At 72.3% G+C, this 55,246-nt stretch carries 51 protein-coding genes and 1 pseudogene (1 of these 52 cut by a window edge); 22 read left to right on the top strand and 30 right to left on the bottom strand.

Annotated elements, in window-relative coordinates; translation table 11 throughout:
• Nucleotides 1-576: 576 nt before the first annotated feature.
• Both ABD419_RS13780 and ABD419_RS13785 read left to right on the top strand, forming a co-directional pair.
• Complete coding sequence (locus ABD419_RS13780; protein ID WP_106366910.1) at nucleotides 577-1,002, top strand: OsmC family peroxiredoxin; 426 nt, start codon at nucleotides 577-579, stop codon at nucleotides 1,000-1,002.
• A 204-nt stretch (nucleotides 1,003-1,206) separates the two neighbouring features.
• Nucleotides 1,207-2,499 carry a KamA family radical SAM protein gene (locus tag ABD419_RS13785; RefSeq protein ID WP_344487322.1) on the top strand — a complete coding sequence of 431 codons (1,293 nt, stop codon included), beginning with the start codon at nucleotides 1,207-1,209 and terminating at the stop codon, nucleotides 2,497-2,499.
• Between the two features lie 83 nt (nucleotides 2,500-2,582).
• On the opposite strand, the gene ABD419_RS13790 is transcribed toward ABD419_RS13785, so the two are convergent.
• Nucleotides 2,583-3,335 carry an NAD(P)H-dependent oxidoreductase gene (locus ABD419_RS13790; RefSeq protein WP_344487324.1) on the bottom strand — a complete coding sequence of 251 codons (753 nt, stop codon included), beginning with the start codon at nucleotides 3,333-3,335 and terminating at the stop codon, nucleotides 2,583-2,585.
• A 131-nt stretch (nucleotides 3,336-3,466) separates the two neighbouring features.
• On the opposite strand from ABD419_RS13790, the gene ABD419_RS13795 reads away from it, so the two are divergent.
• Nucleotides 3,467-4,321, top strand: coding sequence for a helix-turn-helix transcriptional regulator (locus ABD419_RS13795; protein ID WP_344487326.1), 855 nt, complete (start codon nucleotides 3,467-3,469; stop codon nucleotides 4,319-4,321).
• A 16-nt stretch (nucleotides 4,322-4,337) separates the two neighbouring features.
• On the opposite strand, the gene ABD419_RS13800 is transcribed toward ABD419_RS13795, so the two are convergent.
• The 4 genes and pseudogenes from ABD419_RS13800 to ABD419_RS13815 form a co-directional block, all read right to left on the bottom strand.
• Nucleotides 4,338-5,249 carry an NAD(P)-dependent oxidoreductase gene (locus ABD419_RS13800; protein WP_344488015.1) on the bottom strand — a complete coding sequence of 304 codons (912 nt, stop codon included), beginning with the start codon at nucleotides 5,247-5,249 and terminating at the stop codon, nucleotides 4,338-4,340.
• Nucleotides 5,210-5,650 carry an imine reductase family protein gene (locus tag ABD419_RS13805; RefSeq protein WP_344488016.1) on the bottom strand — a complete coding sequence of 147 codons (441 nt, stop codon included), beginning with the start codon at nucleotides 5,648-5,650 and terminating at the stop codon, nucleotides 5,210-5,212. Before ABD419_RS13805 ends, ABD419_RS13800 begins: the two co-directional genes overlap by 40 nt.
• A pseudogene (locus ABD419_RS13810) lies at nucleotides 5,627-6,091 on the bottom strand (NAD(P)-binding domain-containing protein); the annotation flags it as partial. The pseudogene ABD419_RS13810 and the gene ABD419_RS13805, both read right to left, overlap by 24 nt.
• A gap of 10 nt (nucleotides 6,092-6,101) precedes the next feature.
• Nucleotides 6,102-6,965 carry an NAD(P)-dependent oxidoreductase gene (locus ABD419_RS13815; RefSeq protein ID WP_344487327.1) on the bottom strand — a complete coding sequence of 288 codons (864 nt, stop codon included), beginning with the start codon at nucleotides 6,963-6,965 and terminating at the stop codon, nucleotides 6,102-6,104.
• Between the two features lie 143 nt (nucleotides 6,966-7,108).
• On the opposite strand from ABD419_RS13815, the gene ABD419_RS13820 reads away from it, so the two are divergent.
• Nucleotides 7,109-7,459 (top strand): winged helix-turn-helix transcriptional regulator, encoded by a 351-nt coding sequence (locus ABD419_RS13820; protein WP_344487329.1) that lies wholly within the window; start codon nucleotides 7,109-7,111, stop codon nucleotides 7,457-7,459.
• 33 nt (nucleotides 7,460-7,492) lie between these two features.
• On the opposite strand, the gene ABD419_RS13825 is transcribed toward ABD419_RS13820, so the two are convergent.
• The 4 genes from ABD419_RS13825 to metH all read right to left on the bottom strand — a co-directional run bounded on the left by ABD419_RS13825 (nucleotide 7,493) and on the right by metH (nucleotide 12,974).
• On the bottom strand, nucleotides 7,493-8,047 hold the full coding sequence (locus ABD419_RS13825) for a DUF2087 domain-containing protein (RefSeq protein ID WP_344487331.1): 555 nt from the start codon (nucleotides 8,045-8,047) through the stop codon (nucleotides 7,493-7,495).
• Between the two features lie 41 nt (nucleotides 8,048-8,088).
• Nucleotides 8,089-8,760: an HAD family hydrolase gene (locus ABD419_RS13830; protein WP_344487333.1), complete on the bottom strand. Its 672-nt coding sequence runs from the start codon at nucleotides 8,758-8,760 to the stop codon at nucleotides 8,089-8,091.
• Between the two features lie 73 nt (nucleotides 8,761-8,833).
• On the bottom strand, nucleotides 8,834-9,391 hold the full coding sequence (locus tag ABD419_RS13835; protein WP_344487335.1) for a thymidine kinase: 558 nt from the start codon (nucleotides 9,389-9,391) through the stop codon (nucleotides 8,834-8,836).
• 91 nt (nucleotides 9,392-9,482) lie between these two features.
• Nucleotides 9,483-12,974, bottom strand: a complete 3,492-nt coding sequence (gene metH / locus ABD419_RS13840; RefSeq protein ID WP_425556077.1) for a methionine synthase — start codon at nucleotides 12,972-12,974, stop codon at nucleotides 9,483-9,485.
• Between the two features lie 164 nt (nucleotides 12,975-13,138).
• Between metH and ABD419_RS13845 the strand changes: the two genes are divergently transcribed.
• Together ABD419_RS13845 and ABD419_RS13850 are read left to right on the top strand one after the other, a co-directional pair.
• Nucleotides 13,139-13,288, top strand: a complete 150-nt coding sequence (locus ABD419_RS13845; protein ID WP_344487339.1) for a hypothetical protein — start codon at nucleotides 13,139-13,141, stop codon at nucleotides 13,286-13,288.
• Between the two features lie 22 nt (nucleotides 13,289-13,310).
• Nucleotides 13,311-13,949 (top strand): pyridoxamine 5'-phosphate oxidase family protein, encoded by a 639-nt coding sequence (locus ABD419_RS13850; RefSeq protein WP_344487341.1) that lies wholly within the window; start codon nucleotides 13,311-13,313, stop codon nucleotides 13,947-13,949.
• A 3-nt stretch (nucleotides 13,950-13,952) separates the two neighbouring features.
• Here ABD419_RS13850 and ABD419_RS13855 read toward each other — a convergent pair whose 3' ends face one another.
• The 3 genes from ABD419_RS13855 to mshC form a co-directional block, all read right to left on the bottom strand.
• Nucleotides 13,953-14,849 (bottom strand): phenylalanine 4-monooxygenase, encoded by an 897-nt coding sequence (locus ABD419_RS13855; RefSeq protein WP_344487343.1) that lies wholly within the window; start codon nucleotides 14,847-14,849, stop codon nucleotides 13,953-13,955.
• Between the two features lie 64 nt (nucleotides 14,850-14,913).
• Nucleotides 14,914-16,479: an enoyl-CoA hydratase-related protein gene (locus tag ABD419_RS13860; RefSeq protein WP_344487345.1), complete on the bottom strand. Its 1,566-nt coding sequence runs from the start codon at nucleotides 16,477-16,479 to the stop codon at nucleotides 14,914-14,916.
• A gap of 159 nt (nucleotides 16,480-16,638) precedes the next feature.
• On the bottom strand, nucleotides 16,639-17,880 hold the full coding sequence (gene mshC, locus ABD419_RS13865; protein WP_344487347.1) for a cysteine--1-D-myo-inosityl 2-amino-2-deoxy-alpha-D-glucopyranoside ligase: 1,242 nt from the start codon (nucleotides 17,878-17,880) through the stop codon (nucleotides 16,639-16,641).
• A 117-nt stretch (nucleotides 17,881-17,997) separates the two neighbouring features.
• On the opposite strand from mshC, the gene ABD419_RS13870 reads away from it, so the two are divergent.
• Nucleotides 17,998-18,972, top strand: a complete 975-nt coding sequence (locus ABD419_RS13870) for an aldo/keto reductase (protein ID WP_344487349.1) — start codon at nucleotides 17,998-18,000, stop codon at nucleotides 18,970-18,972.
• A 36-nt stretch (nucleotides 18,973-19,008) separates the two neighbouring features.
• Here the strand turns inward: ABD419_RS13870 and ABD419_RS13875 are convergent, their stop codons facing one another.
• Nucleotides 19,009-19,491 carry a VOC family protein gene (locus ABD419_RS13875; protein WP_344487351.1) on the bottom strand — a complete coding sequence of 161 codons (483 nt, stop codon included), beginning with the start codon at nucleotides 19,489-19,491 and terminating at the stop codon, nucleotides 19,009-19,011.
• Nucleotides 19,492-19,563: 72 nt separating this feature from the next.
• Here ABD419_RS13875 and ABD419_RS13880 point away from each other — a divergent pair, with 72 nt between their 5' ends.
• Nucleotides 19,564-20,400, top strand: coding sequence for an AraC family transcriptional regulator (locus tag ABD419_RS13880; protein ID WP_344487353.1), 837 nt, complete (start codon nucleotides 19,564-19,566; stop codon nucleotides 20,398-20,400).
• Between the two features lie 7 nt (nucleotides 20,401-20,407).
• Here the strand turns inward: ABD419_RS13880 and abc-f are convergent, their stop codons facing one another.
• The 10 genes from abc-f to kdd form a co-directional block, all read right to left on the bottom strand.
• Nucleotides 20,408-22,009: a ribosomal protection-like ABC-F family protein gene (gene abc-f / locus ABD419_RS13885; protein ID WP_344488018.1), complete on the bottom strand. Its 1,602-nt coding sequence runs from the start codon at nucleotides 22,007-22,009 to the stop codon at nucleotides 20,408-20,410.
• 268 nt (nucleotides 22,010-22,277) lie between these two features.
• A complete protein-coding gene (locus tag ABD419_RS13890; protein WP_344487355.1) occupies nucleotides 22,278-23,597 on the bottom strand; it encodes a M20/M25/M40 family metallo-hydrolase in 1,320 nt (439 codons plus the stop codon).
• Between the two features lie 94 nt (nucleotides 23,598-23,691).
• On the bottom strand, nucleotides 23,692-24,882 hold the full coding sequence (locus ABD419_RS13895; RefSeq protein ID WP_344487356.1) for a cation:proton antiporter: 1,191 nt from the start codon (nucleotides 24,880-24,882) through the stop codon (nucleotides 23,692-23,694).
• On the bottom strand, nucleotides 24,882-25,367 hold the full coding sequence (locus ABD419_RS13900) for a cation:proton antiporter regulatory subunit (protein WP_091049797.1): 486 nt from the start codon (nucleotides 25,365-25,367) through the stop codon (nucleotides 24,882-24,884). The genes ABD419_RS13895 and ABD419_RS13900 overlap by 1 nt, the downstream gene beginning before the upstream one ends.
• A gap of 152 nt (nucleotides 25,368-25,519) precedes the next feature.
• Nucleotides 25,520-26,527, bottom strand: coding sequence for a serine hydrolase (locus tag ABD419_RS13905; RefSeq protein ID WP_344487358.1), 1,008 nt, complete (start codon nucleotides 26,525-26,527; stop codon nucleotides 25,520-25,522).
• Nucleotides 26,528-26,605: 78 nt separating this feature from the next.
• Nucleotides 26,606-27,934 (bottom strand): glutamate mutase L, encoded by a 1,329-nt coding sequence (locus tag ABD419_RS13910; protein WP_344487360.1) that lies wholly within the window; start codon nucleotides 27,932-27,934, stop codon nucleotides 26,606-26,608.
• Nucleotides 27,931-28,311, bottom strand: coding sequence for a 3-aminobutyryl-CoA ammonia lyase (kal, locus tag ABD419_RS13915; protein WP_344487362.1), 381 nt, complete (start codon nucleotides 28,309-28,311; stop codon nucleotides 27,931-27,933). The genes ABD419_RS13910 and kal overlap by 4 nt, the downstream gene beginning before the upstream one ends.
• Nucleotides 28,308-29,054, bottom strand: a complete 747-nt coding sequence (kamE, locus tag ABD419_RS13920) for a lysine 5,6-aminomutase subunit beta (protein ID WP_344487364.1) — start codon at nucleotides 29,052-29,054, stop codon at nucleotides 28,308-28,310. Before kamE ends, kal begins: the two co-directional genes overlap by 4 nt.
• Complete coding sequence (gene kamD / locus ABD419_RS13925) at nucleotides 29,051-30,610, bottom strand: lysine 5,6-aminomutase subunit alpha (RefSeq protein WP_344487366.1); 1,560 nt, start codon at nucleotides 30,608-30,610, stop codon at nucleotides 29,051-29,053. Before kamD ends, kamE begins: the two co-directional genes overlap by 4 nt.
• Entirely contained in the window at nucleotides 30,607-31,659 is a 1,053-nt protein-coding gene (gene kdd, locus ABD419_RS13930) for an L-erythro-3,5-diaminohexanoate dehydrogenase (protein ID WP_344487368.1), read from the bottom strand. Before kdd ends, kamD begins: the two co-directional genes overlap by 4 nt.
• 199 nt (nucleotides 31,660-31,858) lie before the next feature.
• Between kdd and ABD419_RS13935 the strand changes: the two genes are divergently transcribed.
• Both ABD419_RS13935 and ABD419_RS13940 read left to right on the top strand, forming a co-directional pair.
• A complete protein-coding gene (locus ABD419_RS13935; RefSeq protein ID WP_344488020.1) occupies nucleotides 31,859-33,301 on the top strand; it encodes a KamA family radical SAM protein in 1,443 nt (480 codons plus the stop codon).
• Entirely contained in the window at nucleotides 33,298-34,137 is an 840-nt protein-coding gene (locus tag ABD419_RS13940; protein WP_344487370.1) for a beta-keto acid cleavage family enzyme, read from the top strand. The genes ABD419_RS13935 and ABD419_RS13940 overlap by 4 nt, the downstream gene beginning before the upstream one ends.
• 41 nt (nucleotides 34,138-34,178) lie before the next feature.
• On the opposite strand, the gene ABD419_RS13945 is transcribed toward ABD419_RS13940, so the two are convergent.
• From ABD419_RS13945 to ABD419_RS13955, 3 genes are all read right to left on the bottom strand, one after another.
• On the bottom strand, nucleotides 34,179-34,796 hold the full coding sequence (locus ABD419_RS13945) for a phosphotransferase (RefSeq protein WP_344487372.1): 618 nt from the start codon (nucleotides 34,794-34,796) through the stop codon (nucleotides 34,179-34,181).
• A gap of 40 nt (nucleotides 34,797-34,836) precedes the next feature.
• The gene (locus tag ABD419_RS13950) at nucleotides 34,837-35,403 is read right to left on the bottom strand and encodes a DinB family protein (protein ID WP_344487374.1); all 567 of its coding nucleotides are present in this window, start codon (nucleotides 35,401-35,403) and stop codon (nucleotides 34,837-34,839) included.
• Nucleotides 35,404-35,517: 114 nt separating this feature from the next.
• Nucleotides 35,518-35,817 carry a hypothetical protein gene (locus tag ABD419_RS13955; RefSeq protein ID WP_344487375.1) on the bottom strand — a complete coding sequence of 100 codons (300 nt, stop codon included), beginning with the start codon at nucleotides 35,815-35,817 and terminating at the stop codon, nucleotides 35,518-35,520.
• A gap of 164 nt (nucleotides 35,818-35,981) precedes the next feature.
• On the opposite strand from ABD419_RS13955, the gene ABD419_RS13960 reads away from it, so the two are divergent.
• From ABD419_RS13960 to ABD419_RS13970, 3 genes are read left to right on the top strand one after another with little or no spacing between them, the layout of a single operon-like run.
• The gene (locus ABD419_RS13960) at nucleotides 35,982-37,631 is read left to right on the top strand and encodes an ABC transporter transmembrane domain-containing protein (protein ID WP_344487377.1); all 1,650 of its coding nucleotides are present in this window, start codon (nucleotides 35,982-35,984) and stop codon (nucleotides 37,629-37,631) included.
• Between the two features lie 22 nt (nucleotides 37,632-37,653).
• Nucleotides 37,654-39,408 carry an ABC transporter ATP-binding protein gene (locus ABD419_RS13965; RefSeq protein ID WP_344487379.1) on the top strand — a complete coding sequence of 585 codons (1,755 nt, stop codon included), beginning with the start codon at nucleotides 37,654-37,656 and terminating at the stop codon, nucleotides 39,406-39,408.
• Nucleotides 39,409-39,450: 42 nt separating this feature from the next.
• Nucleotides 39,451-40,068 carry a hypothetical protein gene (locus ABD419_RS13970; protein ID WP_344487381.1) on the top strand — a complete coding sequence of 206 codons (618 nt, stop codon included), beginning with the start codon at nucleotides 39,451-39,453 and terminating at the stop codon, nucleotides 40,066-40,068.
• 136 nt (nucleotides 40,069-40,204) lie between these two features.
• On the opposite strand, the gene ABD419_RS13975 is transcribed toward ABD419_RS13970, so the two are convergent.
• Complete coding sequence (locus ABD419_RS13975; RefSeq protein ID WP_344487383.1) at nucleotides 40,205-41,398, bottom strand: serpin family protein; 1,194 nt, start codon at nucleotides 41,396-41,398, stop codon at nucleotides 40,205-40,207.
• A 171-nt stretch (nucleotides 41,399-41,569) separates the two neighbouring features.
• Here ABD419_RS13975 and ABD419_RS13980 point away from each other — a divergent pair, with 171 nt between their 5' ends.
• Nucleotides 41,570-43,471 (top strand): GTP-binding protein, encoded by a 1,902-nt coding sequence (locus ABD419_RS13980; RefSeq protein ID WP_344487385.1) that lies wholly within the window; start codon nucleotides 41,570-41,572, stop codon nucleotides 43,469-43,471.
• A 77-nt stretch (nucleotides 43,472-43,548) separates the two neighbouring features.
• Here the strand turns inward: ABD419_RS13980 and ABD419_RS13985 are convergent, their stop codons facing one another.
• On the bottom strand, nucleotides 43,549-44,190 hold the full coding sequence (locus ABD419_RS13985) for a GNAT family N-acetyltransferase (RefSeq protein ID WP_344487387.1): 642 nt from the start codon (nucleotides 44,188-44,190) through the stop codon (nucleotides 43,549-43,551).
• Between the two features lie 202 nt (nucleotides 44,191-44,392).
• Here ABD419_RS13985 and ABD419_RS13990 point away from each other — a divergent pair, with 202 nt between their 5' ends.
• The 8 genes from ABD419_RS13990 to ABD419_RS14025 all read left to right on the top strand — a co-directional run bounded on the left by ABD419_RS13990 (nucleotide 44,393) and on the right by ABD419_RS14025 (nucleotide 53,853).
• Complete coding sequence (locus ABD419_RS13990; RefSeq protein ID WP_344488022.1) at nucleotides 44,393-45,571, top strand: NAD(P)/FAD-dependent oxidoreductase; 1,179 nt, start codon at nucleotides 44,393-44,395, stop codon at nucleotides 45,569-45,571.
• Nucleotides 45,568-45,825 (top strand): (2Fe-2S)-binding protein, encoded by a 258-nt coding sequence (locus ABD419_RS13995; RefSeq protein WP_344487389.1) that lies wholly within the window; start codon nucleotides 45,568-45,570, stop codon nucleotides 45,823-45,825. The genes ABD419_RS13990 and ABD419_RS13995 overlap by 4 nt, the downstream gene beginning before the upstream one ends.
• A complete protein-coding gene (locus ABD419_RS14000; RefSeq protein WP_344487391.1) occupies nucleotides 45,822-47,204 on the top strand; it encodes an FAD-dependent oxidoreductase in 1,383 nt (460 codons plus the stop codon). The genes ABD419_RS13995 and ABD419_RS14000 overlap by 4 nt, the downstream gene beginning before the upstream one ends.
• Nucleotides 47,205-47,456: 252 nt before the next feature.
• Nucleotides 47,457-48,488: a LacI family DNA-binding transcriptional regulator gene (locus tag ABD419_RS14005; RefSeq protein WP_344487393.1), complete on the top strand. Its 1,032-nt coding sequence runs from the start codon at nucleotides 47,457-47,459 to the stop codon at nucleotides 48,486-48,488.
• Nucleotides 48,485-49,834 (top strand): ABC transporter substrate-binding protein, encoded by a 1,350-nt coding sequence (locus ABD419_RS14010; RefSeq protein WP_344487395.1) that lies wholly within the window; start codon nucleotides 48,485-48,487, stop codon nucleotides 49,832-49,834. Before ABD419_RS14005 ends, ABD419_RS14010 begins: the two co-directional genes overlap by 4 nt.
• The gene (locus tag ABD419_RS14015; protein WP_425556055.1) at nucleotides 49,831-50,784 is read left to right on the top strand and encodes a carbohydrate ABC transporter permease; all 954 of its coding nucleotides are present in this window, start codon (nucleotides 49,831-49,833) and stop codon (nucleotides 50,782-50,784) included. The genes ABD419_RS14010 and ABD419_RS14015 overlap by 4 nt, the downstream gene beginning before the upstream one ends.
• Nucleotides 50,781-51,671, top strand: a complete 891-nt coding sequence (locus ABD419_RS14020; protein ID WP_344487396.1) for a carbohydrate ABC transporter permease — start codon at nucleotides 50,781-50,783, stop codon at nucleotides 51,669-51,671. Before ABD419_RS14015 ends, ABD419_RS14020 begins: the two co-directional genes overlap by 4 nt.
• 67 nt (nucleotides 51,672-51,738) lie before the next feature.
• Entirely contained in the window at nucleotides 51,739-53,853 is a 2,115-nt protein-coding gene (locus ABD419_RS14025; protein ID WP_344487398.1) for a beta-galactosidase, read from the top strand.
• Between the two features lie 278 nt (nucleotides 53,854-54,131).
• Here the strand turns inward: ABD419_RS14025 and ABD419_RS14030 are convergent, their stop codons facing one another.
• The gene (locus tag ABD419_RS14030) at nucleotides 54,132-55,007 is read right to left on the bottom strand and encodes a sigma-70 family RNA polymerase sigma factor (protein ID WP_344487400.1); all 876 of its coding nucleotides are present in this window, start codon (nucleotides 55,005-55,007) and stop codon (nucleotides 54,132-54,134) included.
• Nucleotides 55,008-55,068: 61 nt separating this feature from the next.
• Nucleotides 55,069-55,246 carry the 3' end of a TetR/AcrR family transcriptional regulator gene (locus ABD419_RS14035; protein WP_344487402.1) on the bottom strand. It continues 392 nt past the right edge of the window, so only the last 178 of its 570 coding nucleotides appear in the window; the start codon falls outside the window, past its right edge — the gene reads right to left on this strand; it ends in the stop codon at nucleotides 55,069-55,071.

Genomic DNA, 55,246 nt, shown 5'->3' on the forward strand with positions numbered 1-55,246 from the left:
AGCAAGTGTCCCAAGGAAAAGACAGTCAAAAACAGTACCAACCAGAACCACTCAGAAACCTAGTCCCAAGCATCCCAGCCAGCCCACACGCTGACCATCCAAACACCCTGTTGAGTTCTCAAACAACACGCCACAACAAACAACTCATCCACATCAGGATTTCGTTCTCCGCCGGAGCAACCCGAACAACATTACTAGTCTCAATTCGCGGTGTCCAACCGGGGCCGCTAGACCCTGGTCACACCCGATTGAGCCTCTATGAAGTCTCAGGTGATTCCCGCGCTGCGATCAGGACCGCGCCGTGACTCTCAGAGCCTGTCGCGTGCCTCCGTGATCTCCGGACCGGCTTGGCCGTTCCGTTCCCCCGCGGGCAAAGACAAATATACACACCCTCGAAGGTGCCGAAACCAGGGGGGTCACCTGTCGTTCAACGTTACGCTTGACCAGCGAAGACGGCAGGTGTTTCTCAGAAAGCGGCGGCAGGTCGGCAGGGACGACCGCCGTCGCGGACCGTCTTCAGGCGTCAAGTTCGACTGTTAGCCTGCGAGCGAAGGAACTCCGATCAGAGGAGAAGGCATGTCAGTCACTCGCAACGCACGCACCCGATGGACCGGCGGTCTCCAGGACGGCGGCGGTGTCACCAGCTTCGTGTCGTCCGGTCTGCCGGACACTCCGGTGACCTGGGCGTCGCGCGCGAACGACCCGGAGGGCAAGACCAGCCCCGAGGAGCTCATCGCCGCGGCCCACGCCTCCTGCTACTCCATGGCGCTCTCGGCGGGCCTGGGCAAGGCCGGCTACACCGCGGAGGAGATCGTCACCGAGGCCGGCGTCGACTTCAAGCCCGGCACCGGGATCACCGGCATCGCCCTGACCGTCCGGGCCGTGGTGCCCGGCATCGAGAAGGGCGAGTTCGACGAGATCGCGGCGGCGACCAAGGACGGTTGCCCGGTGAGCCAGGCGTTGAAGGCGGTCCCCATCTCCCTTGAGGCGACACTGGGTTAGGGTCGTCACAAACGGCTGAAAATTTCATATTCACGCACAGTGTGCGCGAAAGCATCGGGTGCACCATCCGTGGCCGAAAGGCCACGGAGCCGACGCGGGCGAGAGCCCGGGAGGCCGGGTGAGCGTTGGTTTCGCGCACTTGTTTGTAATCAGGGCCCTGCCGGCCGCGTTGCAAACCGACAACCGCAAGAGGAGGGAGTTCTCGTGACTGCTCCTGAAGACACCGGTAGGCGGTTCCACGCCTACACCATCCGTCATCTCGACGATCTGCTCAAACGAGCGCCGCTGTCAGAGGAACAGCGGCTTCGCACCAGGGCCGTCGCCTCGGTCCTGCCGTTCCGGACGAACGCGTACGTGGTCGACGAGCTCATCGACTGGGACCGTCCGTTCGACGACCCGATGTTCAAGCTGGTGTTCCCGCAGGAGGACATGCTTCCCGCCGAGGACGTCGACCACATCGCCGGGCTGCTGCAGGCCGACGCCTCGAAACAGGAGGTGACGGCCGCGGCCAACCAGGTGCGGTTCAAGCTCAACCCGCATCCGGCGGGTCAGCTCCAGCTCAACATCCCGAAGGACGGCGAGGAGCCCATTCCGGGGCTCCAGCACAAGTACCGCGAGACGGTGCTGTTCTTCCCGCAGCAGGGTCAGACCTGCCACGCGTACTGCACCTACTGCTTCAGGTGGGCGCAGTTCGTGGGGATCGCCGACCTGAAGATGGCGAACAACGACGTCGACCAGCTCGCCGGCTACGTGCGGGAGCACCCGGAGGTGAGCAGCGTGCTGCTGACCGGCGGGGACCCGATGATCATGGGCGAGCCGGTGCTGCGGCGGTACATCGAACCGCTGCTGAGCATGGACCACGTCGAATCGATCCGCATCGGGTCGAAGGCGCTCGCGTACTGGCCGCAGCGGTTCGTGTCGGATCCCGACGCGGAGGACACGCTGCGGCTGTTCGAGCAGGTGGTGGACTCGGGGCGGAACCTCGCGTTCATGGCGCACTTCTCGCACTCGAAGGAGCTCGACTCCGACATCGTGCGGGAGGCGGTGCGGCGCATCCGGTCCACGGGTGCGGTGATCCGGACGCAGGCGCCGCTGATCAGGACGATCAACGACGACGCGGACGAGTGGGCGGGGATGTGGCGGACCCAGCACCAGCTGGGGATGATCCCGTACTACATGTTCGTGGAGCGCGACACGGGACCGAGGGACTACTTCTCGGTGCCGCTCGCGCGGGCCTGGGGGATCTTCCGGGACGCGTTCAGCCAGGTCTCCGGCTTGTGCCGGACCGTGAGAGGCCCGTCGATGTCGGCCACGCCGGGCAAGGTGGCGGTGGACGGCGTCGTCCAGATCGGTGACGAGAAGGTGTTCGCGCTGCGGATGCTCCAGGCCAGGGACCCCGACATCGTCGGGATCCCCTTCTACGCGAAGTTCGACGAGAACGCCGTGTGGGTGGACGACCTGAAGCCCGCCTTCGCGGACCGGTTCCCGTTCGAGTAGACCCGTCCTCATCGGCTGGACGGCGTCTGATCGGACGCGGGGTGCGAGCCGGAGCGGTGCAGACCGCTCCGGCTCGTCGCGTGTCAGGCGAGGTGCAGGGCGAACCCGGTGGTGCCCGCCGGCTCGAGGCCGGGCTTGAGGCGCTTGTCGTCGTCGTAGTCCTCGGCCTGCCTGCGGTAGGCGACCGGTGCGGTCTCGGCGAAGGTCTCCAGGCGCGAGCGCAGGTCCTTGACGGCGTCGGCGTAGTCGGACGCGCTGAACCCCGGGTGCGCGCTGGTCACCACGACCGGCGGGAGGACTTCCATGCCGGTGTAGAAGAGCACGCCGTGCTGGAGCGGGAAGAGCAGGCTGTCGATGTCGCCGTTGACGCCGCGGTCGGAGAGGTGGGACTCGGCGGCGCCGGTGGTCACGACGACCATGGCCCGCCTGCCCTTGAGGACGCCGTCGCCGAAGCGCGGCCAGTCGCGGGAGGTGCCGTAGCCGAAGCCGTTGGTGAAGACCCGGTCGATCCAGCCCTTCATGATCGCCGGGACGGTGTACCACCAGAGCGGGAACTGGAGGATCACCAGGTCGGCGGCGAGGAGCCGGGCCTGCTCGGCCTTGACGTCGGCGGCGATCTCGCCCTGCTCCCAGGCCTCCCCCGCGGCCGGCATGAACGCCTCGTTCTCGGTCGGGCCGAAGTCGTCGAAGTCCGCGACGGCCTTCCACTGCATGGCGTAGAGGTCGGCGACGGTGACGGTGTGGCCGAGGCCTTCGAGCGTGCGGACGGCCTCGTCGCGGAGCGCGGCGTTCAGGGAGGCGGTGTGCGGGTGGGCGTACACGATGTGGATCTTCATGCCGACCATGCTGCGGCCGATCCGGGAGGGCTGCCAGACGTCTGTTCGACCTGGGGTCGTTCGACCCTAGGACTGACAGACCTAGGCATCGCGGCGCGGCCCCGGGCATGCTTGCCGCGGAGGTTTGAGTGATGTCATCTGATGCGACCGGAATCCACAAGCTCGAGGACGTCGTCGACTTGGGGAAGTTCCTGCAGGCGCGGCGCGCGCGGGTGAACCCCGACGAGGTCGGGCTGCCGGCGGACGCGCGGCGGCGGGTGCCCGGGCTGCGGCGCGAGGAGCTGGCGCTGCTGGCCGGGGTGAGCGTGGACTACTACACGCGCTTGGAGCAGGGGCGGGCGAAGCGCCCGTCGGATCAGGTGCTCGACGCGGTGGCGCGGGCGCTGCGGCTCGACGAGACCACGCGGGCGCACCTGCACCGGCTCGCGGGGAACTCGCGGCGGAGCCCGAGGCAGGAGCGCGCGGGCGTGCGGCCCTCGCTCCAGACGATGCTCGCGGCGATCGACGCGTTCCCGGCGCTGATCCTGAACCACCGGCAGGACGTGCTCGCCTCGAACCGGCTGGCCCGGCTGCTGTACGGCGGCTTCGGGTGGGACCTTGAGTCGGGGCCGAACTTCGTGCGGCTGCTGTTCGACGACGACTCGCGGGAGTTCTTCCCCGACTGGTACGCGGTGTGCTCGCACGAGACGGTGGCGCAGCTGCGGAAGATGGCGGCGCTGTTCCCCGAGGACGCGGAGATGACCGCGATGATCGGCGAGCTGTCGGTGGCGCACCGGGACTTCGCCGAGATGTGGGCGCAGGCCGAGGTCAGGGACTGCAACATCGGCTGGGTGCGGTTCGAGCACCCGATGGTGGGCCTGCTCCAGCTGTACAAGGACCAGTTCCGGGTCGCGGACGGCTCCGGGCAGATGCTCGTGACACTGACGGCCGCGCCGGGGACCGACGGGTACGAGAAGCTGGCGCTGCTGGGGGCGGGGGCCCGCTAGTCCCCCGCCCCCGCGGCTACCGGATGGCGAGCTGCTCGTTGACGGCGGTCCAGTCGGCGCCGCCGCGGCCGGTGGCGCTGAGCTCGTCGAGGCGGCTCAGGAGCGGTTCGAGGAAGTCGGCGCCCACGCCCTGCTCGCGTGACGCGGTGATGAGCGAGCCGATGGCGGCGCGGGTGAAGTCGGCGCTCTGGCCGCCGCTGTAGTCGCGGCTGTCGATGACCGCCGCGAACTGGTCGAGGTGCGGCAGGATCGCGCCGAGCCAGCCGGAGACCTCACCGGCGGTCGCCACCGCGGGGACGCCGACCGTGCGCATCATCGCGGCGGCCTGGATGAAACCGCTGAACAGCTGGTACATCGAGGTCAGCAGCGCCATGTCCTTGAGCGAGGCGAGCCCGGCGTCCTCGCCCTCGTAGTCGGCGGCGCCGAGGGTCGCGAGGACCTCATGGGCGGCGTCGAACGCCGCGCGCTCCCCCGAGTAGAGGAGGCGCGAGACGGGCGTGCCGATCATGTCGGGGGTCGCCATGATGGCGCCGTCGAGGTAGGTGAGGCCGTGCTCGGCGGCCCAGGCGGCGGTGGAGCGGGCCTCGTTGGGCGTGGTCGTGGTCAGGTTGACGACGACCTTGTCCTTGAGTTCGGCGGCGACCGGTTCGAGGTGCTCGCGGACGCTGCCGTGGTCGAGCAGGACCACCAGGACGACGTCGCTCGAAGCGGCGGCCTCGGCGACGGTGGCGGCGGCGCGGGAGCCGGCTTCGGCGTGCGGCGCGGTCTTGGCCGCGGTGCGGTTCCACACCGCGGTGTCGTGGCCGGTGTCGCGGAGGCGGGCGGCGATGGCGGAGCCCATGGCCCCGAGTCCGAGGACGGCGACGGTCTGGTTCGGCATGTCGTTCCTTAGCTGGGGATCGTGAGTCGGTCGATGATGCGGGGCCAGTCGCTCGCGCCGTGCCCGGAGGCGGCGAGCTCGTCGAGGAGCACGCGGTGCGCTTCGAGGAACCGGGCGCTGACGCCCTGCTCGCGGCTGGCGGTGATGAGCGAGGCGATGCCGGCGCGGTCGAAGTCGACGCTCTGGCCGCCGGTGTCGTACGTGCCGCCGTCGACGATCGCGGCGATCTCCCTGCCGTACGGGAGCATGGCGGCGAGCCACATCTCCACCTCTCCGGCGGTGTCGGCCGCGGTGGTCCCGACCGTGCGCATCATGGCGATGGCCTGGACGTAGCCAAGAAGCATGAGGTCCATGGCCGAGAGCAGCGCCATGTCCTTGAGCGAGGCGACCCCGGGGTCGGCCCCGGCGAACTCGGCGGCGCCGAGGGCCTCGAGCGCGGGTCGGGCGATCGCGTAGGCGCTCTCGTCGCCGGCGTAGAGGAGGCGCGCGTCCGGGGTGCCGATCATGTCCGGGACGGCCATGATCGCGCCGTCGAGGTAGGCGATGCCGTACTCGGCGGCCCAGGCGGCGGTCGCGCGTGACTGGTTGGGCGTGGTGGTCGTCAGGTTGACGACGACCTTGCCTTTGAGTTCGGCGGCGACCGGTTCGAGGTGCTCGCGGACGGTGGCGTGGTCGAGGAGGACGACGAAGACGACGTCTCCGGCCGCGGCCGCCGCGGCGACCGTGGGCGCGGCCTGCGCTCCGGCCGCGGTGTGCGGTTCGGCCTTGGCGGCGGTGCGGTTCCAGACGGTCAGGGCGTAGCCGGCGCCGCGGAGGCGGTGCGCGATCGCCGAGCCCATGGCGCCGAGGCCGAGGACGGTGAGACTGCCTTTCGGCATGGTGGAGGCCCTTTCTCGGTGGTCAGATCTCGCCGCGGAAGAGGCGGTAGACGGGGACGGCCGTGCCGGTCCGTTCGCTGGCGTCGAGCGCGCGCCGGTAGTAGTCCTGGATGGTCCGGGTGATGGCGGCGTCGACGCCCGCGTCCTCGCTGGCATCGATGACGTGCTGCGCGCCGGCGTGCATCATCTTGAGGCTCGCCAGGTCCCCCCATCCGCCTTCCTTGGCGGCCTGGGCGAAGTAGAGGGAGAAGTCGCGCTGGCTGCCGGCGTCGTCCTTGCTGAGTTCGAGGAACGTGTCGATGTCGCCGCCGGAGCGCTCGATCATCGCGAAGGCCTGCTGGAGCGAGATGAGGTAGGCGTGGAACATGGCGAGCCCGGCCTGGTAGTAGAGCTGGGCGAGGCCGTAGTCGCCGCCGAGGTAGACGTTGGCGCAGAGCTGCTCGAGGATCGGGCGCAGCGAGTCGTGGAGGTCGGCGGGGCCGCTGACGTACAGGTGCGAGGCCGGGTGCGCGATGTCGTCGCTCTGGGTCATGTAGGCGCCGGTCAGGAACTTCGCGCCGCGGGCGAGGACCCAGTCCGCGCCCTTGGCGGTGTTGGCCGGGGAGTCGGACGAGAGGTTGACGATCGTCTTGCCGGCGATGTCGGCCTGCTCCAGGACGCCGTACATGGCGTCGTAGTGGATGAGCGAGAGCAGGACCGTGTCGCTGGCGGCGACCGCCTCGGCCACGGTGGCGGCGGGCGTGGCGCCGAGCTCGGCGAGCGCCTCGGACTTGCCGGCGCTGCGGTTCCAGACGGTGACGTCGAAGCCGGCGGCGAGGAGGAGGCGCGCGGTGGCGCGGCCCATTGGGCCGAGACCGAGGACGGTGACGGACTTCTGTGCAGACATGTTGTGCCCCTTCGGAAGTGATGTTTCCCGGTTGGTGTTGACGGGGTCTATCGTCGGTCGGCCCGGGTAGGCTCGGCAAGACCGCACTTCCTGGTGGGGTTGCTTACGTCGAGGTTCGAAATACGGTCGGGAGGCGCACCGCGATGGTGATGGGTGACGGAGATCAAACCTGCGGCATGTCGATCGCGATCGACGTGGTGGGCGGCAAGTGGAAGATGCACCTGATGTGGGTGCTCGCCGAGGGGCCCGTCCGGTTCGGGCAGATCCGGCGCAAGCTCGACGGGGTGAGCGAGAAGGTGCTCGCGGAGAACCTGCGGCAGCTGGAGGCGAGCGGGGTCGTGCGCCGCGAGCTGTACGCCGAGGTGCCGCCGCGAGTCGAGTACTCGCTGACGCCGCTCGGGGAGTCGCTGAATCTGGCGCTCGCGCCCCTGGAGGCGTGGGGCGACGAGCACCGCGAGACGCTGGCGCCGCGGCCGAAGGTCGCCGCCTGCTAGACGGCGGCTGAGGCCGCGGGCCTCCTGGGCGCGCTACTTCGCCGGGGTCTCCCGGCCCTCCTGCAGCGGCGGGGCCTCGCGGCGGCGGTACTCGCGGCCGCCGAGGGTGCGTTCGAGGAGGAGTTCGTCGATGAGCTCGCGGCGGAGCGTCAGCGGGTCGTCGTGGACCTCGGCCAGCGCCTCGGTGATCTCGGCCTGCGAGTAGACGCGGTCGAAGGCGAAGAGCCGTTCGGCGAGGTCGCGGAGGACGGCGACGCGGGTGGCGCGGCGGGTGGGGATGACGGTGAGGCGTCCGGCCGAGTAGAGGTGGGCGACGTCGACGGCGGTGCCCTCGGGTGCGTCGGGGACGGCCGCGCGGGCCGCTGCAGCGGCCTCGCGGAAGGCCGCGGGGGCGGCGCGGAAGCCGTGTCCGGCGGTGGTCACGAGTCCGGCGCGGACGAGGCGCGGGAGGGCCTGGTCGGCGCGGGGGTGGACGGCGTGCAGCTCGGCGAGTCCGGTGCCGTCGTCGCCGGCGAGGACGATCGCGGCGAAGACGCGGAGGCGCGCGGGGTCGGCGAGGGCCTTGACGATCTCGTGACTGGGTTCCATGGGCCCACGATCGTCGTGAACCGTTGGGGCGTCAACGTGTTTTAGGCACTCGCGATCGTGCGGAGGCGGTCGAGGGTGATGCCGTCGAGGGTCTCGAGGCGGTGGGCCGGGACCTCGTCGGGGATGGCGACCTCGCTGGGCACGGCGAAGGCGACGGCGCCGGCGGCGAGGGCGGACTCGGTGCCGGAGCGGGAGTCCTCCAGGACGATGCTGCGGTCGATGTCGACGCCGAGCTTGGCGGCGGCCGTGAGGTAGGGCTCGGGGTCGGGCTTGCGGGCCTGGACCTCGTCGCCGCAGATGATGACGTCGAAGTTGGCGGGGTCGAGGGTCTGGAGCAGGACTTCGGTGAGTTCGCGCGCGGTCGAGGTGACGAGGGCGGTGGGGACGCCGGCGGCGCGGACCTCCAGGAGGAGCTCCTTCGCGCCGGGCTTCCAGGCGGCGCCGGCGGCGAAGAGGGTCTTCATGCGGTTGCGGAGCCACTGGACGTGCTCGGGGAAGGACTCGACGGGGAGGCCGAGGTCTTCGAGCAGGAAGATCACCGAGGCGTCCTCGTTCGAGCCGACCATGCGGTCGCGGACTTCGGCGCGGAGGGCGCCGCCGAGGAGGACGGCGAGTTCTTCGAGGGCGACGTCCCAGAGCGGCTCGGAGTCGAGGAGGGTCCCGTCCATGTCGAAGAGGACGGCCTGCGGGAACGGCTGCGCGGTGGAAGTCACGTCTAGAACGGTATCGGGGCGCGGGGCGCGATCGGAGGTTTCGCCCGTTCCGGGCGAGGAGGCTCACACCGGGTCAGGCGAGTCCGGCGCGGTGGTGGCGGCGGCAGAGGACGGTGTAGGAGTCCATGTCGCCGACTTCGACGAGGTCGCCGGAGAAGACCATGACGCCGTCGCGGACGCGGGCGTTGTGGGTGCCGCGCTCGCCGCACCAGCAGTTGACGCGGACGGGGAGTTCCTCGATGCGGTCGGCGAGTTCGATGAGGCGCTGGGAGGCGGGGAAGAGGCGGCCGAGGAAGTCGGTCTTGAGGCCGAAGGCGTAGACGTCGAGTCCGAGGCCGTCGACGGCGTCGGCGAGGTGGTTGATCTGCTTGGGGGCCTCGAGGAACTGGACCTCGTCGACGATGACGTACGGGGGGCGGGTCGCGGCGAGGTCGTCGTAGATGTCGAAGCCGGGTTTGACCTCGCGGGCCTGGTGGGCGAGGCCGAGGCGGCTGGAGACGACGCCTTCGCCGCCGCGGTCCATGGAGGTGTAGACGACGCCCTGCCCGCCGAGGGAGTGGTGGTACTGGAGGGCGAGGGTGGACTTCCCGGCGTCCATGACGCCGAGGTAGGCGACGAGTTCGTGCGACATGGCCCCTATGGTGCCGGGCGGGTGGCGCGGGGGTGAACGCGGCCGCGGGTTCGGTGCCCGGCGCCGCACGGGCGCCGGGCACCTCCCGGGGTCACTTGGCGTTGAAGTAGCTCGCCTCGGGGTGGTGGAGGACGATCGCGTCGGTGGACTGCTCCGGGTGGAGCTGGTCCCCTTCGGACAGTTCGACGCCGATGCGCTCGGCGCCGAGGAGGTCGACGAGGGTGGCGCGGTCGGCCAGCTCGGGGCAGGCGGGGTAGCCGAAGGAGTAGCGGCAGCCGCGGAAGTCGACGTCGAGGATGCCGCTGAGGTCGCCGGGGTCGGCGTCGCCGACGGTGCCGCCGTCGGGGAGGACCCATTCGCGGCGGATGCGGCGGTGCCAGTACTCGGCGAGGGACTCGGTGAGCTGCACGGTGAGGCCGTGGACTTCGAGGTAGTCGCGGTAGGCGTTGGCCTGGAACAGCTCGTTGGTGTACTCGGAGACCTTGCTGCCCAAGGTGACCAGCTGCATGCCGAGGACGTCGAGGGATTCGCCGTCCTTGGCGCGGAAGAAGTCCGCGAGGCAGAGCCGCTTGCCGTGACGCTGGCGCGGGAAGGTGAAGCGGGCGCGCTCGGCGTGGCCGTTCTCGTCGAGGACGACGAGGGTGTTCCCCTCGGAGTAGACCGGGAGGTAGCCGTAGACGACCTTCGCGTCGAGGACGTTGTCGGTCATGAGCCGGTCGAGCCAGTAGCGCAGGCGCGGGCGGCCCTCGGTCTCGACGAGCTCCTCGTAGGAGGCGCCGTCGTCGCCGCGGCCGGGCTTGAGGCCCCACTGGCCGAGGAAGGTGGCGCGCTCGTCGAGCATCGAGGCGTACTCGGCGAGGGCGACGCCCTTGACGACCCGGGAGCCGAAGAAGGGCGGCACGGGGATGTCGACGTCGGTGGCGACGCCGGAGCGCACCGAGGTGTCGTCGAGGTCGGGGAGGGTCTCGGCGACGAGGGTGGCCTGCTTGGCGCGGCGCTCGCGGCGCAGGGCGATCTTGGCGTCCTGCTCGGGGTCGGAGATCGGCACGCCGGTGCGGCGGGCGGTCATGACCTTGTCCATGAGGGCGAGGCCCTCGAAGGCGTCGCGGGCGTAGTGGACCTGGCCGCCTTCGAACATCTCGCGGAGGTCGTCCTCGACGTAGGCGCGGGTGAGCGCGGCGCCGCCGAGGAGGACCGGCCAGCGCCGGTGGAGGCTGCGGGCCATCATCTCGGCGAGGTTGTCCTTCATGATGACGGTGGACTTGACGAGGAGGCCGCTCATGCCGATGACGTCGGCGCCGTGCTCCTCGGCGGCGTCGAGGATGGCGTTGATGGGCTGCTTGATGCCGAGGTTGACGACGGTGTAGCCGTTGTTGGACAGGATGATGTCGACGAGGTTCTTGCCGATGTCGTGGACGTCGCCGCGGACGGTGGCGAGGACGATGGTGCCCTTGTCGGCGGCGTCGGCCTTGTCCATGTGGGGTTCGAGGTGGGCGACGGCGAACTTCATGGTCTCGGCGGACTGGAGGACGAACGGCAGCTGCATCTGGCCGGAGCCGAAGCGGTCGCCGACGGTCTTCATGCCGTCGAGGAGGTGGTCGTTGATGATGTCGAGGGGGCGCCTGCCGGCGGCGAGGGCCTCGTCGAGGTCGGTGTCCATGCCGTTCTTGTCGCCGTCGATGATGCGCTGGGCGAGGCGTTCGCCGAGCGGGAGGGCGGCGAGGGCTTCGGCGCGGGCCTCCTTGGTGCCGGCGAGGCTGACGCCGTCGAAGATCTCGATGAGCCGCTGGAGCGGGTCGTAGTCCTCGGTGCGGCGGTCGTAGACCATGTCGAGGGCGACCTGCTTCTGCTCCTCGGGGATCGAGGCCATGGGCAGGATCTTGGAGGCGTGGACGATGGCGCTGGTGAGGCCGGCCTGGACGCATTCGTGGAGGAACACGGAGTTGAGGACCTGGCGGGCGGCGGGGTTGAGGCCGAAGGAGATGTTGGAGACGCCGAGGGTGAAGTTGACGCCGGGCCAGCGGCGGGCGATCTCGCGGATGGCCTCGATGGTCTCGACGCCGTCCTTGCGGGTCTCCTCCTGGCCGGTGGAGATGGGGAAGGTGAGGGCGTCGACGAAGATGTCCTCGACCTTCATGCCCCAGGTGCCGGTGAGGTCGTCGATGAGGCGCCCGGCGACGCGGACCTTCCAGTCGCGGTCGCGGGCCTGGCCTTCTTCGTCGATGCAGAGGGCGACGACGCCGGCGCCGTGCTCGGCGACGAGGGGCATCATGCGCTGGTAGCGGGAGGCGGGGCCGTCGCCGTCCTCGAAGTTGACGGAGTTGACGACGCATTTGCCGCCGAGGGCGTCGAGTCCGGCTTCGACCACGTTCGGCTCGGTGGAGTCGAGCATGATCGGGAGCGTGGAGGCGGTGGCGAAGCGGGAAGCGAGGACGCGCATGTCCTCGGCGCCGTCGCGGCCGACGTAGTCGACGCAGAGGTCGAGGAGGTGGGAGCCGCCGCTGGCCTGCTCGCGGGCGATCTCGACGCAGCGGTCGTAGTCGGCGGCGAGCATGGCGTCGCGGAAGGCCTTGGAGCCGTTGGCGTTGGTGCGTTCGCCGACGTTGAGGATCGAGGCGTCCTGCACGAAGGGGACGTGGTGGTAGGACGAGGAGACGCCGAGGTCGAGGACGGGGGTGCGGGGCTTGGGCGCGACCATGTCGGCGGGGGCGCCGGTGCCGCCGGCGCTGAGGCGGGCGCGGACGGCGCGGATGTGGTCGGGGGTGGTGCCGCAGCAGCCGCCGACGAGGTTGACGCCGTGGTTGGTGACGAAGTCCTCGTGGGCGTCGGCGAGCTCCTCGGGGGTGAGGGGGTAGACGGCGCCGTTCGGGCCGAGGGTCGGCAGGCCGGCGTTGGGCATGACCGAGATGGGGACGGGCGAGTGGCGGGCGAGGTAGCGGATGCTCTCGCCCATCTCGTCGGGGCCGGTGGCGCAGTTGAGGCCGATGAGGTCGATGCCGAGGGCGGCGAGGCTGGTGAGGGCCGCGCCGATCTCGCCGCCGACGAGCATGGTGCCGGTGGTCTCGACGGTGACCTGGGCGATGATCGGGACCGCGGTGCCGAGGGCGGCGTTGGCGCGTTTGGCGCCGATGACGGCGGCCTTGGCCTGGAGGAGGTCCTGGGCGGTCTCGACGAGGAGCGCGTCGGCGCCGCCTTCGATGAGGCCGAGGGAGCACGCCTCGTAGTGGTCACGCAGGAGCGCGAACGGGGCGTGGCCGAGGGTGGGCAGGCGGGTGCCGCCGCCCATTGAGCCGAGGACGAAGCGGGGCCACTCGGGGGTGGCGTGCTCGTCGGCCTTGCGGCGGGCGAGCTCGGCGGAGGCGCGGGCGATCTCGCGGGCGCGGTCTTCGAGGCCGTACTCGACGAGGCCGCCGTAGTTGGCGTTGAAGCTGTTGGTCTCGACGCAGTCGGCGCCGGCCGCGAGGTAGGCCTCGTGGATGCCGAGGACGATGTCGGGGCGGGTCAGGCACAGGATGTCGGAGAGGCCTTCGTGGCCGTCGTAGTCCTCCATCGTCGGGTCGAAGGTCTGGAGCATCGTGCCCATGCCCCCGTCGGCGATCACGACGCGGCGGCTCAGGACATCGAGGAACAGGCTCTTCTCAGACACGCGGTCAAGGGTACTTGCGCGTGCCGCCCAGTGGGAAGTCCGTTTCACAGGTTGGGCCCCGTGTTCAGCGAAGATCACAGTTTTTCAATACCCTGAGCGGTATGGGACTCCTCATCGTCTTCGTGTGCATGCTGCTGGGCTCGTACTTCGTGTACTGGGCCGTCCGCCAGGGGGTGCGGGACGCCCTGGAGGACGACGAGAAACGGCGGCGCAAGCAGGCTCGGCCCGGGCGTAGCATCGAGACCGAGTAGCCCCCGTCTCGAAGGGACGCACATGGACGCCGTCGATGCTCGCCTGTGGACCGAAGTCACCGATCCCGAGAAGCTCCGCGAGATCGTAGGGGAGGTCAAACCCCAAGCGGCGCAGAAGGAGCGGCCCAGGCTCCACGAGCGCGACCGCGAGTGGCTCGCGGCCTCCCCGTACGTGGTGGTGGCGACCTCGGACGCGGAGGGCAACTGCGACGCCTCCCCCAAGGGCGACCCGGCCGGGAGGCTCGTGCACGTGCTCGACGACCAGACGGTCGCCATCCCCGAGCGCAAGGGCAACCACCGGGTGGACGGCTACCACAACGTGCTCGCCAACCCGCACGTCGGACTGCTGTCGCTGATCCCGGGCCGGCGCGAGACGCTGCGGATCAACGGGCGCGCCCGAGTGGTCTCGGACGCGCCCTTCTTCGAGTACATGATCGTCAAGGGCCACAAGCCGGTGCTGGCGCTCGTGGTTGAGGTGGAGACGATCTTCTTCCACTGCGGCAAGGCCTCGATGCGATCGGGCATCTGGCGGCCCGAGACGTGGGACCCCGAGGTGCTACCGAGCCACGCGCAGATGGTCAAGGAGACGCAGACGGTCGACAAGACCCTCGACGAGCTGGTCGAGTACTACGGCGAGGCCTACGCGAAGCAGCTGTACTAGGCCTTACCGGGCCTTCCCGCCGTCCGCCTTCAGCCGCTCGATGACGTCGTCGTCGCAGGTCTCCCAGAACTCGCCGACGACGTCCTCCAGGCGGTCCATCGACCCCGCGTCGAACAGCTTGTCCTGGTAGTGGGTGATGTCGTAGTCGATGGTCCCCATGGTGACCAGGTCGAGCGGCAGGATCGTCATGTCCCGGAACTCGTCGATCTCCCCGTACGAGGAGAGGATGCCCGCGCCGTAGGCCTTGAGGCCGTCCGGTTCGCTGATGACCCCGAACTCGAGGGTGAACCAGAAGACGCGGGAGACGAACTCGAGCGCCTCCTCGGAGTGCACGCGGCGGGCGGCGTCCCCGGCGGCGCGGTACAGCGCGGCGAAGCGGGGCGCGGCGAGGGCGTTGGCGTGGCCGATGACCTCGTGGACGACGTCCGGCTCGGGCGTGTAGAGCGGCACCGAGTGGTGGCGGATGTACTGGGTGGCGTGGAACTTGCCGTCCCCGAGGACGCCGTAGAACTCGCGCAGGGGCACGAGTCCGGCGGCGGGCATGTAGCTGAACCCGGTCAGCGGCTCCAGGAGCTCGGAGACCTCGTGGAGCTGCGGGATGTGGTCGGCGGGGAGCTTGAGGCGCTCGGCGCCGTCGAGGTAGTCGTGTGCGGCCAGCGCCTGGTGCTTGACGGCCAGTTCCGCACTGACCAGCCGCCATATCTCGTGTTCGGCATCGGTGTAGGCGACCGTCGGCATGGGTAGGCCGGGCCTCCAGTCCAATGCGAGTGCCGCGATGGCGTTGCGCCGTTCGCGGTATTCGGCGTCCGCGAATCCCGGGTGGGTCTCACCCAGTTCCACGACGACCGTGCCGTCGGCGTCGGTGTTGACCGGCGCGAAGTACTGCCCTTCTTCGAACATGCCTCCAGTCCACCAGGTGGGACGCGGCCTGTCAACGCACTGCCGATTTCAGTTGAAGCGCAGTTCAGGCGAAGCGCAGTCTCGCCGGGGTCGCCGCAGGCGCGGACTTGCCCAGGAAGGCGCGGCGCATGGCGTGGAAGCCGTGCCGGTCGTCGAACATGTCGCGGGCCATCTCGGCCAGTTCGACGGCCCGGTAGTACGACATCGGCTTCGACGCGGCGCGGCGGCGCGACTTGGCGGCGAACATGCGCCCGCGCGTGACCGGGTCGTTGTAGCCGAGGGCGACCGCGCGGAGCCAGCGCTGGAACTCGTCCCAGTCGCGGGGGCCGACGGCGCCGATGAGGCCGATGCGGGCGGCCTCGGACGCGGCGAGGGGGAGCTTGTCCCCCAGCAGGCGCGCGGCGGCCTGCTCGCCGATGCGGTCGGCGACGGTCCAGGTGTGGAGCTCGGAGCCGAAGATGCCCATGTCGTAGTAGGGGTTGAGGACGACGCCGTCGCGGGCGACGGTGACGTCGGCGCAGAGTCCGGCCATGACGCCGCCGGCGCCGGCGTTCGCGGTGAACGCGGCGACGGTGAGCTGGTCGGCGCCGGCGATCGCCTCGCAGAGGTCGTCGATGGCGTTGATGTTGTCCCAGGCCTCGGCGGCGGGGTCGGGGGCGGCGTCGATGACGCCGAGGTGGATGCCGTTGGAGAAGGCGTGCTCGGTGCCGGAGAGCACGAGGATGCGGGTGTCCTCGGCGAGGGCCTTCTCGACGGCCTGGGTGAGGCGGTGGCACTGCCCGGTGTGCATGGCGCCGTTGTAGGAGCGGATGCGGAGGTGGCCGATGTCGCCGTCGCGGCGGTAGGAGGTCTCGGCGATGGCGTCGGGGGCCTGCTTGCAGGGGGCGTCCTTGGGGTCGATGACCATGGACGCGGGGAGCTTGGGGCCGCGCTTGCGGTCGAGGGTCGCGGCGTAGCCGACCCAGAGGGTGCCGCGGCCGGTGGCGAAGGCGACGGCCTCGGCGTCGCGGCCGACGATCGCGCCGGGTTCGGCGCCGGTGTGCTCCTCGGAGACGGCGGCGTCGAACAGGCAGTAGGACTGGCCGTTGAGTTCGACCGGCGCGCCGGGGGCGCCGTCGGCGGCGGCGATGCGGCGGGCGAGGTCCGCGGCTGGAGCGCGCCAGTCGAGGGCGAACGCGGGGCGGCGCAGGAGCGGGAGCTCGCCGGTGCCCGGGACGGCGCGCGGGTGCTCGCCGGCGGGGGTGGGGCGCTCGCCGGCGGCGGCCTTGCGGACGACGGCGGCGACGCATTCCATGGCGGCGTCGGCGACGCGACTGTTGTACAGCGCGGACTTGGTGACGCCCTCGGGGACGTCGAAGGTGAAGGAGGCCCAGACGGGGCCCGCGTCCATCTCCTCGACCGCCGAGAGCGCGGTGACGCCCCAGCGGGGGCTGCGGCCCAGGAGGGCGTGGTCGAGCGAGGACGGGCCGCGGTCGCCCACGGGCCCGGGGTGGACGATGACGGTGGTCCACCGCCGCCACACGTCCTCGGGCACGCGGTGCTTGAGGAAGGGGCAGAGGATGAGGTCGGGGTCGACCCGCTCCACCGCCGCGGTCATGGATTCCGGGGTGTGCGCCGGTGCGAGTTCCACGCCGACATCGTGGCCCTGCTCGCGCAGGGCGCACCACACCCGCTGAGTGAGACCGTTGAAACCGGACGCAAGCAGCAGAATCTTCAATTCGACTCCAGGAGGATGGGGAGTCGGCCACGCTCAGTAGTTAAGCGTACCGATACTCGGCATATCGCACAATCAGCGCGTGCAGTCTATGCCGAGCAATCCTCCGATCGTGTCTCGGGCGAGACCGGTTGCGGAGGGATCCTCCCCGCCTGCGGAGAGTGTCCGTTGCGCCCATTCGTCGACCGCCGCGAGCGCCCCCGGAGTGTCGAGGTCGTCGGCGAGGCGTTCGCGGACGGCGGTGAGGAGCGCGCCGGCGGGGACGGCGAGCTCGCGGGAGACGGCCTCGCGCCAGCGTCCCAGGCGCAGCTCGGCCTCGGCGAGGACGGCACCGCTCCACTGCCGGTCGGAGCGGTAGTGCTGCGACAGGAGGGCGAGTCGCACGGCCGAGGGGTCGACGCCCTCGGCGCGGAGCTTGGAGACGAACACGAGGTTCCCGAGGGACTTCGACATCTTCTCGCCGTCGAGGCCGATCATGCCGGTGTGCACGTACGCGTTCGCGAAGGGCCGCTTGCCGGTCAGGGTCTGGGCGTGGGAGGCGGACATCTCGTGGTGCGGGTAGATCAGGTCGGAGCCGCCGCCCTGGACGTCGATCTGCTCGCCGAGGTAGTCGAGGGCGATGCAGGCGCACTCGATGTGCCAGCCGGGGCGGCCGGGGCCGACCTCGGTGTCCCAGGAGGGCTCGCCCTCGCGGGGGGCGTTCCACAGGACCGGGTCGAGCGGGTCGCGCTTGCCCTCGCGGTCGGGGTCGCCGCCGCGCTCGCGGGCGTAGGAGACCATGGCGGCGCGGTCGTAGTTCGACTCCTCGCCGAACGCCGGGTCCGACTCGACCGCGAAGTAGACGTCGCCGGACTCGTGGCGGTAGGCGGCGCCGTTCGCGAGGAGCTGGGCGACGGCCTTGCCGACCGAGGGGATGGACTCGACGGCGCCGATGTAGTGGCGGGGCGGGAGGACGTGCAGGGCCTCCATGTCCTCGCGGTAGAGCGCGGTCTCGCGCAGGCCGAGGACCTGCCAGTCGGTGCCGTCGCGCTCGGCGCGCTCGAAGAGGGGCTCGTCGACGTCGGTGACGTTCTGGGCGTAGTGCACGTCGATGCCCTGGTCGAGCCAGTACCGGTGCACGAGGTCGAAGGTGATCATCGTGGCGGCGTGGCCCAGGTGGGTCGCGTCGTACGGGGTGATGCCGCACACGTACATGCTCGCGCGGTCCGCGTCGGAGGCGACCGTCTCGCGCGGGCCCGCGGTCGCGGTGTCGTGCAGGCGCAGGGCGGGGCCGTGGCCGGGCAGGGCGGGTACGTGCGGTGCGGTCCAGGATTCCATGCCCGCGATCCTATTTCGGAAACCGGGCGGGCGGCCAGCGCGCGCGGGATCGGGGACGTGGCCTCGAGCGCACCTGAGGCTTTCCCGTGAATCACCTTCGCTGTACCTTGTGAACCCATGGAACGCCGACCACTTGGACGCAGCGGCATCGAGGTCTCCTCCCTCGGCCTGGGGACCATGACGTGGACCACCGACGAAGCGGGCCTTGAGGACGCGGCCGCGCAGTTGCAGACGTTCGTGGAGGCCGGCGGCACGCTCGTGGACACCGCCGACGTGTTCGGGCAGGGCATGGCCGAGGCGGCGATCGGGCAGCTCATCGGGAAGGTCGCCGCGCGCTCGGAGCTGCACATCGCGACGAAGGCGGGCGTGCGCACCGACGGGGCGCCGCGCAAGCGCGACACCTCGCGCGGGTGGCTCATGCGCTGCCTGGAGGGGTCGCTGCGGCGGCTGGGGACTGACTACGTCGACCTGTGGATCCTGCACGTGTACGACCCGGACACGCCGCTGGAGGAGACGATGTCGGTCCTGGACGGGGCGGTCGCCAGCGGGAAGGTCCGGTACGTGGGCCTGTCGAACCACACGGGGTGGCAGACGGCGCGCGCGTACGCGTGGCAGGCGGCGTGGCCGGGGCGGACGCCGATCGTGGCGAGCCAGGTCGAGTACTCGCTGCTCCAGCGCGGAGTCGAGCGGGAGGTGCTGCCGGCGTGCCTGGCGATGGAGCTGGGGGTGCTGGCGTGGTCGCCGCTGGGCCGGGGGGTGCTGACGGGCAAGTACCGGTTCGGGCGGCCCGCGGACTCGCGGGCGGCCTCGGCGCAGTGGTCGCGGTTCGCGGGCGCGTACCTGGACGAGCGGTCGGCGGGGATCGTGGAGGCGTGCGCGACGGCGGCCGAGGGGCTCGGGGTGAGCCCGCTGGAGGTGGCGCTGGCGTGGGTGCGGGACCAGCCGGGTGTGGCCTCGGCGATCGTGGGCGCGCGGAACGCGACGCAGCTGCGGGCGTCGCTGGCCGCGGAGCAGCTGTTCCTGCCCCCGGAGATCCGCCTGGCGCTCGACGACGTCTCGGCGCCGACCGTGGGGTACCCCGAGAGTTATTGAGCCGCAGGCGGTCTCCCGCCCGCGGCCCGGACGGTGCTACTGGCCTTCGCCCATGGAGGCCATCCACTCGTTGACGCGGCGCTCGCCCTCTTCGCGGGAGACGTCCTCGACGCGGGTCATGATCGACCAGCGGCGCCCGAACGGGTCGGCGATGGAGGCGTAGCGGTCGCCGGTGACGAACACGGCGGGCTCCTCGCGGGAGGTGGCGCCGGCCGCGACGGCCTTGCCGTGGACGGCGTCGCAGTCCTCGACGTAGAGGACGAGCGAGGCGGTGATGCGCTCGGGGTCGGGCGTGGTCATGCCGAAGGCCTCGTTGACGTCGCCGAGCTGCACGATCGAGTCCCCGATCTGGATCTCGCAGTGCGCGACGGTGCCGTCGGGCATGTCGTTGCGGGTGAGGACCCGCGCGCCGAAGACCTCGGCGTACCAGTCGATCGCCTTCGCCGCGTCCTTGACGACGATGAACGGCGTGATCGAGTGGTAGCCCTCGGGGATCGGATTCACATTGGTTGCTGTCATGCCCCCAGTCTTCTCGATACCGCTGACCTGCGCTTGTAAAAAAGCGACGGACCCCGGGCATATCCTCGGGGCATGCACGGACCGACGACGAGCGACAAGGGCATTCTGCGGCCGCAGGAGGCCGCCAGGCATATCGACCTGCGGCGGTACCCGATCGAGGGGCCGCTCGGGCGGTATGTGGAGCGGTTCTGGGCGGTGCACTGGGACCTGCCGGAGGGCGACTCGTACGAGTCGGTGGTGGTCCCCCACCCGTGCGTGAACCTGAGTTTCATGCCGTTCCTGGGCGCGGAGGTCCACGGTCCGGGGATCGCGGTGTCGCGGCATCCGTTGACCGGCCGGGGCCGGGTGTTCGGGGCGAAGTTCCGCCCCGGCGGGTTCACGGCGTTCACCGGGATCGAGGCCGTCGAGTTCGCCGACTGGGTCGCGGGCGCGGCCACCGTGTTCGGGGCCGGAATCGAGGAGCTGAACGAGACGGTGCTGTCGGGCGGCGACGAGCGGGCCGCCTCGGCCGTCACCGCGTTCCTGGAGGCGCGGATGCCGGCGGGCCCCGACGAGCGGTACGAGGAGGTGCTGACGGTCGTCCAGGCGCTGCTGGAGGACCGCTCGATCACCCGCGTGGACCAGGCGGCGGCCCGGTTCTTCATGTCCCCCAAGAGCCTTCAGCGGCTCTTCCACACCTACATCGGGCTCGGCCCGAAGACGCTGATCCGCCGCTACCGGCTCCACGACGCCGCCGACCGGCTCGCGGCCGACCCGCACGCCGACCTCGCGCGGCTCGGCGCCGAACTGGGCTGGTCCGACCAGGCCCACTTCACGAACGACTTCAAGGACCTCATCGGCTACCCGCCCTCGGAGTACGCGGCCCAGTGCGCCACGACCGGCAGGGAGCTGGTCATGGCGCACCGGTGAGCGCGGCTCACTCGGCGACGGCCCCGGCGTCCATCTCCAGGCGGCGGCCCTCGAAGGACGCCCGCAGCCGGCGGTCGTGGCTGACCAGGACCACCGTGCCCGTGTAGGAGGCCAGGGCCTCCTGGAGCTCCTCGGCGAGGACCGGGGACAGGTGGTTCGTCGGTTCGTCCAGGAGGAGGACGTCGACCGGGCGGGACACGAGCCGGGCGAGTTCGAGGCGGCGGCGCTGGCCCGTGGAGAGGGCCGAGACCTGGGTCCCGAACTGCTCGGGTGCGAACAGCCCCAAGGCGAACAGGGCCTCGGCGTGCTCTTCGAGCGTGCCGACGCGGCCCGCGGCGAACGCCCGCAGGACCGACGTGCGGCCCGAGCCGGGCCCGGAGAGCTGGCGCAGGTGGCCGACCGCGCCGGTGCGCTCGGCCGTGCCCTCGTCGGGGGCCAGCTCGCCGGCGAGGACCCGCATGAGCGTGGTCTTGCCCGCGCCGTTGGGCCCGGTGACGAGCACGCGTTCGCCGCTCGCGACGGTCAGCTCCGGGACGGCGAGCCGGTCGCCGACCCGCACGCCCTGGAGCCGCAGCGCGGGCGCGTCGGTCGCGGCGCCGGCCGTGGCGAGCGCGGGCTCGAACCGGAGCGGTTCGGGCGGCGGCAGCGCCGGGTCGGCGTGCAGGCGCTCGAGCCGCCGCTTGGCGATCTTGATGCGGCTCCCGGCGCCGTGGTCGCGGTTGCGGGCCCGGAAGGCCCCGGTGGACATGTTCGCCATCGGGAGCTTGCGCGGGATCGCGTCGGCGCGGCCGGCGTTGTGGTCGACGATGCCCTCCTGGCGCGCGACCTCGGTGCGCCACTGCTCGTACGCGGCCTGCGCCTGCTGGCGCTCGGTCGCCTTCGCGGTGAGGTAGCCGGCGTAGCCGTTGCCGTAGCGGCGGGCCTTGCGGTCGGCGACCTCGATCATGGTGGTGGCGACGGCCTCCAGGAAGGCCCGGTCGTGGGTGACGGCCACGACGGTGCCGGACCAGTCCCGCAGCTGCGCTTCGAGCCAGGCCACGGCCGCGTCGTCGAGGTCGTTGGACGGCTCGTCGAGCAGCAGCAGCGCCGGCCGCGACGCGAGGGTCGCGGCCAGCATGAGGCGCGAGCGCTCGCCGCCCGAGAGGGTCCCGAGCGGGCGGTCGCGGTCGAGTCCGGGCAGCCCGAGGGCGGCCAGCGCCAGGTCGACGCGCAGGTCGGCGTCCCAGCCCTCGCGGGCCTCGAAGCGCGCGAGGAGGCCGGCGTAGGCCTCGGCGGCGGACTCGTCGCCGTCGGCGAGGGCCCGCTCGGTCGCGCGCATGGCGGCCTCGATCTCGCGGAGGTCGGCCAGCGCGAGGTCGATCGCGTCGGCGACGGTGCGGTCCTCGGGCAGGTCGAGCTGCTGGGGCAGGTAGCCGACGCCGCCCGGGGAGGCGACGGTGAGCTCGCCGTTGTCGGGCTCCTCGGTCTGCGCGAGGAGCCGGAGCAGGGTGGACTTGCCCGAGCCGTTGTCGCCGACGACGCCGAGGCGCTCGCCGGGCTTGACGGCGAAGGACACGCGGTCGAGGACGAGGTGGTCGGCGTATCGCTTGGACACGTCTACCAGGGTCAGATGTACATGGCGGAACAAGAGCGCCTCCGAGAAGCAGTGGTGTGCGGGACGGGAGGGCACGCCGATTGCGAAGCGCGGTGCTTCGGGAACGGGATCGATGCGTGCCGTGGCGGTCGTCGCGGAGCCGTGCTCGACGCGGTGACCTGGCTGCTTCTAGGAGAAGAGAATCAACATCGGGGACGACTCTAGGGCAGTCGCGGGCGGCTTGTCCAGGGGTCGGCGGGATCGGGGGCGGTGAGCGTGCTCACCGCCCCCGATCCGGGTGCGGCTAGGACCGGGAGACGAAGCGGTCCATGGCGTCGACGCCGAAGCGGAGGCCCGAGAGCGGGACGCGCTCGTCGATGCCGTGGAACAGGGCGGTGAAGTCGAGGTCGGCGGGGAGCTTCAGGGGCGCGAAGCCGAAGCACCGGATGCCGAGGGTCGCGAAGGCCTTGGCGTCGGTGCCGCCCGAGAGCATGTAGGGGACGGTGCGGGCGCCGGGGTCGGCGAGGCGGATCGCCTCGGCCATGGCGTCGACGAGGGCGCCGTCGAAGGACGTCTCGTACCCGGGCTGGCGGATCTCGTACTCGAAGTCGATCCCGGCGCCGGCGAGCTCCTTGAGGGTCGCCTCGAGTTCGTCGTTGCGGCCCGGGAGGGACCGGCAGTCGATGACGGCCTCGGCGCTGGAGGGGATGACGTTGGTCTTGTACCCGGCGTTGAGGCGGGTCGGGTTGGCGGTGTTGCGGAGGGTCGCGCCGACGAGGCGGGCGATCGGGCCGAGCTTGGCGACGGCCTCGTCGGGGTTCGACGGGTCGAACTCGACGCCGGTGAGCTCGGAGACCGTCTCGAGGAACTGGCGGACGGTGGGGGTCATCTCGACCGGGAACTCGTGCCCGCCGATGTTGGCGACGGCGCGAGCGAGGCGGGTGACAGCGTTGTCGTCGTGGAGCATCGAGCCGTGGCCGGGGCGGCCGGCGGCGCGCAGGCGCAGCCAGTCGAGGCCCTTCTCGGCGGTCTGGACGACGTAGACGCGCAGGTCGTTGGGGAGGGTCATGGAGAACCCGCCGACCTCGCCGACCGCTTCGGTGACGCCTTCGAAGACCTCGGGGTGCTCCTCGACCATGAAGCGGGCGCCGTAGTCGGAGCCGGCCTCCTCGTCGGCGGTGAACAGCAGGACCAGGTCGCGCGGGGGGACCTTGCCGGTGCGCTTCCAGTCGCGCACGAGCGCGATGACCATGGCGTCGAAGTCCTTCATGTCGACCGCGCCGCGGCCGAACAGGTAGCCGTCCTTGATCTCGCCGCTGAAGGGGTGCACGGTCCACTCGCCGGCCTCGGCGGGGACGACGTCGAGGTGGCCGTGGAGGAGGAGGGCGCCGCGGGTGGGGTCGGCGCCGGGGAAGCGGCAGGCCACGGAGGCGCGGCCGGGGGCCGACTCGTAGATCTTCGGTTCGAGGCCGACCTCGGCGAGCTTCTCGGCCACGTACTCGGCGGCGGCGCGCTCCCCTTTCGCGGTCGCGTTGTCGCCGGTGTTCGTCGTGTCGATGCGGATCAGGTCGCGGGCGATGTCGACGACTTCGTCTTCGGGGCGGGGGTTCGCGGTTTCAGCCATCCCTGAGTTGTATCAAGCCCGCGTAACGGTCGGCACCGTGCGGTGGCGGGAGTCGCAGGTTTCACTCTGGAACCGCGGGCCCCCGCCACCGGTGTCAGGCGGCGGACTCGGCCAGGCGCCTGGCGCGGGCCTTCTTGCGGCGCTTGGCCACGATCGGCCCCGCGAGGCGCGGGGTGAGCGGGCCGATGGCGGCCATGATGAGCACGTACGCGGCGGCGACCGACCCGAGCTGCGGATCGAGTCCGGCCGCGACGCCGAGGCCGGCGATGACGATCGAGAACTCGCCGCGCGGGAGGAGGACGAGCCCGGCTCTGAGCTTGCCCGTGAAGGCGGAACCGCTTCTGCCCGCGGCCCACCACCCCGTGGCGAACTTGGTGGCGATCGTGACCACCGCGAGGGCGATCGCGATCGGCAGGACCGGTGGGAGGGCCGTCGGATCGGTCTCCAGGCCGAAGTTGACGAAGAAGATCGCCGCGAACAGGTTCTTCAGCGGCTCCAGCGTCTCCTCGGCCTGGCGCGAGACCTCGCCGGACAGGGCCATGCCGACGATGAACGCGCCGACGGCGGCCGAGACGTGGACCTGCTCGGCTAGGCCGGCGATGACCAGGACGATGCCCATGACCTTGAGCAGGAGGATCTCGTCGTTCGGGGAGGCGAGGAAGCGCGAGAGGAGGTGGCCGCACCTGGAGGCGACCACGAACGCGCCCGCGACCGCGAGCAGGGCGATGCCCAGGCCCCACGCGGCCTGCGTGAACGCGAGACCGGCCAGGAGCGTGGTGAGGATCGGCAGGTAGAGGGCCATGATCATGTCCTCGGCGACGAGCAGCGCGAGGACCGTGGGGGTCTCCCGGTTGCCGAGCCAGCCGAGGTCGGAGAGGACCTTCGCGATGATGCCCGAGGAGGACACGTACGTGACGCCGCCGAAGACGACGGCCGCGATCGGCCCCCAGCCGAGGATGAGCGCGCACGCGACGCCGGGGGCGGCGTTGAGCACGAGGTCGACCACGGCGCCGAGCCAGGAGGTCTTCATCGTCCCGAGCAGTTCGCGCGGGGTGTACTCCAGGCCGAGCGTGAACAGCAGGAGGACGACGCCGACTTCGGCGCCGACGTCGAGGAAGCCGGTGATCGCGTGCATCTCGTAGATGCCGCCGTGCCCGAAGGCGAGCCCGGCGATGAGGTAGAGCGGGATGGCCGAGACGCCGGCCTTGCCGGCGAAGGCTCCGAGGAGTCCGAGGGCTCCTACGAGGAGGCCGAGTTCGAGGAGGAGCTCGACGGTTCCGTGCATTACTCGATCCCGCGCAGGATCTGGTCCACGCCTTCGACCGCCTCCTGCGTCCCGATGGTCACGAGCCGGTCCCCCACGTGGAGGATCGCCGAGGGCGGCGGGCCGGTCTCGACGCCGTCGGCGCGGACGATCGCGACGATGGACGCGCCGGTGCGGGTGCGGGCGCGGGTGTCGCCGAGCGGGCGTTCGGCGTACGGGCTGGTCGCACCGACCTTGAGCTGCTGGGAGACGAGGTTGTCGATCTCGTGGTGCAGCCGGTTGAGCTTCTCGACGATGCGGGCGCCGCCGAGGAGCTCGCCGATCGCGGCCGACTCGTCCGCGGAGAAGACGATGCAGTCGAGCATCGAGTCGGGGTCGTCGGGGTCGTAGATGATGAAGTCGCGGCGGCCTTCGCGGTGGGCGACGATGCCGAGGCGCACATGGCGCTTCGTCTCGAACTCGAACCGCACTCCGATACCGGGCAGCTCGGTGCGCTCCACGTCCACGGTCGATCACTCCTTATGTGTGGGATACGCACCGAACCGTACATCACTCCTGCGCACAGGGGTCCGGGCGTCCGCACGCGGACCGACGCAGGGCACGGCGCACCGCCCGGGGATCGCCGGGCGGTGCGCCGTGGGTCGAGGGTTCTGCGGCCCTAGAGGCCGGAGGTGCCGGTGCCGTGGTCCTGCGGGTCGAACAGGGCGGTCACGCTGCCGAGGCCGGCGCTGTTCGCGATGTCGAAGAACCTGCGGCCCATCTTGGCGTGGGCCTGGACGGCCGGGTGGGTCGCCCCGTAGTTGTCCCAGTGGTCCTCGAACTGGGCCATGAAGGAGTAGGCCAGGAGCGGGGAGCCGTCGGTGCCGAGGACGATGCCGGACTCGTTCCGGTTGGCGTCGTCGGCGCCGTACTTCATGGCGATGCGGGAGCGCTCGGCCGAGGACATCTCGCGGCGGAACCCGTCGTGGTAGCCCGACAGCCCCGACAGGACGCCGAGGAAGAACCGGGTGGAGTCCGCCGAGAGGAGCTCGCCGAGGGCGAGCCGGTGCATGAGGTCGGCCGACTCCGAGGTGGTGGTGTCGCCCAGCCACATGCGGTTGGGGTTCGCCGGGTTGGGGATCACGCGCGTGTCGGTGAAGCCCTTCGCGGCGAGCGTCTCGTTGATCTCGGCGGGCGGGCACACGAGGCCGCACAGCCGCACCGAGGTGTTGTCGGAGACCAGGAGCATGGCGACGAGGACGTTCGCCACGGTGATCTCGTCGCCGTAGGCGCCCTGGTGGAAGTAGAACCCGGAGCCGGTGAGGATGATGTCGGCGGTCAGGGTGATGCGGTCGTCGAGCGAGAGCTCGCCGCGGTCGACCTTGTCGAGGACGCCGAGCGCGATGCCGAGCTTGTTCATGCTCGCGGCGGTCTGGACGCTCGTGGAGTCCTGGTCGACGGCGGTGACGGCGGTGCCGCCGTCGAAGAGGGTGACCGTCCCCTGCCAGGTGCCTCCGGCGTTCCCGGTCTGGCGGTCCCAGACCCGCTTGATGGCCCTGGCCGCGCTGTGGACGTCGGTGACCTCGGCGGTCTCGGTCTCGGCGTGCGCGGTCCCGGCGGTGCCGATGACGGTGCCGGCGGCGGCGGTGAGGCCCGCGCCGAGCTTGACTACGTCGCGTCGCTGCATGATTGCCTTTCGTTGGGCGGCTTGGGATTTCCAGTAGGAATACGCCTAGAGGAGCGTCCCGGGTTGCCCGCGGATCGGCTACAGGTCGGCCAGCAGCAGCGCGGCCAGGTCGCGGCGGCCCTCGGCCGCGAGGAGTCCCGCGGGGGCGAGGCGGTAGTCCGCGTCGACGGTGAAGCGGGCGTCCTTCGGGGGCCGCACGCCGCCCGAGGTGTCGCCGCCGACCGCGTCGCGGAGCCGTGCGACCGCCTCGGGATCGCGGCGCAGCACGCCGCCGGAGCCGACGACGGTGCCGACGGCGGCGAGGTCCTTGCCGCCTCGCAGCGGCTCGGTGGGGCCGCCGATGCGCTCGCCGCGCGCGTGGCGGCGCACCGCGATCCGGGCGGCGAGCGCGCTCAGCTCCCGGTCGAACTCGCGCTCGCGGTCGGTCGCGGCGCGGAGCGCGGGGTCGGCGCCGCGCCTGCGGGCGGCGTCGGGCAGGTCCCAGTCGCCGGGGAGGTCCTCCTCCTCGGCGGCCTCGGTGATGCCCACCGCCGTGTGGCGGACCCCGAGGTCGCCCTCGACGGTCCGCGAGCGCCAGGCGGTCCCGGCGACCTCGGCGCGCGGGCCCTGGAGCTCGGCGTCGGGGGTGAGCACGGAGTAGACGTCGGTGGTCGCGCCGCCGACGTCGACGACGAGGAGGTCGCCGGTGCGCTCGGCCAGCAGCTCGACGCCGGTGAGCACCGCGTCGGGCGTGGCGGCCTTGACCATGCGGGTGAACTCGGCGCTGGCCGAGAGGTGCTTGCCGGCGATGACGTGGCGCAGGAAGACCTCGCGGAGCGCGGTGCGGGCCGGGACGGGGTCGAGCGAGCCGATGCGCGGCAGGACGTTGCCGACGGCGGTGACCGGGACGCCGGCGGCCTCCAGGAGCGCGGCCACGTCGGCGGCGGCGCTCGCGTTGCCCGCCAGGACGACCGGGGTCCTCGAACCCGAGTCGGCGAGGTCTTCGGCGTGGGCGCGCAGAACGGTCTCGTCGCCGCCGTCGGTGCCGCCGGCCAGGAGGATCACGTCGGGGCGGGCGGCGGTGAGGGCCGCGAAGTCGCCGGGGCCGAGGTGCCCGGCGCGGACGTCGACGACGCGGGCGCCGGCGCTGAGCCCGGCCCGGTAGGCGGCGCGGGCGGTGACCAGGGGCTCGTTGCCGATGACGGCGAGGCGCAGGCCGCCGCCCGCGGAGGAGCAGACGAGCGTGTCGACCACGGCGGCGCCGGCGGGGACCGCGGCCGCGACCGCTTCGCGCAGGCCGTCCATGACGTCGGTGGCGAGCGTCGTCGGGTGCGAGGCGGCGCCGGCGAGCGCGCCGGAGTCCGCGTCGACGGCGGCGGCCTTGGTGTAGGTCGAGCCGACGTCGACGCAGACGATGACGGCGGTCAAGGGACCACCACGATGCCGGTGGCGGTGGTGGCGGTGATGGGCTCGTCGAGGACCCGGGCGGCCGAGTCGGCGCGCTCGGGGTCGGCGCGGCAGACCACGGTGAGGGTGAACTCGACGGTGCGGCTGCGCCTGCCGGTGCGCACCACGACGGCGGTCGCCTCGACGATGTCGCCGGCCCTGACGGGGGCCTTGAACTGCACGTCGGAGTAGGACGCGAACAGGCCCTCGTCGCCGTCGGTGAGGATGCACAGCTCGGTGGCGACGTCGCCGAACATGCCGAGCCCGTAAGCGCCGTCGACGAGGTTCCCGCCGTAATGCGCGTGCGAGTAGGGGATGTAGCGGCGGTGGGTCACCGTGGTGCCGTCGTGGTCGGTCATGCGGTCTCCCTGCTGGTGAAGACGAGGCGGTGGACGAGGTAGGACGCGACGTCGGAGGGCATGGTGCCGCGGCTGAAGATCCGGTCGACGCCGAGCTCAGCTGCGGCGCCCTCGTCGAAGCGGGGGCCGCCGACGACGAGGAGCGGGCGCCTGCCGGGCGGGAGGGCCTCGCGGAACGCGGCCGACATCTCGCGGGTGTTGTGCAGGTGGGCGTCCTTCTGGGTGACGACCTGGCTGACGAGGACGGCGTCGGCGCCCTCGTCGACGGCGCGGTTGACGAGGTCGGGCACGGCGACCTGGGCGCCGAGGTTGACCACGCGCAGCTCGCGGTAGTACTCCAGGCCCTTCTCCCCCGCGACGCCCTTGATGTTGAGGATCGCGTCGATGCCGACGGTGTGCGCGTCGGTCCCGATGCAGGCGCCCACGACGGTGATCTTGCGGCCGAGCTTCTCGCGGACGGCGTCGTTGACCTCCTTGGGGCTCAGGTGCGGGTAGTCGCGCTCGACGACCTGGACCTCGTCGAGGTTGACCAGGTGGGTGCTCGCGCCGTACACGACGAAGAACGTGTAGGACTCGCCGATGGGCTTGGCGTGCACGAGCATCGCGCCGTCGAGGCCCATCTTGGCGGCGAGCTGGAGGGCGGCGCCCTCGGCGCGCTTGTCGTGCGGGACGGGCAGGGTGAACGACAGCTGGACCATGCCGTCGCCGGTGGTGTCGCCGTAGGGGCGGACGATGCGGCTCATGCGCTGGCTCCGTCCAGGAGGTCGACTGCGGGGTTCCAGTAGCCGTCGGCGCGCTTCGCGACGCCGTCGAGGCCGCGGCCGCCGTCGGCGGGCCGCTTCATGATGCCGAAGGTGCCGTCGGCGATGGCGTTGAGCAGGCCGTCGTCGCAGATGCGTCCGAGGAGGTCGACGGCCTCGTCGAGCACGTGGTTGGCGCGGTTCGCGATGAAGCCGTCGGCGGGCGGGTGGAAGTCCTCGGCGAGGCCGGCGCAGGCGCTGAGGACGTACCGCACGTTCTGGAGGGCGATGTCGCGGTCGGAGAGCCAGGGGGTGACGACCGCTTCGGTCATCATGCCCACCAGGAGGATCGACTGGCCGGTCATGACCCCGGCGAGGTTGAAGAACCCGTCGAGGAGGTTGCCGCGGAAGACGTCGCCGGTCATGTGCTTGGTCGGCGGCATCCACTTGAGCGGCGCGTCGGGGAACAGCTGGCGGGCCAGGAGCGCGTGCGCGAGTTCGAGCCGGAACGACTCGGGCACTTCGGGGTTGATCTCGAAGGCGTGCCCGAGGCCGAGGAGCTCGTCGGGGAGCCCGGCCTCGTGGGCGAAGCGCTCGTTGAGGAGCTGCGAGACGGTGACGGTGTGGGCGGCCTCGACCGCGTCGGCCGTGGTCAGGTAGTTGTCCTCGCCGGTGTTGATGATGATCCCGGCGCGGGCGTGGACCTGGCGGCTGAAGCGCTGGTCGACGAAGGTGCGGATCGGGTTGATGTCACGGAACAGGATGCCGTACATGGAGTCGTTGAGCATCATGTCGAGCCGGTTCATGCCCGCCAGCGCGGCGATCTCGGGCATGCACAGCCCGGACGCGTAGTTGGTGAGGCGAATGTAGCGGCCGACCTCGCGGGAGGTGTCGTCGAGGGCCGCGCGCATGAGCCGGAAGTTCTCACCGGTGGCGTAGGTGCCGGCGAAGCCCTCGCGGGTGGCGCCCTCGGGGACGTAGTCGAGGAGGGACTGGCCGGTGGAGCGGATGACGGCGATGACGTCGGCGCCGGCCTTGGCGGCGGCCTGGGCCTGCGGGATGTCCTCGTAGATGTCGCCGGTGGCGACGATGAGGTAGATCCAGGGGCGCTGGGGCGGGTCGCCGATCTCGGCGACGAGGGCGTCGCGGCGGCCGCGCTGGTCGTCGATGCGGTCGAAGCCCGCGCCGACGGCGCCGCGGGCGCGGGCGCGGGCGTCGTCGGCGGCGCGGCCTTCGGGGATCGCGAAGCGGACGCCGCCCGCGGCGGCGGCGTGGGCGAGCCGTTCGAGGTCGGGGTGGTCGGCGAGGGCGTGGAAGACGGGGAGGGCGATGCCGTGCTCGATGCCGACCTGCTCCTGGACGGCGTCGGCGAGACGGTTGACCCAGGGGATGCCGTCGGCGTCGGCGCCGGTGAGCCCGGCGAGGCGGAGGGTGGCGCGTTCGACGGAGACGGTGGTGTGGCTGCGCGCGAGGTCGACGACGGGCTGGGCGGCCTTGGCGGCGAGGCGGCGGGCGCGGGCGACGAGGTCGGCGTCCAGGGGCAGGAGCGGGGTCGTCATGCGTGCCGTCCTCCGATGCGGGCGTTGAAGAGTTCCTTGAGGCGGGGGTGGGCCTTCATGAGGTGGAGCGCGTAGTCGGCGTGGCCGGGGACGTAGCCGTTGCCGATGAGCATCTCGACGTCGGCGGCGAGGCCTTCGGCGCCGAGAGCGGCCTGCGGGAAGGAGGTCGCCATGGAGAAGAAGACGACGGTGCCGCCCGTCGCGGTCGCGAGCACCGCTCCGTGCTCGCAGCCGGGGACGTCGACGCAGACGACGGTGACGTCGGCGCCGCGGCCGTCGAGGGCCTCGGTGACGCTGCGGGAGAGCGCGAGGGGGTCGGTGGCGTCGGCGACGGCGATCTCGTCGGCGAGGCCGAGGCGGCGCATCTGGGCGGCCTCGATCTGGTCGCGGACGACGGCGAGGACCTTCGCGGCGCGGGCGTCCCTGGCGGCGGCGAGGGACAGCGACCCGGACTTGCCGGCGGCGCCGAGGACGGCGACGGTGGGGCCGGAGTGGTAGCGGCGGGAGACGACGCGGCGGACGAGGGCGGGGGCGCCGCAGACGTCGAAGACGGCGAGCGCGAGGGCCTCGGGCATGTGGTCGGGCAGGGGCGCGGCGATGGAGCGGCCGAAGAGGATGGCGGTGCCGGCGGCGGGGACCTGCTCGGATTCGCCGTCCCAGCGCTCCAGTCCGTCGGTGATGCGCAGCGGGGTGAGGGTGAGGGAGACGAGGGTGGCGACCTTCTGGCCGGGTTTGAGGCCGAGCGGGGAGCGGGGGCCGACGGCGTCGACGGTGCCGATGAGCATGCCGCCCGAGCCGGTGACGGGGTTCTGCATCTTGCCGCGCTCGGCGACGATCGCGAGGACCTCGGCGCGGACGGCGTCGCCGTCGCCGTCGTGCTTGGTGCGGAGCTGCCGGTAAGAGGCCGCGTCGAGGTTGAGGCGCTCGACGCTGATGCGGACCTCGTCGTCGCGGATCTCGGGGTTCGGGTCGAGCCGGTCGGCCGCTTGTGGCAGTGCTCCGGCGGGGCTGACGACCCGGTGCGATCCGACCGGTGAGCCTGTCGACATCGTTGCCGCCCTTCTGTGCTTCGTCGCAACGGGGAGTTGATCGAATCTCAATATGCGAGACCTAGCGAGCAACTGTAACGGAAGGTTATCCTCGTCACAAGGCGGTCTACCCCCGCCCGCGACGTTTCCCCGGGCCGAACATCCCGGACATGGAGGTGAGAACGTGGCCGATCGACCATTCGAGGCAACGGTGCCCAAGATGATCGAACAGCCGTACCAGTACCGGCGCCGCGAGCTGGTCGAGCCGGACTGGACCCGGTTCCCCGGCTGGGCCGGCGTGACCGAGGCCGACTGGGCCTCGGCGCAGTGGCAGCGCGTGCACTGCGTGAAGAACGTGAAGCAGCTGCGCGAGCTGTTCGGCGACCGGCTGCACGAGTCGTTCTACGAGGACCTGGAGGCCGACATCGCGCACAGCGCGACGATGTCGATGCTGCTGCCGCCCCAGATGCTCAACACGATGGTCCCCGCGGTCGAGGAGACCGGCGCGGGCTCGTGGACGGACGCGTTCTATGCGGACCCGGTGCGCCGCTACATGCTCCCGGTCGCCTCCGACCGGCGCTCGGACTGGCCCTCCCACCCCTTCGCGGCGCGCGACTCGCTGCACGAGCACGACATGTGGGCGGTCGAGGGCCTGACCCACCGCTACCCCACGAAGGTCCTCGCCGAGCTCCTCTCGACCTGCCCCCAGTACTGCGGCCACTGCACCCGCATGGACCTCGTCGGCAACTCCACGCCCACGGTCGACAAGCGGCGCCTCTCGCTCAAGCCCGTCGACCGGCAGACGGCGATCCTCGAGTACCTCCAGGCGCACCCGGGCGTGCGCGACGTGGTCGTCTCCGGCGGCGACGTGGCGAACCTGCCGTGGAAGCAGCTGGAGCGGTTCCTCGACCGGCTCCTGGACGTGGAGACGATCCGCGACATCAGGCTGGCGACGAAGGCGCTCATGGGGCTGCCGCAGCACTGGCTGCAGGACGAGGTCGTCGAGGGCATGGCGCGGGTCGCCAAGCGGGCGGCCGGGCAGGGCGTCAACCTCGCGATCCACACCCACGTCAACCACGTCAACTCGGTGACCCCGACGGTGGCGCGGGCCGCGGCCGCGATGCTCGACGCGGGCGTGCGCGACGTGCGGAACCAGGGCGTGCTCATGCGCGGCGTCAACGACACCCAGGCCGACCTGCTGGACCTGTGCTTCGCACTCCAGGGCGAGGCGAACATCCTGCCGTACTACTTCTACATGTGCGACATGATCCCCAACGCCGAGCACTGGCGGACCTCGGTCGCGCAGGCGCAGGAGCTCCAGACCGCGATCATGGGCTACCTGCCCGGGTACGCGACGCCGCGGATCATCTGCGACGTGCCGATGGTCGGCAAGCGCTGGGTGCACCAGCTGTCGGAGTACGACCGGGAGCTGGGCATCTCGTACTGGACGAAGAACTACCGGACCTCCATCGAGGCCGACGACCCCGACGCGCTCACGCGCCGGTACCCGTTCTACGACCCGATCGACACGCTGCCGAAGGCCGGCCAGGCGTGGTGGGCGAACATGCACGCCCCGCACGCGGCTAAGGAGGCCGGGAACGCGGCGGCCGCGCAGTCCCGGCAGGCGTCCGCGCGCCAGGACGAGGCGGCGGAGGTCGGATGACCGGGACGCTGATCACGGTGGCGCCCACGGGGGCCGAGGTCGACAAGGCCGAGGTCCCGGCCCTGCCGGTGACGCTCGACGAGCTGGTCGAGACCGCCGTGCGGTGCGAGCGGGCGGGCGCTTCGATCATCCACGTGCACCTGCGCGACGACGGGGCGAAGCCGACGCTCGACCCGGTGCGCCTGCGCGACGCCGTCGCGGCCCTGCGGGACTCGACGGACCTCATCGTGCAGCTCTCGACGGGCGGGTCGGTCCGCGACGGCGAGGAGGCCCGCCTCGCGGTCGTCGACGCCGAACCGGACATGGCCTCGTGCACGATGGGCACCGTGAACTTCGGCGACGACGTGTTCACCAACCGCTGGGAGTTCGTGGTGCGCCTCCACGAGCGGATGCGGGAGGCGGCGGTCGTGCCCGAGTACGAGCTGTTCGACCTGGGGCACCTGTCGGCGCTGGAGCGGCTGCTCGACCGGCACGGGCTGCCGTTCGGCGACCACGTGCACGTGGACTTCGTGCTCGGCGTCCCGGGCGGGGCCGCGGGCGACGCGTCCACGGTGACGGCGTTCGCCGAGGGGGTCCGCCGCTACCTGCCGGAGGGGACCACGTTCTCCGCCACCGGGATCGGACGGTCGACGCTGCCGGTCATGTTCGCCTCGCTGGCGCACGGCGGCCACCTGCGCGTCGGCATGGAGGACACCGTGTCCTTCGCGCGGCGCCGGCCGGTGACGGGCAACGACCAGCTGGTCGCGCGCGCGGCCGAGGCCGCGGCGCTGGCCCAGCGGCCGGCCATCAGCACGGTCGAGGCGCGCAAGCTCCTGCGGATGCGCGACGCCGACTGACGGCGTGGACGGGGCCCGGTCGCGACTGCGGCCGGGCTTCGTCATTCCCGCCGGAGCAGGCCGCGGCCGGCCGCGGCCTCGCGGAAGCGCTCGGCGTGCACGGCGCCGTACTGCGGGTTGAGGCCGCCGGTCAGGCTCCAGACCATGTCGTCGACGTCGCGGCCGCGGTCGGCGACGCCGAGCGAGCCGACGTCCACGACGCCGGTGACGGTGAGCGTCAGCGGATCGAGGATCACGTTGGGCAGCATGAAGTCGCCGTGGGAGACGACGGGGTCGCCGCCGGGCTCGCCGCGGAAGGGGCACCGGTCGACCGGGAGGGTGTGGAAGCGGGCGAGGTAGCGGCCGACGGCCTCGGCCACGGCGAGGCGCTCGGACGCGGGCCAGGGCTCGGCGCCGGAGCGGCCGGGCACGGCCGTGGTGACGAGGTAGTCGCGGCCGTCGCCGAGCTGGCCGTTGTCGACGAGTTCGGGGGCGCCGAGGTCGAAGTGGGCGAGCCAGGCGAGCGCGTTCGCCTCGCGGGCGAGGCCGGCGCCGACCTTCACGTACAGCGGGGCGGCCCCGTCGAGGCGCCACACGTGCGCGCCGGACTCCCCGATGCCGACGGGCGCCCAGGTGCGGCCTCGGTAGCGGGTGCGGAGCTCCTCGATCGGTTCGGACATGCACACAGGGTCGCACCGCGGCGACGGGACGGCAACGCGGTTATCGGCCGCCGTGCTCGGCGCGGTAGAGGTCGCGTAGGAGGCAGATCTCGGCGCCGTGGGCCATGACCTCGCGGTTGAGGTGGAGGAGGAGGGCGCCCATGCTGTCCTGGTCGTACGGCTTCCCCTTGGGGCCCAGTGGGGCCTCGAACCCCTCGTCGGTGAGGGCGCCGATCGCGTCGCGCCAGTGCCCGTAGGCGCCGTCGAGCATGGCGATCGCGCCGTCGGCGGTGGCGGGGAGCGGTTCGGGCCACAGGCGCCGGTCGAACATGCCCGCGTCCTCGAGCCCGTCGTGCGGGCCGAAGAAGGCGCGGGCGCGGATGCCGAGGACGTCGCGGCCGACGTGGGCGGCGCGCCAGGCGATCGTGGTGACCGGGGGCGGTTCGGGGGCGGGCTGCGCCTCGTCCATGACGAGGTCGCCCGCGGCGTCGGGGCGGAGGGTCCAGCAGCCGTCGACCGGCTCCCAGAGGTACTCGTCGTCGGTGAGGCCTTCGATGCGGGGGCGGAAGTGGAAGTCCCAGTAGAACTCCAGCTGCCCGAGGACGGCCGTGCGCCAGTTCATGCCCATGGTGTCGACTCTAGGGCCTGCCGGGCCGGTTCGGGCCGGGGCCGGGGCGATCGGGGGCGGGCAGCGGTCGGGCCCGGCCGGGTTGGGCGGCCGGGCCCCATGTCCGTGCTCGGGCTATGAGCGCCAGCGGCGGCCGGCGCCGGCGATGGCGCCTCCGACGAGGAGGTAGACCAGGGCCGCGAGGCCGTAGTTGACGACGGCCCGGACCTTCGGGTCGTCGATGGTGAACATGTCCCTGAACAGCCAGGAGAACCAGTTCGCCATGTCGCCGATGATGTTGACGAGGGGGTTGCCGGGGTTCGCCTCCAGGAGGACGAACGCGAGGTGCAGCAGGATGATCAGGGCGATGAGGCCGAACACGATCGTGATGACGTGTGCGATCAACGAGTTGTGACGCGAAGCTACGTAGGGCATGTCGTGTCCTTCCACTGTGTTGCATCGGGGGTCGATGTTGGACTTCGTGTTCCCCTTCCTGCGGGTTTCCAAACTGCGTGGCCCGCGACGCTCGTCTCAGTGCCGATTTCCCGGGCGGAAACGGAGGAGGCGTCACAGCCGGTCGGCAGGTAAGCTTCCGTTCCATGCCCCCAGCACCCCGGCCGCTCACCCCCATGCGGCTGCTCCTCCGGCAGGCGCGTCCGAACCGGGCCCGGCTGGTCCTCGGCATGCTGTTCTACGCTGGCGCGTCGTGCGCCTCGATGCCGCAGCTGTGGATCATCGGGAAGGTCATCGACGAGGGACTCATCGCCCGCTCCGCGCGCGACTTCGCGATCTGGCTCGGGGCGGCCGCCGTGCTGGTGGTCCTCCAGCCCATCCTGTGGGCCAACGGGTTCCGGCAGTTCTCCACGGTCGAGGCGCGGAACCAGCGGGCGATCGTGCGCGACCTGACCGACCGGCTCAACAGCTCGGGCCCCGCAGTGCGCGACCGGGTCTCGGCCGGCGAGCTGCTCAACCTGCCGAGCGAGGACGCCCGGCGCGCGGCCCGGGCGGTCAACGACGCCGGGTTCTTCTTCAACACGCTGGTGATGTTCGCGGTCGGCGCGGCCCTGGTGTGGTCGATCCATCCACTGCTGGGCGTCGTCATCATCAGCGGCAGCATGGTGACCGCGGTGATCGCCGGGCCGCTGCTGGGGCGGCTCCAGTCGCGGCAGTCGGACTACCGGGCCCGGATCGGCGACCTGTCCGCGCACGCGGCCGACATCGTCGGGGGCCTGCGGGTCCTGCGCGGCGTCGGCGGCGACCTGCTGTTCGCCGCCCGCTACCGGGAGCGCTCGACCGAGCTGCGCCGCAAGGGGTACGAGGTCGCCGGGCCCAGCTCGTGGATCCACGCGCTGCGCCACTCGATGCCGATCGTGTTCGTCGCGGTCATCACCTGGGTCGGGGCGCTCCTCGCCGCCGACGGGGCGATCACCATCGGCGGGCTGGCCTCGGCGTTCAGCTTCGCGACGATCTTCATCGCGATCTCAGGGAACTTCATCGGCTGCTCGCAGTACCTGGTGGCGGCGTGGGTGGCGGCCAAGCGGATCGTGCGGGTGCTGGAGATCGGGCCCGACCTGGCCGACGACGGGACCGCGACCGGCGGTGGCGGCGAGCTGCGCGACCCCGAGACCGGTCTGGCCGTGCCGGTCTCGGGCCTCACCGTGGTGGTGACCGCCGAGACCGCGCCCGCCGCCGAGGCGTGCGAGCGGCTGGCCCGCTACCGCGACTCGGAGGCGACCTGGGGCGGGCGGCCCGTCGCGGACTTCGCGCTCGCCGAGGTGCGGTCGCGGATCATGCTGCTCACCGACGAGGACCACCTGTTCACCGGGACGCTCGCCGCGACGATGCGCGTGCCCGAGGACGAGGCGCGGCGGGCGATCGAGGCGGCGTGCGCCGACGACGTCGCCTCGCAGGGCATGGACCTCCTCGTCGAGGAGGGCGGCCGGAACCTCTCGGGCGGGCAGCGGCAGCGGCTGCGCCTCGCCAGAGCGCTTGCGGCCGAACCGGAGACGCTGCTCGCGGTCGACCCGACGTCCGCCGTCGACGCCCACACCGAGTCGATCATCGCCGCGCGCGTCGCCGCGGCCCGCGCCGGCCGGGCGACCCTCGTGGTCACGGCCTCGCCGCTGTGGCTCGCGCACGCCGACCGCGTCGCCTGGATGGTCGACGGGAAGGTCCACGCCGTCGGGTCGCACGCCGGCCTCCTCGCCGACGCCGCCTACCGCCGTCTCGCCTCGCACAGCGTCGACTGAGCCCGTTGAAAGCAGAGCACGCATGAGCACCATGGCAACCGCATCCGCGCCGGCGCGGGGCCGCCTGCCGGTCGCCGGACCCGCCGACGTCCGCCGGGCCGTGGGGCGGCTCATCGCCGCCGACCCGGGCCGCGCTTCGGCCGTCCTGCTGCTGTACCTGTTCGCGGCCGCGTTCAGCGTGGCCGTGCCGATCCTCCTCGGGAAGGTCGTCGACGGCATCGCCGCCGACTGGAGCACCGGGCGGGTGCACCTGGTGTGCGCAGTGATCCTCGGGTGCGTGTGCGTCCAGTTCGTGCTCAGCCGCCTCGGGCGCCTCGCCGGGTACCGGTTCGGCGAGCGGGCCGCCGCGCGGCTGCGCGAGTCGGTCGTGGAGCGGGTCCTGTCGCTCCCGCTCGTGCAGGTCGAGCGCGCCGGGCGCGGCGACCTCGGGACCCGCACCGCCTCCGACGTGAACGTCGTCGCCGACATGCTGCGCGACAACGGACCCACCGTCGCGACCCTCGTCATCGAGGTCGTCGTCCTGTACGTCGCCACGTTCGTCGCGAGCCCGGTGCTCGGCCTAGTGGCGCTGGTGACGGTGCCGCCGCTGTACCTGGCCGCACGCCGGTACCTGCGCCGCGCGGCCCCGGCGTTCCTCGCGCAGCGCGCGGCCATGAGCGAGGCCGCCGAGACCGTCGGCGCCTCGGGCGCGGGGGCGCGGACCGTCGAGTCGCTGGCGCTGCAGGCGGAGCGGCGGGAGCTCGGCTACGACCGCGGCCAGTCCATGATGGACCGGATGCTGCGGGTGGTGCGGCTCCAGACGGACTTCTTCACCGTGCTCCTCATGATCAACCGCGGCCAGCTCCTCATCGTCACCCTCGCCGCCGGGATCTGGTACTTCCAGGGCGGGCTCACGCTCGGCACCGCCATCGCGGCCATCACCGTCACCGTGCGGATCGCCAACCCCACCAACGGGGTCATGACCCAGCTCGGCGAGTTCCAGCAGGGCGCGGCCGCGCTCGCCCGCATCGAGGGCGTCAACCTGATCCCCGAGGAGCCGCGCGAGGCGCGGCCCGACGGCCCCGAGCTGCGGATGGACGCGGTGACGTTCGGGTACGGCGACGGCCCCGACGTCCTCCACGGCCTGAGCCTCCACCCCGCGCGCGGGCAGCGGCTCGTCGTGGTCGGGCCCTCCGGGGCCGGGAAGTCCACGATCGCCCGGCTCCTGGCCGGGATCGACAGGCCGCGTACCGGAACGGCGACGCTGGGCGGCGTCCCGGTGTACGACATCGGCGTGGAGGAGCTGCGGCGGCACGTGGTCCTGGTGACCCAGGAGCACTACGTGTTCGCGGCCTCCCTGCGCGACAACCTGATCCTCGCCGCGCCCGACGCCGGCGACGACCGCCTGGAGGAGGCGCTGCGGCGCGTCGACGCCCGCTGGGCCGTCGAGGAGGGCCTCGACACGATGCTCGGCGACGAGCACCGCAAGCTCACCACCGCCGAGGCGCAGCAGATCGCGCTCGCGCGCGTCGTCATCGCCGACCCCGACATCGTCATCCTCGACGAGGCCACCGCCGGCATCGACCCCGCCAGCGCGGGCAGGGTCGAGGCGTCCCTGGCGGCGGCCCTCGCGGGCCGCACCGTCATCGCCATCGCCCACCAGCTCCAGGCCGCGCGCTCGGCCGACCGCATCGCGGTGGTGGAGCGCGGCCGGATCGCCGAGGCGGGGACGCACGGCGAACTGCTGGCCGCGGGCGGGGTGTACGCCGGGCTCTGGCATGCGTGGCAAGGGGACTGAACGAGGCGGCCCCTCGCGGGCGCGGGCGGTTAGACTCCGGGCATGACGCGAACCCCGGTGACCGGCGAGCACGTTCTGGAGGCGGCGGCGGTCTCCGTCGCGGCCTTGCGCAAGGGCGACCGCGAGGCCTGGTCGAACCAGGCGGGCCCGATGGAGATGTCCTGCTGGGACGCCCTGGAGCACCTGCACAACGGCGTGTTCTCGTACGCGCTGCGGCTCTCGGGGCCGGAGGGCTGGATGCCCGGCGGGCCGCTGATCGGCTGGGATCCGCTCCCGATCCGCTTCGACCGCGAGGAGGGCCCGGAGACGGGCATCCAGGTGGTGTCGATGATGAGCGGCATGGTCGCGGCGGCCGTGGACGCGCGGGGCCCGGAGGTCCGGGCCTGGCACGTCTGGGGCGTGGCCGACCCGGAGGGCTTCGCGGCCATGGGCGTCGTGGAGACGCTCGCGCACGTCTTCGACCTCACGCAGGGCCTCGGCGTCGACTTCGACCCGCCCGCCGACCTCGTGGCCCCGGCCCTCGCCCGCCTCTTCCCCGAAGCACCGACCGGCGCCGACCCGTGGCGGACCCTCCTGTGGGCCACCGGCAGAGGCGACCTCGACGGCCGCGCGCGCCGCGCTCCGGACTGGACCTGGCACGCCGCGCCGCTCGACGAGTAACCGGGCCGGCTCCGCCCGCTGGCGCTGCGAACCGCTCCCCCGGCAGGGGGTCGGCGGCGTTGCGCCGGCCCTTGCCGGGTGAGCGCGTTCGCGGCGGCGACGTCGGCGGGAGTCAGGGCGTCGTGGAGGGCGGTGCTCATGCGGTCTCCGGTTCGGCGACCCAGCCGGCGACGAGGACGAGGCCGGTGGGGCGGTGGCGGGCGAGGTAGGCGAAGGGGCGGTCGAAGACGATGCGGGCCTGCACGTGCGTGTGGTCGAACTTGGGCACGCCGGCGGCGCGGGCCATCGCCATGGCGGTGACGGCGGCGGCCTCGAAGCCGGTGGCGCTGAAGACGGCGGTGCAGGCCTGCTTGGCCTGGGAGACGTAGACCGGTTCGGCGGCGAGGCGGTCGAAGCGGGCGCGGTCCTGGTCGGAGGCGAGGACGAGGCCGAGGGCGGCGGCGTCGGCGCTGAGGTCGAGGTCGGCGTCGAGGCGGAAGCGGACGGTGTCGACGGCGGTCTCGGGGCCGGCCTGGGGGCGCATGGAGCGGTACTCGGCGACCTCGACGCCGATGGCCCGCTCCCCCGGCGTCAGCTCAGTCGCCGAGCGGCCCCAGGCGGGGTCGGCGGCGTCGAGGAGCGTGTCCACGACGGCATGCGGGTCGAGGCCGTCGCGGCCGAGGGCCAGGAGGACGTCGATGTCGCCGTCGCCGGCCACGGTGAGCACGGAGGCGTCGTCGGCGACGCGGAGGACGTCGCCGAGGACGGCGGTGAGGCCGCGGACCTGGCCGAGGCCGGCCCAGGGACCGGTGCGGAAGGTGCGGCGGAGGTCGGTGAAGGGGGTGCGCCAGGTGGTCTTCACGGCGAGGGCGCTGGCGAGGACGAGGTCGATGGGCTGGCCGAAGTCGAGGGGCATCTCGGGGATGAGGCCGCGCGTGTTCCGGGAGGCCCAGTCGTCGAGGGCGGCCTTGTCGGCGGCGGGGTCGCCGGTGAGTGAGCCGACGGCGTCGACGGGGAGGCCGGCGGTCCAGTCGGGGTCGAGGGTGACGCGCTTCCCGGCCCAGACGGCGACGGCGGCGCTGAGCGCGGGTGATTCGCGCAGGGCGGCGAGGAGGGCCGCGGGGACGGCGGCGGCGCGGTCGGCGTCGATCCGGGCGGCGGCGAGCAGTTCGTCCCTGGTGTCCTCGACGGCGCCGGTGGCGAGGACGGCGAGGAGCGGCCAGATGCCGAGTCCTGATGCGGCCGAGGGGATCTCGGCGCGGGCGGCGAGCCAGTGTCGGGTCAGGCCGTTCGCGGCGTCGATGTCGGCGGCGGTCAGCGCCCGCTGGAAGGTGTCCTCGCTCGTGCCCATGGGCGGAGCCTAGCGCGGGGGTGCTCCCCGGGAAAAGCGGTTGCGGGATCGGAGGGGCGGGCCTAGCGTCGCTTCTGATCGGTCCGATACGAGTCAGAGAGGGGTCCGACATGCGCCGGACTTCGGAGTTCACCCAGCGAATCCAGCCGAACTCTGCTCTGAGGACTGTCATTGTCATTTCTGAATCTGGGGATTCTCGCCCACGTCGACGCCGGTAAGACCAGCCTGACCGAGCGGCTGCTGTTCGACGCGGGGATCATCGACCGCGTCGGGAGCGTCGACTCCGGCAGCACGCAGACCGACTCGATGGAGTTGGAGCGCCGCCGCGGGATCACGATCCAGTCGGCCGTCGTGGCGTTCCGCTTGGGCGGCACCACCGTCAATCTCATCGACACGCCGGGCCACACCGACTTCATCGCCGAGGTGGAGCGGGCGCTCCGCGTGCTCGACGGCGCGGTCCTGGTGGTCTCCGCGGTCGAGGGCGTGCAGGCCCAGACGCGGGTCCTGTTCCGCACCCTGGAGCGGCTCGGCGTGCCGACGCTCCTGTTCGTCAACAAGATCGACCGCCGCGGCGCCCGCGAGTCGGGCCTGCTGGAGGACCTCGCCCGGATGCTGAGCCCGCGGCTGCTGCCGATGGGGACGGTGCGGGCGATCGGGTCGGGCGGGGCGGCGGCCGTCCCGTTCGGGTTCGGCGACCGCGATTTCGCCGACCGGGCCGCGGACCTGCTGTCGGCGGGTTCGGACGAGTTCCTCGAGGCGTACCTGGAGCGGCCCGAGTCGCTCGACTACCACGCCGAGCTGGCCGCGCAGGTGCGCGCCGGCGCGGTGCACCCGGTGTACTTCGGGTCGGCGGTGACGGGCGCGGGCGTGGCGGCGCTGACCGAGGGCGTGCGCCGGTACCTGCCGCTGCCGCAAGGGGATCCGGACGCGGAGGCCCGCGGCACGGTGTTCAAGGTGGAGCACCGCGACCAGAAGGTCGCGTACGTGCGGGTGAGCGCGGGCCGGATCGGGCCGCGCGACGTGCTGACGGCGTACCGCCGCGGCGAATACGGCGCGGTCGAGGCGCACGAGGGCAAGGTGACCTCGGTGGAGGTCTTCGACCACGGCACGGCCACCGTCCCGGGCGAGGCGGTGCCGGGTTCGATCGCGAAGGTGAAGGGCCTGAGCGACATCCGCATCGGCGATGCGATCGGCTCGCCCGACGGCCTGGCGAGCGGCGGCCTGTTCACGCCGCCGACGCTGGAGACGGTGGTGCGCCCGGCCGACCCGAACGACCGCGTGCCGCTCAACCGGGCCCTGCTGAGCCTCGCCGAGCGGGACCCGCTGGTGGACCCGCACCTGGACGAGCTGTCCGAGGAGATGGCGGTCCGCCTGTACGGCGAGGTGCAGAAGGAGGTCGTGGCCTCGCTCCTCGACGAGGAGTTCGGCATCGGCGTCGAGTTCGAGGAGACGCGCGCGATCCACGTCGAGCGGCCGCTGCGCGCGGCTTCGGCCCTGCACGAGATGGGGGCGTGGGCGCAGACGACGAACGTCGCGACGGTGGGGCTGCGGCTGGAGCCGGGCGAGCCCGGTTCGGGTCTGCACTACGGCTTGGAGGTGGAGCGCGGCTCGCTGACGCGGGCGCTGCGCAACGCGGTCGAGGAGGGCGTCTTCGAGTTCATGCGCCGCGGCCGGTACGGCTGGGCGGTCACCGACTGCCGGGTGTGGCTGACGGCCACCGGGTACATCGGGCGCACGAGCACGGCCGGGCACTTCCGCGACACGACGAAGTACTTGCTCGGCGTGATGCTGGAGGAGGCGGGGACGGCGGTCTGCGAGCCGGTGAGCGCCTTCCGCGCGGAGTTCCCGGCCGGGACGGGCAACGCGGTCCTCAAGACCCTCGGCGAGGCGCGCGCGAATATCAAGGGCCAGTTCTCGACCGACACCACCGGGTACGTGTCCGGCTTCATGCCGACCGAGGCGGTCCACGGCGTGGAGCGGCGCCTCCCCGGCATCACCGAGGGCCTGGCGCTGTTCAGCGCGGAGTTCGCCGAGTACCGCCCGGTGTACGGTCCGCCGCCGCGCCGGAAGTAGGAGCGGCGCAAGCGGATCGAGACGGCGGCCGGATCACGGGCGGCGGGGTCGGGCCGGCGCGCGGGTGAGCGGGACCTTCAGGGCGTCGCGGGCAGGGCCGCCGACCGCTGATCCTCGATCCGGCGCCGCAGTGCCGCCTCGGTCGCGGGCCACTCGTCGCGGACGATCGAGAAGATCGCAGAGTCGCGCAGGAGGCCGTCCTCCCCCGGCACCCAGGAGCGCGACCAGTTGCGGAGGACGCCTTCGAAGCGGGCGCCGACGGCCTCGATGGCGGCGCGCGAGCGCGTGTTGCGGGCGTCGGTCTTGAGGTCGACGCGGTCGACGCCGAGGCTGGTGAAGGCGTACTGGAAGAGCAGGAGCTTCGCCTCGGCGTTTACGCCGGTGCCTTGGGCGGCGGCGGCGAGCCAGGTGAAGCCGACCTCGACGGCGTAGAGGCCGCGGCCGGGGAGGGTGCGCGGGTCCCACAGCGCGGTCGCGCCGACGGCGCGGTCGGTGGCGGCCGCGATCTGGGCGTACGGGGCGAGGCGGCCCTGGTCGCGGCGTTCGAGCTGCTGGTCGATGTAGTTCCCGACCTCGTCCGCCCGCGGCACCCAGGTGAAACCGAACGGGGCGCGGTCCGCCTCCGCGGCTTCGGCGAGGTCGGCCGCGTGGCTGTGGCCGAGGGGTTCGAGGCGCACGAGGTAGCCGGCGAGGACGGGGCAGTCGTGGGGGAACGCCATCGGGTCTCCTTCGCGGTCGACTGCCAGGTTAGGAGCCCGGCCGGGGCGAGGGCACCGCGGTTTCCACCATCCGGGAGCACGCCCGCGGCGGCGGTGCCGCGGTCCCCGCGGGGGCGGGCACGCCGACGTCCGGAACACGAATATCCCGGGCCCGATCGGGCATACTGTCACCCGGCCTGCAGTCAGGACGGGGGTGAGTCCGATCGAGTCCGCCGACGTCGTCGTCGTGGGCGCCGGGATCGTCGGCGCCGCCTGCGCCGAGGCCCTGAGCGCGGCCGGGAGGCGCGTGCTCGTGGTCGACCGAGGCGCGCCCGCCGGTGCGACCACCGCCTCCGGCGAGGGGAACGTGCTCCTCTCCGACAAGGCCCCCGGACCCGAGCTGCGGCTGGCGCTCGCCTCCCGGCGACTGTGGCCGCAACTGCTCGAGACGCTACGCGCGGAGCTCGGCGAGGACCTCGCCGACGTCGAATGGGAGTCCAAGGGCGGCTTGGTGGTCGCCCTGCACGAGGACTCGATCGGCCCCCTGCGCATCCTCACCGAGGCGCAGCGCGAGGCCGGCGTCGACGTCCAGGACCTCGGCCAGGGCGCCGCGTGCGCCATGGAGCCGCACCTGACGAGGGCGGTCACCGCCGCGGCGCACTACCCCGAGGACGCCCAGGTGCAGCCCGTGCTCGCCGCGACGGCGCTCCTCGCGGCCGTGCGGGCCCGCGGCGGCGAGGTCCGCGGCGGGACCGAGGCGCGGGGACTGGTCGTGCAGGGCGGCAGGGTCGCCGGGGTGCGGATCGGCGGCGACGCGGTCCCGTGCGGGGCCGTGGTGAACGCGTGCGGTCCGTGGGCGGGCCACTTCTCGGTGGCCGCCGGCGCGCCGATCGAGATCCTGCCGCGCCGGGGCATGGTCCTGGTGACCGCCCCGCTCCCCCGGGTCGTGGGCCGCAAGGTGTACGCCGCCGACTACGTCGCGGCGGTGGCGAGCGGCGACGTGGACCTGCGCGTCTCGCCCGTGGTCGAGTCCACCGCCACCGGGACCGTCCTCATCGGATCAAGCCGCCAGCGCGTCGGGTTCGACGAGTCGCTGGAGGTCGAGGTGCTGCGGCGCCTCGCGCGCAGCGCGGTCCGGCTGTTCCCGGTCCTGAAGGACGTGCCGGTGATGCGGGCCTACGGCGGGTTCCGGCCGTACACCCCAGACCACCTGCCGGTGATCGGCGAGGACCCGCGGATGCCGGGGCTGTGGCACGCGGGCGGGCACGAGGGCGCGGGCATCGGGCTCGCGCCGGGGACGGCGCGGATGCTCGCGGACCTGATGGACCGGCGGCGGCCCGAGGTGGACCCGGTCCCCTTCCGGGTGGCGAGGCCGGCGCTGATGGCGGAGGTGCGCACGTGAGAGTGGTGTGGGACGGCGAGGAGGTCGAGGCCCGGGAGGGCCAGACGGTCGCCGGGGTGCTCATGGGCCTGGGGGTCCGGTCGTGGCGCACGACGCGCGGCACGGGCCGCCCGCGCGGGCTGTTCTGCGGCATCGGGGCGTGCTTCGACTGCCTGGTGAAGGTGAACGGCGTGCCCGATGTGCGGGCGTGCCAGCGGTTCGTGGCGGACGGGGACGACATCCGGCCGCAGTCCGGGGCGGAGCTGCCGTCGTGAACCGGGTGGTCGTGGTCGGGGCGGGGCCCGCGGGTCTGGCGGCCGCGACGGCGGCGGCCGCACTCGGGGTGGAGGTCGTGCTCGTGGACGCGGGGGCGAAGCTCGGCGGGCAGTACTTCCGGCAGGACGCGCTCGCGGCCGGGGACCGGTTCGCGCTCCCGGTCGACGTCGAGCACGTCGCGGACGCGACGGTGTGGGCGGTGGAGCCGGTCGCGGGCGGGCACCGGGTGCACCTGCGCGTCGGGGCCGCGGACGACCCGTCGCGGACGGGCCGAATCCTGGAGACGCGGGCGCTGGTGCTGGCGACGGGCGCGTTCGACCGGGCGCTGCCGTTCCCGGGCTGGGACCTGCCGGGGGTGTTCACCGCCGGTGCGGCGCAGGCGATGGCGAAGGGCCAGGGGGTCGCGGTGGGCGACCGGGTGCTGGTGGCGGGGACGGGTCCGTTCCTGCTGCCGGTGGCGGCGTCGCTGGCGGCCGCGGGCGCGCGCGTGGTGGAGGTCGCGGAGGCGAACCGGGCGGTCACGGGCTGGCTGTCGCGGCCCCGCGGCGCGGCGGCGGGCGGGCGGAAGCTGCCCGAGCTGGCGCGGTACGCGGCGTCGCTGGCGCGGCACCGGGTGCCGTACCGGTCCCGCACGGCGGTGATCGAGGCGCACGGGGCGTCGTCGGTGGCGTCGGCGACGGTGGCGCGGGTGGACCGGGACTGGACGCCGGTGCCGGGTTCGGAGCGGCGGGTCGAGGTGGACGCCGTGGCGGTCGGGTTCGGGTTCACGCCGCAGCTGGAGCTGGCGGTGGCGGCGCGGTGCCGGATTGAGGGCGGGTTCGTGGCGGTGGACGCGGCGCAGGGCACGTCGGTGCCGGGCGTGTTCGCGGCCGGGGAGCTGACGGGGATCGGCGGGGCCGAGCTGGCGGCGTCGGAGGGCGCGGTGGCGGGGGCTGCGGCGGCGAAACGCCTTGGGGCCGTGGTGGAGCCGCCGCTGGGCGCGATGGCGCGGGTGCGGTCGGGGCGGCGGTTCGCGGCCGCGCTGGCGGCGGCGTACGCGGTGCGGCCGGGGTGGACGGGCTGGCTGCGGGACGACACGGTCGTGTGCCGGTGCGAGGAGGTCGACCTGCGGCGTTTGATGGCAGCGGTCGACGGGCGGGGCGCGGACGGGGTGCGGCCGTTGAAGCTGGCGAGCGGTGCGGGCCTGGGGCTGTGCCAGGGGCGGGTGTGCGGGCGGAACGTCGCGGTGCTGGCCGGACTGGACGACACGGCGTTCGCGCGGCGGCGGATCGCGGCGCCGCTGCGGCTCGGCGAGCTGGCGGAGGAGGAGCCGGAGGTCGCGGCGGCCGACTCGCGGGAGTCGGCCGGGGACCGCGCGTTCGGGCAGGACCTCGGGTAGCCGGGAGGCCGGATCGCCTGCGGGCGCGGCGCGTTCGGCCGCGCTGATTGCTCGAAGCTCCGGACCGGGTTCGGAGACAACGGCTTCGGTCGGGGTTTCGGGTGGTTTTCAGGCTTTCGCCTTGGATGTCTTGACATGGAACGGCAGTGTGACGTAGGTTTCATGACAACGTAGTCAGAGTCTGTCAGGAGCCCCCTCATGGCCCCCACGACCCCCTCCGGCGCGACCCCTTCGCGACGGCGTCCGCCCGGCATGACCGATGTGGCCCGGCTGGCCGGGGTCTCGCAGAAGACGGTCTCCCGCGTCGTCAACAACGAGCGCTACGTCTCGGACGCCGTGCGCGAGAAGGTCCTGGCCGCCGCGCAGGAGCTCGGGTTCCGGCCGAACACGGCGGCGCGGGCGCTCATCACCGGCCGCTTCGGGCGCATCGGCGTGGTCGCCCTCGGCACCGCGCTCTACGGCCCCGCCTCGCTGCAGGTGGCGATCGAACGCGCCACCCGGGCCGCCGGGATCTCGGTGATGGTCGCGAACACCCTTGAGGGCCAACCGGACTCGATCGGCGACGCCGTCGACTGGCTGCTGCGCCAGGGGGTCGACGCGATCATCATCTCCGACCCGATCGACGAGGGCGTGGAGCTCCGCGTCGACCCGGACGTGCCGATCTACAGCGTCGGCCGCAGCCTCCCCCAGGCCGAGAACCTGCTCCACGGCGACTTCAACGCCGACGCGACGCGCGAGACCGTCGAGCACCTCCTCGACCTCGGGCACGAGCGGGTCTGGCACGTCGCCGGGCCCGAGTCCTGGTTCGCGGCCCGCGAGCGCGCCGACGGCTGGCGGGCCGCGCACGAGGCCCGCGGGATCGAGCCGCCGCCGCCGGTGCGGGGCGACTGGTCCCCCGCGTCCGGGTACGCGGCCGGGCTCCGGCTCCGCGACGACCCCGCGGTGACGGCCGTGGCCTGCGCGAACGACGACATGGCGATCGGGTTCATGCGGGCCTGCGCCGAGGCCGGCATCGCCGTGCCGGAGCGGATCAGCGTCACCGGCTTCGACGACATCCCCGCCGCCGCCTACCTCACCCCGCCGCTGACGACCGTCCGCCAGCAGTTCGAGGCCGACGCGATCCGCGGCCTCGGCATCCTCCTCCGGCGGCTCCCGGGCGCGCCCGAGCCGGCCGGTCCGCCTCCGACCGATCCGCGTCACGACGTGCACCGGCTCGTCGTGCGCCGATCCACCGCACCGCCCCCGAACCGGCTCGACGAGGAGCCAGGAAAGGACGCACGATGAATCCCCGCTTCAGACGACGGACGGGGCTCGGCGCCGCGCTCGCGAGCCCGCTCGCGTTCACCGCGTGCGGCCGCACGCCCGTGCAGCCGCCCGAGCACGTCAGCCAGGCCGAGATCGACGAGGCCATGCACACCCCCACCGAGCTCGACTTCTGGACCTGGGTGCCCGGGATCGAGAAGCAGGTCGCCCTCTTCGAAGAGGCGTACCCCGACATCACCGTGGACGTCACGAACGCGGCGCAGGGCGCGGGCCACTACGCGAAGATCCGGACCGCGCTGCGGGCCGGACGGGGCGCGCCCGACGTCGCACAGGTCGAGTTCCAGCTCGTGCCGTCGTTCTCGATCACGAACCACCTGCTCGACCTGCGCCCCTACGGCGCCGGCGAGCTGGAGGACCGGTTCGTGGACTGGGTGTGGGCCCAGGTGACCGGCGCGAACGGCGAGGTGTGGGCGATCCCGCAGGACACCGGTCCACTGGGGATGCTCTACCGCACGGACCTCTTCGAGGCGCACGGCATCGAGGTGCCGGAGACGTGGGAGGCGTTCGCGGACGCGGCTAGAGCGCTCCATGAGGCCGACCCCGAGGTGTACCTGACGAACTTCCCGCCGAGCCAGGGCGCGTTCTTCTCGGCGTCGCTGTGGCAGGCCGGCGCGGACCCGTTCGGCGGCTCCGACGGGCCGGACCTGAAGGTCGACCTCACCTCCGAGGCGGCGCAGCGGGTCACCTCCTACTGGGCGGACCTCGTCGCGGAGGGCGTCGTCTCCACCGACCCCGACTTCAGCGACCAGTGGTACCAGGCCGCGAACCGCGGCAAGTACGCCACCTGGCTGACCGCCGCGTGGGGCCCGGTGTTCCTGCAGGACACCGCCGCCTCCACCAGCGGCAAGTGGCGGGCCGCGCCCCTGCCGCAGTGGGAGGCCGGGTCGCAGGTGTCGGGCAACTGGGGCGGGTCGACCTCGGCGGTCTTCAACATCACCGAGCACCCGATCCAGGCCGCGGTCTTCGCGCAGTTCATCAACACCGACCCCGAGTCGACGAAGGCGATGGCCACCGAGCAGTACCTGTTCCCGCCGACCAAGGCGCTCCTGGAGGACCCCGAGTTCACCGGCCTCGAACTCGAGTTCTACGGCGGGCAGCGGGTCAACGAGGTGTTCGCGCAGATCAGCGAGACCGTCTCCCCCGAGTTCCAGTGGTCGCCGTTCCAGGACCAGGTGTACGCCGACTACGGCGCCACCGTGGGCACCGCCATCGCCGAGGGCGCCGACGCGGTCGCCGCCCTCCAGGACTGGCAGGACCGCATCGCCGAGTACGCCGAGTTCCAGGGCTTCACCGTGGAGGAGTCATGACCGCCGACACGACCTCGAAGGCCCCGCTCACACCGCGGATCGGACGGATCGCCAAGCGCGGCAAGGCGGCTGGCGGCAAGGGGCCGCGGTACGCGAAGGCGGGGTACCTGTTCGTCGCCCCGTTCATGATCGCCTTCACCGCGATGTTCCTCGTGCCGCTGCTGTACGCGGCCTGGTTCAGCCTCTTCCGCGAGCAGATGATCGGCGGGAACGTCTTCGTCGGCCTCGAGAACTACACGCGGGCGTTCACCGACCCGCTCCTGCTGGAGGGGCTCGGGCGCGTCGCGCTGTTCTTCCTGCTCCAGGTGCCGCTCATGCTCGCCTTCGCGCTGCTGTTCGCGCTCGCGCTCGACTCGGGGCTCCTGCGCCTGGCCAAGACGGTCCGGCTCGGGATCTTCCTGCCGTACGCGGTGCCCAGCGTCGTCGCCGCGCTCATGTGGGGCTTCCTGTACGGGCCGGACTTCGGTCCGATCGCGCAGCTCGCGGACCGGATCGGCGCGACCGCGCCGGACTTCCTCGGCGCGGACCTCATGCTCGGCTCGATCGCGAACATCGTGTTCTGGGAGTTCACGGGCTACAACATGATCCTGCTGTACGCGGCGCTGCGGGCGATCCCGACCGAGCTGTACGAGGCCGCCAGCGTCGACGGCGCCGGCGCCTGGCGCACCGCCTGGTCGATCAAGATCCCGCTGCTGCGCCCGGCGATCGTGCTGTGCTCGATCTTCTCGATCATCGGGAGCTTCCAGCTCTTCAACGAGCCCAGCGTCATGCGCACCCTCGCGCCGAACGTCATCGTCGCCGACTACACGCCCAACCTCTACGCGTACAACCTCGCGTTCGTCGGCCAGGAGTACAACTACGCGGCCGCCGTGTCCTTCGTGCTCGGCTTCGTCATCATGGCCGGCTCGTACGTCTTCATGCTCGCCACCAACCGCAGGAGCCGGTCATGAGCGCCACCACCCCCGACGCCGGGCGCAGGCCCCGGCGCGCCAAGCGCAGCACGCTGCTCACCGTCGCCATGCTCGTCGCCGTCCTGTACTTCCTGCTGCCGCTGTTCTGGCTGTTCGTGGCCTCCACGAAGTCGAGCGCCGACCTGTTCTCCACGTTCGGCCTCTGGTTCGCCGGTGAGAACGGCCTGTTCACGAACATCGGCAACACGTTCACGCAGGACGACGGCGTCTTCGCCCGCTGGCTCGGCAACACGCTGCTGTACGCGGTCGCCTCGGCCGCGGGCGGAGCGGTCCTCGCCGCGCTCGGCGGGTACGGGTTCGCGAAGTACCGGTTCAAGGGCAACCAGGCGATGTTCATGGGCGTCCTCGGAGCGATGGCCGTGCCCTCCACGGCCCTCGCGATCCCCACGTACCTGCTGTTCAGCCAGGCCGGCCTCGTGGACACCCCGTGGGCGATCATCCTGCCGTCCATGGCGAGCCACCCGTTCGGCCTCTACTTCATGCGGATCTACGCCGACAGCGCCGTCCCCGACAGCCTCATCGAGTCCGGCCGGATCGACGGCGCCGGCGAGTTCAGGATCTTCTTCCAGGTCACCGGCAGGCTCCTGACGCCCGCCATCGCCACGGTCCTGCTGTTCATGCTCGTGCAGACCTGGAACAACTACTTCCTGCCGCTCATCATGCTCAACGACCCCGACCTGTACCCGATCACCGTCGGCCTCGCCAACTGGCAGGGCCAGGCGTCGGCGTCCGGCGGGGCCAGCGGCGACCTCGTCCCGCTCGTGGTCACCGGGTCCCTCGTCTCGGTCCTCCCGCTGATCGTCGCCTTCCTGTTCCTCCAGCGCTACTGGACGACCGGCCTGGTCTCCGGGAGCGTCAAGCAGTGAGCCCGGCCGGGCGCCGCCCCGCGCGGCGCCCGGCCCGGCCCCGTCCACCACCACCGTAAGGAAACCGATGTCCGACTGGCCCAACCCGATCCTCTTCGGCGCCGCGTACTACTACGAGTACCAGCCCGCCGCCGCGCACGGCCTCGACGCCGAGGCCGGACTGGCCCGGCTCGGGACCGACCTCGACCTCATGGCCGAGGCCGGCTTCTCCGTCATCCGCGTCGGCGAATCCGTCTGGAGCACTTGGGAACCCGAGAACGGGCGCTTCGACCTCGACTGGCTGCGACCGGTCCTCGACGGCGCGCACGAGCGCGGCATCGCCGTCGTCCTCGGCACGCCCACGTACGCCGTGCCGCCGTGGCTCGCGCGCCTGTACCCCGAGATCGCCGGCGAGCACCGCACCGGCGAGCGGATCGCCTGGGGCGGCAGGCAGGAGGTCGACTACACGCATCCGGCGTTCCGGTTCCACGCCGAACGCGTCATCCGCGAGATCCTCGCCCGGTACGCCGACCACCCGGCGGTGATCGGCTTCCAGGTCGACAACGAGCCGGGCCTCCAGCTCTTCCACAACCACGGCGTGTTCCAGCGGTTCACCGACCACCTGCGGCACCGGTACGGCGACGTCGAGACCCTGAACCGCGAATGGGGCCTGGTGTACTGGTCGCACCGGCTCTCCACCTGGGCCGACCTGTGGACGCCGGACGGGAACGCGCAGCCGCAGTACGAGCAGGCGTGGCGCCGGTTCCAGACCGAGCTGACCACCGAGTTCATCGGCTGGCAGGCCGACATCGCCCGCGAGTACGCCCGCGACGACCAGTTCACGACCACCTGCATCTCCTACCCGCGCCCGGCGATCGACGACCGCGCGCTCGCCTCGCGGCTCTCGATCACCGCCGGGAACCCGTACTACCGCATGCAGGACGCGTTCGCGCTGCCGCACGACAGCAGCGGCGACGCCGCCGACTGGAACACCCGCGGGACGTGGGCGATGTACCACTCGGCCGACCGGATGTACTCCTCGCGTCAGGAGCCGTTCCTGGTGACCGAGACGAACGCGCAGGCCATCGGCGGCCCCTGGGACAACCTGCCGGCCTATGACGGGCAGTGGCGGCAGGCGGCCTGGGCGCTGGTGTCGCGCGGCGCCCGGATGATCGAGTACTGGCACTGGCACACGCTCCACTTCGGCACCGAGACGTACTGGGGCGGCATCCTGCCCCACAGCCAGGAGCCGGGCCGGGTGTACCGCGAGCTCGCGCGGCTCGGCGCGGAGCTCCGCACGGCGGGCTCGGCGATCGAGGGCCTGGTGCCGCACGCTGACGTCGCGGTCCTGTACTCGAAGCCGAGCGAGTGGGCGCTGTCGGCGCAGCCGCCCCTGGCGAACGCCGACGGCGGACCGGACCGGCGCTCGTTCGAGTCGATCACCGGGCCGTTCTACAAGGGCGCCTTCGATGCCGGGCTCCAGGTGCGCATCGTCCACACCGAGCAGCTCGGCGACCCGGCGGAGGCGGTCGCGGAGTTCCCGGTGCTAGTGGCGGCAGGGATCTACGCGGCCGACGACGACCTGCTCGACTGGCTTGAGGCGTACGCCGCCGCGGGCGGGCACCTGGTGCTCGGGCCGCGCACCGGCTACGGCGACCAGGAGGCGCGGGCGCGCCTGGAGGTGAAGCCCGCTCGGCTCACCGACGCCGCGGGGGTCTGGTACGAGGAGTTCGCGAACCTGCCCGGTGAGGTCGCGGTGCACGCCGCGGACGGATCGGCCCTGGCCCTGAGCGCCGATGCGGCGGCGGTGAAGTGGGCCGACGGCGTGTACCTCGAGGGCGCCGAGGCGCTGGCGGAGTACGCGCACCCGCACTTCGGCAAGTTCACGGCGGCGGCGACGAAGGTCCACGGCGACGGCCGCGTGACCTATGTCGGCACCGTTCCCAACGACGCCTTCGCGAAGGCGCTCTTCGACTGGGCCGCGACCGCCGGCTGGCGCCCCGACCACCCGAGCGTGACCGCCACCAGCGGCACCGCAGGTGACGGCACCACGATCCGATTCGTGCACAACTGGTCCTGGGAGGAGGCCGCGGTGGCGGTGCCGGCCGCGGCAGTCGACCTCCTGGACGACACCCCGTACGAGGCGGGCGCTTCGCTGCCACTGGGACCGTGGGACGTGAAGGTGCTGCGCGAAGTCCGTTAAGAGCTGAAGGCAGTAGACCATCCCTAGCCCCCACCCACCCAGAGGGGACCGTAGCGCCCAGCCTTGCCGATGGGTGTGACAAGAACCGGCCCGCCGGCCGGCCGTGTCACTCGAAAGGGGACACGGCCGGCCGGCGTCACGCGTTCGGCGGGTCGAGCCCGACACTGACGGCGCGGATGACCACACTGACCGGCGGCCCGCTGTTGGCTGTCGGCTGCCCGCAGCCGGCAGCCGGCAGCGGGCCGCCGGTCAATGTCGCCCCCTCCGGCGGCTCGCGCTCAGCTGCCGAGGGTGGTGAGTTCGAGGGCGGCGAGGGTGGTCGGGTCGTTCATGACGGCGATCGCGGTGATGCGGCCGTCCTCGACCGTGAAGGCGAGCACCGATCGCGGAGTGCCGCCGGGGGCCCACATGGCGCCGACGTAGCCGTCGACGAGGACCGGGATCGCGTCGCGCGCCTGGCCGTTGAAGATCTCGGCGACGCGGGCGGCGCCGATGACCTCGCGGCCGGAGAAGCCGGTGGCGACCGCGGCGTCGTCGGCGACGACGAGGATGCCGGGGTCGAGGACCTCGAGAAGGTCCTCGAATCGGCCGTCGCGGGCGGCGGCGAGGAAGGCGTCGACCACCGTCTTCTGCAGGGGCGCATCGGGAACGGGATCGCCGGCGCGCACGCGGCGGCGGGCGCGGCTGGCGAGTTGGCGGGTGGCCTCCGGGGTGCGGTCGAGGATCGGGGCGATGCGGTCGAAGGGCACGTCGAAGAGGTCGTGGAGGACGAAGGCGACCCGCTCGGCCGGGTTGAGCGAGTCGAGGACCACTTGGAGGGCGAGGCCGACCGAGTCGGCCATGACCGCCTGGTCCTCGGGACCGGCGGTGGCGGCGGGCGCCTGGAAGGCCTCGTCGAGTTCGTCCTCGCGGCGGGTGCGGCGGGTCCGGAGCAGGTTGAGGCACACGCGGGAGACGACGGTGGTGAGCCAGCCGCGGAGGTTCTCGACGTCGGCGGTGTCGGTGCGCGCGAAGCGCATCCATGCCTCCTGGACGGCGTCGTCGGCCTCGCCGGCGCTGCCGAGCATCCGGAACGCCACCGCGCGCAGGTGGTCGCGGTGCTCCTCGAAGCGCTGCACCGGGAAGTCGTCGTGCAGCGGGTGTTCGTCGCCCATGGGTCCCTCCGTGAAAGTCGGTCAACTGTAATGACCCGGGAGGTGCGCCGGACGTGACGGATCAGGTGGTTGTGAACTTCTCCAGGAGGACCGCCAGCCGCTCCTGCTGGTGGACGGGTCGCAGGCGGCCGTCGCGGGCCAGGACCGCCAGGCCGTGGATCGCGGCCCAGCCGGCCTCGGTCACCGCCTCGGGGTCGTGGTCGCCCGCGAGCGGGGCGAAGACCGCGAAGAGCGGGGCG

The organism is Glycomyces endophyticus, assembly GCF_039531525.1.
Lineage (GTDB): Bacteria > Actinomycetota > Actinomycetes > Mycobacteriales > Micromonosporaceae > Glycomyces > Glycomyces endophyticus.

Excerpts from the sequence above, each read along its gene's own strand:
- ABD419_RS13780 (WP_106366910.1), top strand. The coding sequence starts at position 577 with ATGTCAGTCACTCGCAACGCACGCACCCGATGGACCGGCGGTCTCCAG.
- ABD419_RS13790 (WP_344487324.1), bottom strand. The coding sequence starts at position 3,335 with ATGAAGATCCACATCGTGTACGCCCACCCGCACACCGCCTCCCTGAAC.
- ABD419_RS13795 (WP_344487326.1), top strand. The coding sequence starts at position 3,467 with ATGTCATCTGATGCGACCGGAATCCACAAGCTCGAGGACGTCGTCGAC.
- ABD419_RS13815 (WP_344487327.1), bottom strand. The coding sequence starts at position 6,965 with ATGTCTGCACAGAAGTCCGTCACCGTCCTCGGTCTCGGCCCAATGGGC.
- ABD419_RS13820 (WP_344487329.1), top strand. The coding sequence starts at position 7,109 with ATGGTGATGGGTGACGGAGATCAAACCTGCGGCATGTCGATCGCGATC.
- ABD419_RS13825 (WP_344487331.1), bottom strand. The coding sequence starts at position 8,047 with ATGGAACCCAGTCACGAGATCGTCAAGGCCCTCGCCGACCCCGCGCGC.
- ABD419_RS13835 (WP_344487335.1), bottom strand. The coding sequence starts at position 9,391 with ATGTCGCACGAACTCGTCGCCTACCTCGGCGTCATGGACGCCGGGAAG.
- metH (WP_425556077.1), bottom strand. The coding sequence starts at position 12,974 with ATGGGCACGATGCTCCAGACCTTCGACCCGACGATGGAGGACTACGAC.
- ABD419_RS13845 (WP_344487339.1), top strand. The coding sequence starts at position 13,139 with ATGGGACTCCTCATCGTCTTCGTGTGCATGCTGCTGGGCTCGTACTTC.
- ABD419_RS13850 (WP_344487341.1), top strand. The coding sequence starts at position 13,311 with ATGGACGCCGTCGATGCTCGCCTGTGGACCGAAGTCACCGATCCCGAG.
- ABD419_RS13855 (WP_344487343.1), bottom strand. The coding sequence starts at position 14,849 with ATGTTCGAAGAAGGGCAGTACTTCGCGCCGGTCAACACCGACGCCGAC.
- mshC (WP_344487347.1), bottom strand. The coding sequence starts at position 17,880 with ATGGAATCCTGGACCGCACCGCACGTACCCGCCCTGCCCGGCCACGGC.
- ABD419_RS13870 (WP_344487349.1), top strand. The coding sequence starts at position 17,998 with ATGGAACGCCGACCACTTGGACGCAGCGGCATCGAGGTCTCCTCCCTC.
- ABD419_RS13875 (WP_344487351.1), bottom strand. The coding sequence starts at position 19,491 with ATGACAGCAACCAATGTGAATCCGATCCCCGAGGGCTACCACTCGATC.
- ABD419_RS13880 (WP_344487353.1), top strand. The coding sequence starts at position 19,564 with ATGCACGGACCGACGACGAGCGACAAGGGCATTCTGCGGCCGCAGGAG.
- ABD419_RS13890 (WP_344487355.1), bottom strand. The coding sequence starts at position 23,597 with ATGGCTGAAACCGCGAACCCCCGCCCCGAAGACGAAGTCGTCGACATC.
- ABD419_RS13895 (WP_344487356.1), bottom strand. The coding sequence starts at position 24,882 with ATGCACGGAACCGTCGAGCTCCTCCTCGAACTCGGCCTCCTCGTAGGA.
- ABD419_RS13905 (WP_344487358.1), bottom strand. The coding sequence starts at position 26,527 with ATGCAGCGACGCGACGTAGTCAAGCTCGGCGCGGGCCTCACCGCCGCC.
- kal (WP_344487362.1), bottom strand. The coding sequence starts at position 28,311 with ATGACCGACCACGACGGCACCACGGTGACCCACCGCCGCTACATCCCC.
- kamE (WP_344487364.1), bottom strand. The coding sequence starts at position 29,054 with ATGAGCCGCATCGTCCGCCCCTACGGCGACACCACCGGCGACGGCATG.
- kamD (WP_344487366.1), bottom strand. The coding sequence starts at position 30,610 with ATGACGACCCCGCTCCTGCCCCTGGACGCCGACCTCGTCGCCCGCGCC.
- kdd (WP_344487368.1), bottom strand. The coding sequence starts at position 31,659 with ATGTCGACAGGCTCACCGGTCGGATCGCACCGGGTCGTCAGCCCCGCC.
- ABD419_RS13935 (WP_344488020.1), top strand. The coding sequence starts at position 31,859 with ATGATCGAACAGCCGTACCAGTACCGGCGCCGCGAGCTGGTCGAGCCG.
- ABD419_RS13940 (WP_344487370.1), top strand. The coding sequence starts at position 33,298 with ATGACCGGGACGCTGATCACGGTGGCGCCCACGGGGGCCGAGGTCGAC.
- ABD419_RS13945 (WP_344487372.1), bottom strand. The coding sequence starts at position 34,796 with ATGTCCGAACCGATCGAGGAGCTCCGCACCCGCTACCGAGGCCGCACC.
- ABD419_RS13950 (WP_344487374.1), bottom strand. The coding sequence starts at position 35,403 with ATGGGCATGAACTGGCGCACGGCCGTCCTCGGGCAGCTGGAGTTCTAC.
- ABD419_RS13955 (WP_344487375.1), bottom strand. The coding sequence starts at position 35,817 with ATGCCCTACGTAGCTTCGCGTCACAACTCGTTGATCGCACACGTCATC.
- ABD419_RS13960 (WP_344487377.1), top strand. The coding sequence starts at position 35,982 with ATGCCCCCAGCACCCCGGCCGCTCACCCCCATGCGGCTGCTCCTCCGG.
- ABD419_RS13965 (WP_344487379.1), top strand. The coding sequence starts at position 37,654 with ATGAGCACCATGGCAACCGCATCCGCGCCGGCGCGGGGCCGCCTGCCG.
- ABD419_RS13970 (WP_344487381.1), top strand. The coding sequence starts at position 39,451 with ATGACGCGAACCCCGGTGACCGGCGAGCACGTTCTGGAGGCGGCGGCG.
- ABD419_RS13975 (WP_344487383.1), bottom strand. The coding sequence starts at position 41,398 with ATGGGCACGAGCGAGGACACCTTCCAGCGGGCGCTGACCGCCGCCGAC.
- ABD419_RS13985 (WP_344487387.1), bottom strand. The coding sequence starts at position 44,190 with ATGGCGTTCCCCCACGACTGCCCCGTCCTCGCCGGCTACCTCGTGCGC.
- ABD419_RS14005 (WP_344487393.1), top strand. The coding sequence starts at position 47,457 with ATGACCGATGTGGCCCGGCTGGCCGGGGTCTCGCAGAAGACGGTCTCC.
- ABD419_RS14010 (WP_344487395.1), top strand. The coding sequence starts at position 48,485 with ATGAATCCCCGCTTCAGACGACGGACGGGGCTCGGCGCCGCGCTCGCG.
- ABD419_RS14015 (WP_425556055.1), top strand. The coding sequence starts at position 49,831 with ATGACCGCCGACACGACCTCGAAGGCCCCGCTCACACCGCGGATCGGA.
- ABD419_RS14020 (WP_344487396.1), top strand. The coding sequence starts at position 50,781 with ATGAGCGCCACCACCCCCGACGCCGGGCGCAGGCCCCGGCGCGCCAAG.
- ABD419_RS14025 (WP_344487398.1), top strand. The coding sequence starts at position 51,739 with ATGTCCGACTGGCCCAACCCGATCCTCTTCGGCGCCGCGTACTACTAC.
- ABD419_RS14030 (WP_344487400.1), bottom strand. The coding sequence starts at position 55,007 with ATGGGCGACGAACACCCGCTGCACGACGACTTCCCGGTGCAGCGCTTC.